Here is a 50,240-nt window from a genome sequence, read left to right as displayed (position 1 = left end):
AAATAGTTTACTAAAACTTAAATTTAGTGCAGCTTTGTTTAAATATCACTATTGACTAATCTAACCACATCACCATAATGCGCACGTTTACCTGAAATATGGTCACTTTTATTTGAATTAAATTTAATTGCGGAGGTGTAAAATGGCTGATAATAACTACAGTCTCGGGCCGGTACCAACATCGGCTAGGAAAGGAGTCGCTTCACTGACCATGGTAATGCTTGGGCTCACTTTCTTCTCTGCAAGTATGTGGACTGGTGGTTCACTGGGTACTGGGCTTTCTTTTGATGACTTCTTCCTCGCCGTACTCATCGGTAACTTAATTCTTGGTATCTACACTTCATTTCTTGGCTACATTGGATCTTCAACGGGTCTTTCAACCCACCTCCTCGCTCGTTTTTCTTTCGGAACTAAAGGTTCATGGCTTCCTTCCGCTTTACTTGGTGGAACTCAAGTCGGTTGGTTTGGTGTGGGAGTTGCTATGTTTGCCATTCCGGTACAGAAAGCAACCGGAGTTGATACTAATACTTTGATTATTGTTTCAGGCTTACTGATGACGGCTACCGTCTACTTCGGAATCAAAGCACTCATGATTTTGTCTGCAATTGCAGTACCTTCTATTGCCATTTTAGGCGGGTATTCAGTCTTAACCGCAGTAGACAGTGTTGGAGGGTTAGAACAACTTCAGCTCATTGAGCCAGAAACACCAATGGACTTTTCGGTTGCGCTTGCAATGGTAGTGGGATCTTTTGTGAGTGCCGGCACACTAACCGCTGACTTCGTCCGTTTTGGTAAAAAGCCAGCAAGTGCTGTCCTAGTGACCATGGTAGCTTTCTTCATTGGTAACTCTTTGATGTTTATCTTCGGGGCGGCAGGTGCTGCAGCGACAGGTCACTCTGACATTTCAGATGTCATGATTGCACAAGGCTTGCTGCTGCCGGCGATTATCGTATTAGGTTTGAATATTTGGACCACCAACGAAAATGCTCTTTATGCTTCAGGCTTAGGAATCTCTAATATTACCGGTCGTTCTAGTACATCTATGTCTATAATCAACGGCATCATTGGTACTATTTTCGCACTTTGGTTATACAACAACTTTGTCGGTTGGCTGACCTTTCTTTCACTTGCCATCCCACCAATTGGCGGCGTGATCATCGCAGATTTTTTCTCGAATCGTAAACGTTACAAAGATTTTGCAAAGGCAGAGTTCCAAACCGTTAACTGGGCTGGCATTATCGCGGTCGCAACAGGTGTCGCAGCTGGGCATTTCTTACCAGGGGTGGTGCCTTTGAATGCCGTTTTAGGCGGGGCGATCAGCTACCTAATACTTAACCCTATTATCAATAAAAAAGCACTGACATCTCAGACGGCTTAAGGACTCATTATGACAACCCTACTTATCAAGAATGCCAAAATTCAAGACCAAGAAGGCTTGAAACAGATTCTGATTGAAGACGGTCAATTCAAGCGTATTCTCAACACTGATGAGCCAATCGATCACCAAGGTGACACGCTTGATGCGCAAGGCGGGCTGGCGGTTCCTCCATTTTGTGAGCCCCATATTCACTTAGATACCACTCAAACAGCTGGTGAACCTAATTGGAATATTTCAGGTACTTTATTTGAAGGCATCGAGCGTTGGTCTGAGCGTAAAGAGCTGCTTTCGATCGAAGATGTAAAATCCCGAGCGAAGCAAACTCTTAAATGGCAAATAGCTAACGGCGTTCAGCACGTTCGAACGCACATCGACGTTTCTGATCCAACATTGATTGCGCTAAAAGCAATGGTAGAAGTGCGTGAAGAAATGAAAGAATGGGTAGACATTCAAATTGTCGCTTTCCCACAAGAAGGTATTCTTTCTTATCCAAATGGCAAAGAGTTATTAGAAAAAGCCGTAAAACTTGGTGCCGATGTAATTGGCGCAATTCCACATTTCGAGTTTACTCGCGAATATGGCATAGAATCTCTTCATTACGTATTTGAATTGGCGCAAAAATACGATTGCTTGATCGATGTTCACTGTGACGAAATTGACGATGAGCAATCACGCTTTGTTGAAACCCTTGCCGCTCTAGCGCATAAATTTGAAATGGGGAATAAGGTAACTGCGAGCCATACAACCGCAATGGGGTCTTACAACGGAGCTTACGCTTCTCGCTTATTCCGTTTGCTTAAAATGTCTGGTATTAACTTTGTTGCAAACCCACTAGTCAACATTCACTTGCAAGGTCGTTTTGATGATTACCCGAAACGCCGTGGTGTTACCAGAGTAAAGGAAATGCTAGCAGCAGATATCAATGTCTGTTTTGGTCATGATGATGTATTTGATCCATGGTACCCACTGGGCACAGCAAATATGTTGCAAGTGTTACATATGGGGTTACATGTCACTCAAGTAATGGGCTATGACCAAATTAACCAATCACTGGACTTGATCAGCAAAAACTCTGCACGCACCCTAAATATTCAAGACAACTACGGTATCGAAGAAGGCAAACCAGGCAGCCTACTTATACTTCCAGCAGAGAATGGTTTTGACGCTGTTCGTCGCCAAGTGCCCGTTCAATACTCAGTTCGTCATGGTAAAGTGATTGCAGAAACACAGTTAGCAAAAACAAAGATCAACCTTGATCAAACTGAAGATGTAAACTTCAAACGCTAATCTTCAATAAAGTCAATAAACAAGGGAGCCCACGCTCCCTTTTCCTCTAAAATACCCAGCAAAATTTTTTCGTAAAAACTCAATCAAAGTGTGTACAGCCTCTAAGAATGTGTTACCATGCTCTCGCTCTGTTAGCCAGAGTTATTTAAGTTAGAAAAGTAAAATTGACATGTAAAATCGTTACCCGTTTTTGTAAGTAGTTTTTCCTTATTTCTTAGCAATATTAAATAATTCAATTATCAGCGCATTGCAGAAGACTGCAATAAACAACTAAAATTTATGAATAAGGGACAAATTATGTCTAACACAAATACTGGCACTGTAAAATGGTTTAACGAAGAGAAAGGTTTCGGTTTCATTTCTCAAGACAACGGCGGCGCTGACGTATTCGTACACTTCCGTGCTATCGCATCTGAAGGTTTCAAAACTCTTAAAGAAGGCCAAAAGGTTTCTTTCGAAGTTGAGAACGGTCAAAAAGGCCTACAAGCAGCTAACGTTGTTGCTCAATAATAAGCATTTAGCTTAAGAATTTTAAAGCGCTGATTTTATCGGCGCTTTTTTGTTTCTGTTGCATTATTTTCCTCGCCTAACTTTTTATTCTGCGAAACTTCATACCATTAAATTCATATAAACACTGTAAGTTGTTTCGATTTAATATAACCAGACTCCATTAATCATATAATTTTTAAAGCAAATTACGTAAAAATCCGCTAGTCTTATCTTAAAGTCACTCCCGTTAATATTCCTAGTTGCAGTAAGAATAATGAAAAAAGACGAATTTCAAAAATCGACCGCTAACTTAAAAAAAGCTGTTCCACTCATGATGAAAAACAGAGTGTCTACTACACCTGCAAATTATGCGTTGTGGTATACCTATGTTGATAATGCAATTCCTCAGCTAACGAAAGAAATGGACAGCGTCTTAGAGCAATATGGTATTTGTCCCCCAACGGTTGGTGACACTCTTTACACCAACTATGTAGCCAGCAAGTCTGAAACCAATATGAATGAACTTCGCGCTAGCATCGAAGTATTGGTGACAGAGGTTGCACATTCAATGAATGACACTTTAGCTGACACTTCTGCATTTTCAGAAATGATCGATAAAAGCCTTGGGGATCTATCTAGGGTTGAAAATGAAGGAATGTCGATAGATGAAGTCATGGGGCTTGTTCGCCAACTTGTTTCTGAATCAAGAGACATTAGGCATTCAACTCAATTCCTTAACTCTCAGTTAAACAATGCTTCAAATGAAATCAGTCGTTTAAAGAACCAACTTGTAGAAGTTCAAAAAGATGCGCTGTTTGATAGCTTATCTAGCCTTTATAACCGCCGTTCTTTCGACAAAGATCTGAAAACTCTCTGCGAAACTAATCAAGCTATGTGCTTGATACTTCTTGATATCGATCATTTCAAATCTTTCAATGACACCTATGGGCATTTATTCGGTGACACCGTGATAAAAAGTATTTCCCGTAAGCTTCAATTAAGCAGTAGAGATGGTATCAGCGCTTATCGATTTGGTGGCGAAGAATTCGCTTTGATCGTCCCAAATAAATCGTTGCGTATTGCACGTCAGTTTGCAGATACTAACCGCCGTGTCCTTGAAAAATTATCCATTAAAGATCGCCGAAGTGGTCAGCAAGTTGGTAATATCACGGCGTCATATGGTGTCGTTGAATTTAAAAAAGGTGAAACACCAGAATCTTTGATCGATAGAGCGGACAAACTACTCTATGAAGCAAAATCCCTTGGTCGAAATCGAGTAATGCCTTTATAGGTATTCATTCTTTTATAATGACCTTACCAAACACAACAAAGCCTCGAATCTTCGAGGCTTTGGTCGTTTTAAGCGACAAGGTTTATTCAAACTGGCTTATTTAAAGTGATAGAAACACAATGAATTCAGCTTAATGCGCCTCTACTATCTCAACATTTACCTTCCCAGTATTCATTGGAGATAATAGAGGCGTATAAACAGGTACCTTACAGGTGATAACAGTAATCAAGTCTGTAATCTTCGCCACTCTTCGCTTTAAACTCTTTGTCTTCACTACAAGCTTTAGGCTTACCTTTCTCATCACCTTTCACTAGACTTATCCAATGTCGCATTGCGGCTGTAGACTCATCCATCGTATTTCTATCCGACATCATATCTTTAGGCGCTTGACTAAAGGTTGTGCAGGTTTCTAACTGAATATCATCGATATCAACCAGTTCAACACAACCTGTCCCTTTATGGCTGCCAAACATCACTTCTAAGTGGCTACCACTGCCATCTCTTAACAGGATTGAGTCGGGATCGCACTTCTCTCCCATGTAAGCAACAAATTGTTTAGGATGCTGTAAGCCACTGTGCTGGCCATTTTTGAAATACGCCAATACATGTCGGTAATCGATAACATAGCTCGTCACGTCTTGATGTGAGCCATTTTCTAGTGGGAAAAGTCTATCAAGCAGCTGTTTAGCTTTGATCTGCTTTTCGCTTTGTCGGTTTGAACTGATTGTCTCTACGGCAAAGACAGCTTCAGCGATAAATGGTTTTGTTTGTTTTTGGATTTCTGTTTTATCGAAAGTAAGCATATTCATAGTCTTTCCCTCTTGACTAATTCAGTGACCATTCACTGTTTCTCTTTACAAGTAAGTTTTCATTTGTTGATTGAAGTTAGGAAAATCCAATTTCAACCCGATATTTATTATGAAAATTTACAAGCTCATTCAGTAATAATGTGTTCTAGAGCAATAATTCCAAACTAACGTTTAAATACTTTGTCATTTTGTGAATTGCTTAGTTTGTAGACTAACGCTTTTTTACTTACAATTTCACAACAAAAATTTTACAGTGTGAATTTTACAAATATGGCCTTGTCAAAAAGTTTAGTTCGTCAGTCGCATTTTCTTGGAACCAAAATTAGGAACCTAAGAAAAAGGAACCATCTCACGATGGAAGATCTCTCTGCGCGCTGTATTCGCATCAACCCTGAATACGCCCCTTCTGTCTCATACCTTTCTATGATTGAACGAGGAAAGCGAGTACCAAGCATTGATATGCTAGAAGTGGTTGCTCAGGTCTTTCAAAAAGACCCGGCTTGGTTTTTAGATGATGAACCTGAGCAACAGGCTATTACTCCAGACAAAGGAAACAGAGGTGGAATTAGAGGGATGGCTCTTGAGCCTAGTTTTTTATTCTCAAATGACATTCTGCAAATTGCCATTCCTGAAATGCTGTCACAGACGGGGATCTCAGGTAAACAGTTTGCTCACCTATTGATTCGAGCGCATCAAGAAAGCAATCAAAACCATTTTCCTGATCTTGAGCGTGCGGCTGAAGAGGTAGGACTCAAGCGACTTAATTTGGGGGTTGAAGACTTAATTGATATCGCACGAGGCTTGGGAATTCAAATCCGCTGGGTCACTCGTACTCCGAAAGATGTGGTTGATGAGCTTGGTATCAATGCCAAACAACTTGTCACTTCTTTTTTTGAGCCTCCAGGAACTATCTACCTAAACGAAATACTCAAAGAGTACCCAACGCGCTTGAAATACGATTTATCTGTCTACATTGGTCATTGTATCTTGCACAGTAAAGAAGGGCTTAAGAGTGTTCTCTCTGTTGGTAACAACAATACTTGGGACGACTCTCAATCAGCATCATCCTCGCAACTGAACTCTCAAGATATTCTGCAAGCTTGGCGTGATTTTGAATCCAGCTTTTTTGCTGGTGCATTACTTTGTCCTAAAGTTCCTTTCAGACAATTGCTTGACCGAACGGGATATGAAATCGATGTTCATAAGCGCGCTGGCGTTTCTCCATCGGTCGCGATGAGAAGAATGACAGTCGTGTCCCCTTACCCACATTGGCACTATTTCGATGCTTATGGGCCGGGCAAGCTTAAAGCCGTTTACAGAGGTAATGGTATCCCGCTTCCATGGGGCAATATGAGAACCGTTGCTGATCCTTGCCAGCATTGGGCAGTTTTCCGCAGATTAACCGAGCCAAGAGCCGGAAGCTCAGCACAAATATCAATCCTAAACGTTGGCGATGAGCCGCGCATTTATTGCTGTGAGTCCGTCAACATGACAGACCCAGCAGGGAACAACCGCGTTCTGTGCGCAGGCATTGACCTTAACCCTGCAATCGACGCTCAAGGTGGCGATTCAAGATCCATAGCGGAAGAACTCAAGGCATCTTGCGTAAGCAATGGCGGTTCAGTGATCATTCCCAATAGCATTAAGAAAGATCTCACCACTATCGCAAAAATTCTTAATATCAATTGGATTGAGAGAGGAATTGAAACAGAAGCTCGACTGATTTGTTCACGTGGCGCAGAGTGCCCTCGTCAACCTAGTTGTTATTCAAAATGTGGTGAATAACTGAGTAAGACGGCTATAAAAACAGGTGGAATATCACATAACCGAGTGAGGATGGAGTTAGTGATAGCTGATTTTTGGCAAAAAAAAACCAACCACAAATCAGTGATTGGCTATATATTTTTGTGAACAATATTAGGTTCACTAACAACGTCAGTTGGCTAGGTGACCCTCGGCTTAAGAAGGGTCACTAATAATAATGCAGTATGCGTGCCAACCTTTAATTCACCATTTATTAGGCATTCAGACACTTATTGACCCAAATTTCACTTTCATTTTGCACATTGCAATTGCAAAACGCAATTTTTAATATATTTGCTAGTGAGACCATTATCAGCAACTTTTATCTACTACACTTTAATTACCGTTATAAATGAGGGATATAAATTGAGTCGAGCAATCAGTCTTCACCATAAACAGAGCTATATTTTATTGATAATAGGCACACACCCTACACCCTATAAATTTTTATAAAGCAAACTACTCGATAGTATTATTGACAATAAAATCAAATATAAAAGTGTGATTTGCATCGGGAGTTACCTCAGAAATTCAACTTCTTAGAAACTATAATCCACACACGATAATACCTATTGAACAATTCTTTTCAGGAGAATGTTTTGAAACTTATATTACGTCGGTTCCCTCTGTACTTAGTGGTCACTTTTATTGCAGGTGTACCACTGCTTATATCACTCATCCTCGCCTCTCTGTCAGTTATTGACTACCGAGAACAAGCTTATACCTCGAATCAAGATCAAGAAGCCGTACAGTTAGTCGCACTTTACGACAACCTTGCTCATAACATTGCAGTTGAACGCGGTCTTTCAGCCGGAGTGCTTGGTAGTAAAGGTAACCCTACCCAAGTCTCTAACCTGAATAAGCAACGCAAAATTGCAGACAAACATATCAATGCCCTACTCCAATTCACGCCTGAATATTTATCTCAAGAGTTGACTCAAAAACTAGGCAAAGATATTCAACAACGTTTACGCTCGATTTCAGATCTTCGTTCGCAAGTAGATAGTTTAAAGCCGAAGTCCTCTCCTTTTGCCTACTATTCTGATATTAACCAACTGGCTATTGATAATTCAGCAATGCTCTTAGCAAACATTTCAAATTCTGAAATCACTACATTAGGCGCTTCGTTAATTTCGATTGTTACAATGAAAGAAAAAGCAGGGCAAGTACGTGGGGCATTGAATGGAGTGTTTGCAAGAGGTAACGCAACTCCCGCTTTATTTGCCAATATCCAAGGCTACATTGCGCAAGGTGGTTATGCTATGCGCAGTGCAATAATTGAAATGCCACCGAAGTACGCGACTCAACTAAATGGTCTCACTCAGCAGGACAGTTGGAAGAAAGTTGAAAATATTCAAAATAGCTTTTTATCACAATCAAATAACCTGGAAGCAATAAAAGGTCCGGAAGCAAGTGCATGGTTTTCATTAGCAACAGACAGAATTAAGCTATTGAATGGCTTACGAAGTGGTTTACAAGAAAATATGATCAGCACATCTAACAACAGTGCTAAGCAAGCTAACTTTTTAAGCCAGCTATTGGTTGTATTAATTTTAACTGTTGGATCACTACTTCTGCTTTCTATTGTCTTGTGCGTACAAAACCTTAAAAAACGAGTGGAGTTTTTAACCTCGAACTTAGATCAAATGTCTAAGCAAAGAGATCTGACTGTCCAGCTTAATATGGAAGGAAAAGATGAAATTTCACAAATATCTTCTAGCATTGATGCCCTTACTAAAAATATCAAAGTTCTACTATCCGATGTAACAAAAACGAATGAGCACAGCACCATTCGCCTCGATACTATTGTAAATAACTCCCATAACCTAGATAGCAGTAGCCAAGCTACAACGGCCAAATGTGCAAATATCGCTACCGCTATGACTGAGTTATCACAATCAAGTTTAGAAATAGCAGCATCTGCTGAACGAGCCCTGTCGGAAACATCAGACATGCAGGGGCAAGTGACGGATTGCCTAAATCAAAGTGAAGCTTCATTTGCTTCGGTTGAAGGGCTACTAGCTCAAATAACAGAAACACAAAGCTGTATGACCGAACTGGAAAAAGATACCCATAGTATCGGGCAGATTGTTGCATCAATTCAGGGGATTTCAGAACAAACGAACTTGCTCGCACTTAATGCTGCCATTGAAGCGGCAAGAGCTGGCGAACATGGTCGAGGTTTTGCTGTTGTGTCTTCGGAAGTACGTGATTTGGCACAACGCAGTAAGGATGCCACACAAAACATCAGTCAATTACTTGAGAAAATCACTGAAAATACTCGACGCTCAGTAAACAACATGGATAAGAGCCGCGAAGCTAGTGATGGGACTCATCAATCCGTTCATGTAGTGAATGCAAGTGTCCAGCAGTTAGGCGTTGTCATTGGGCAACTCAGTGAACACATTACAAGCATCGCTAATTCAACGATTGAACAATCAAAAGCCAGTGAAGAAGTAGATAAAGATATCGACACGCTAAGTGAAATTGCGCAAAACACTGGGGCACTAGCAAATGATCTGAATACTATTGTTGACGATTACAAAGTGGAAGTGGCTGGCGTACAACACAAATTAAGTGAATTTAAACTCAGCCTATAACGAAGGTGAGCGGACAGCACTAAACTTAATCGAGCTTATCGCTCATACAAAAAAGCGCAAAGACTCAATGTGAGCTTTGCGCTTTTTTCATATACCGAATAAAATTTCAGAACTAACCGTGGTTAGTTTTTGGCGCAGATGCTGGCTTTGATGAGTTGCGAGAAAATGGCTTCTTCGAACGGTTACCAGCAGGCTTTCTTGAACCGTATTCTGAAGGTTTGTTATCACCATTTGAACGATTCTCAGCTGGTTTATTGCCACCATTACCGCGTTTAAAGTTATTTCCATTATTCTTAACAGAATTATCACCAGCAGTTGATTGAGCACCATCACCTGATTTATTAGCAGAATTTTTCGCCGTATTTGGTTTACGTTTTGGTGCAGAACCATTACCCGCTACGTGACGTTTGTTTTTTCCTGCAGGCTTATGCCCACGAGAATTTTCACCAGAACGTTGACCATCATTATGATCAGTTTTTGGTTTTTTAGGTTTCTTTGGTTTGATAGGGCGACTATCTAAACGTGATTCAGGCAGTTTGTTTACCGGCGCAAAACCTTCAAGCTCATGGCGAGGCAGTACTTGTTGAATCAAGCGTTCAATACCGAATAAATCAGCGGCTTCATCTGCAGAAACCAATGAAATCGCTTTACCAGCTTCACCTGCGCGACCTGTACGACCAATACGGTGTACATAATCTTCAGATACATTAGGTAAATCAAAGTTCACAACTTGTGGCAGCTGAGGGATATCAATACCACGAGCAGCAATGTCCGTTGCCACTAGCACGCGAACTTTACCCGTTTTGAAGTTCTCAAGAGCTTTTGTACGAGCCCCTTGGCTTTTATTACCGTGAATTGGAGCTGAAGTGATTCCTTGCTCATCTAAGAAGCGAGAAAGCTTATTTGCACCATGCTTGGTGCGGCTAAATACCAATACTTGGTGCCAATCATTATCTTTGATTAGCTTCGCTAGCATCGGTGCTTTTTTCTTTTGATCAGCAGGGAAAATGCTTTGCTCTACTGTTTTTGCCGTTGAGTTAGCAGGGTTTACGGAAATCTCTACCGGGTTATTAACCAAACCTTTTGCTAAACGACGAATGTCATCAGAGAACGTTGCTGAAAATAGCAAGTTTTGACGCTTCTTAGGAAGGAAAGCTAAGATTTTACGAATGTCACGAATGAAACCCATATCAAGCATACGGTCAGCTTCATCCAAAACCAAAATTTCTAATTGATCGAATCGAATCGCATTTTGGTTGTATAAATCTAAAAGACGACCAGGTGTTGCCACAAGTACGTCACTGCCTTTACGCAGTTTCTGCATTTGAGGGTTGATCTTCACACCACCAAATACAACACTCGAAGTAAGATCCAAGTGCTTAGAGTACTTCACTACGCTGCCATTAACTTGTGCAGCCAGTTCACGCGTCGGTGTTAGAACCAAAGCGCGAGCTTGGTTAGGTTTAACACGAGGTCCTTTTGATAAAATCTCCAGGATAGGAAGCGTGAAACCTGCCGTCTTACCTGTACCCGTTTGGGCCGCAGCCATAACATCGTTGCCTTTTAGAACAGCCGGAACAGCTTTTTCTTGAATTGGCGATGGCTTGTCGTAACCTTGCTCTTCAATTGCTTTAAGGATTGGAGCAGAAAGGCCCAAAGAGGTAAAACTCATAGATTATTTTCTCTGTTTAATAACATGAAGATAAAGCCGGAATCATCAAAATGACTGTGCGGCTTCATACTTTTACTCAATATCGAGTGAAGCGCGATATTCTGAGGCTTTTCCCTACTTTCAGCAACCAAAACTTTCGAATAGAAAATTCTACTTATTTCACAAAATTGGCAGACTGAAGTGCATTACGCTTTACTTCATACATTCGCTCGTCAGCCGCTCTTAGTAAAGCGTCTACATCTTCATAACACGGCTCGTAGGTCGCCCAGCCAATACTGACCTTTAGGTATATCAAGTCTTGCTCATAAATCACAGGCGTTCTACAGATCGCACTTTGTAGTTTTTGGCTTATAGCTAACGCATCAACATTGCCTTTCACGCGGGGCAGTAGAATTAAAAACTCATCACCGCCAATCCTAGCCACAATGTCCGAGCTGCGAAGCACGCTTTTTAAACGCTCAGCACAGGCCACGAGTACTTTATCCCCAGCAGCATGCCCGTAAGTATCATTAATGGCTTTAAATTTATCTAAATCCAGATTCATCACTGCAAATGTTTCTGTTCCATGTTTACGGGCACTATCGAACTGCTGGTTTAAGCTATAGATGAAATAACGTCGATTAGGTAACTTGGTAAGTTCATCATGAAGAGAACGACTATGAGCCATGGAATACAATTGATAAATGGTCATAAACGTCAAAGAGAGTATAAGCAAGAGCACATAACCGACTAAACGGACAAAGTACACTCGATACCAAGGTAAATCTGCAAGAGAATCACCATCAAGCGAAGCCGCTATATACCAACTTCCATAAGGGAAATTTACTTGTTCAGTGGCAAATGCATCCTCAAAGATCGAAGCGTTACCATAAAAAATAGCCCCATCTATGCCTGTACTATTTAGCCCTCGGATACCAAGTCGATATTTTAACTCGAAGTTTTCGACTCCCACTTCTTTAAAAAGTGACTGAAAATCAATAATGGCACTGCAGACCCCCCAATAGTCTTTATTAAATGGAGGATCAGTAAAGATAGGATTTCTTGCAATAAGACCTTTTCCACCTTGCACAAGATCAACAGGTCCAGAGATAAAGATTTGTTCAATTTCATAAGCAATTTTTACCGACTCCCATTGCTCAGGAACATCCCGATAATCGACACCAATAGCCTTTTCATTGCCTCTAAATGGGTAAACGAAATTAATGACATCATCTTTTGCTAACCCGATGCTCTTAACGTGAGAGCCTTCTTGGATGATATTCGCAGCGATTTTTTCCCACTCTTTAGGACCCGCATCTGGGTTTACTGTGATCAGTGTAGAAAGGCTATTAAGAACATAAATATCAGAAACAATGGCAGCTTCTAGGCGAGAACGAATAACAGACAAATGCTTTTTAGCCTCCGCTGCAGATTCATTTTTTAAAAATGTAACCTGGTTTCGGTGAAAAGACTCTATTGCTCCTACTGCTAACACAATAAATGTAAAAGCAAGTACTCTCACCGACCACTGTTTACTTAACCAATTTAGCATTCATGCTCCACTGTTCCCCTTAATTTCACCGTTCATTAAGGTCGGTTTTATTTATATAACTATTATTAAGGATAAACTAAATGTGAATGAAGTGCATATTTGAGTGGTCTGACTTTGAAGTAAAACAATAAGACAACCATCATTAAAAGTTCATATAAATCCTGTACTTCACTTCAAACGATAAAGCATCCATTCAACTTAAGTTTAAAGAATTAGGCTGGGATTCATATAAATATATTATAGAAAAACGAAATTAGCGGTAATTAACCAATAAATCTAACTTATCTTTGACCGAATACTCACATAGCCATCTTCTCCAACTGATAGTTTATTTGAATCTTGCTCATCATTTGGAACGACTGCTATGAAGCTAACGACCCTTTCAATCAGCATTGCTTTAGCTGCCTCTTTAACTTTTGGCGCGTACGCTAGCGAATCACTTATAGCTGCAGAATCCACCTCATCTTCAACAAGTAATAAACTATTAAACAACGTGCAATCAAAAAGTGGGCTAGTAACTCATTCGCTATCAAAAAAGTCGGCATTAAGTAGTGATTACAAAGAAGCGGCGAATTTGATTAGAAATACGTATGAAAGCCAACTTTACACCTTGCCAGCATTCAAAGAAGGTCATTATGGGCTTCGTATGTATCGCCAAACTCTTGATGACAAGTACACGGCTGCAGTGTGGAGTGATATGGCTCGTGTTGCGAATAAGCTGAATCGCCTTTCAAATGAAGTCCACACTCTTGAGCAAATTGTCCTTTATTCTGAAAAACGAGTCACGTCTTATACTGATGAAACCGATGAACGTAGTGTTCGACGATACAACATTACCAAGCACATGCCGGAATACCTGTATCTAGGTGTCGATCTACTCGGCTCAATGGCAAGAGCCAATGAGTATGGGCTTGAACATAAAAATGATGACAAACTACGAGAGATAATCAGACGCTACGATTTCACTCACTATGTATCTAACCAAGACATGGTAAAAGCATGGGCAGCCCAATTGGCTAACCAAGTGTATTGGCTAAGACAATTAGGTGAGCAAGACGTTGTCGATGAGTTCGTTAAGACATTCAAATCTGCCTATCCGGATGAAACCGATAAGAAATTAACCCAACAGCAATATGGAAATAAACTGTATGGCATGACTCATATTATCTTTGGTGATTCGGAATACTATCAACATCAAATAAGTGAAAAAGAACATCAATGGATTTACGATTATTTCAGAGACAATATCGACACAATTCTATTGCGCGCAAAAGAAGACGTTATTGCTGAAGTCGGTCTCACATTTTTACTCGCGGGTTTAGAAGATGACCCAGTAGTTGAGAAAACCCGCCAAGCGATTCTGGCTTCTATCGACAAAGAGAAAGGCATGATTCCATCCGTGACTGGAGATTTTGATCTCCAGTACGGTGAGCATAGAAATGTACTTGCGATAATGCTACTCGATTGGCAAAAAGTGAATGAAGCGCCTACTTACATGGGTCAACCTGAAGTCTTCTCAAATCTACCTTATGGGCTTATCTCGAAGGAGCCATAAGCCATAAGCCATAAGCCATAAGCCATAAGCCATAAGCCATAAGCCATAAGCCATAAGCCATAAGCCATAAAATACTACTGCTGAAGACATAACACTTAAAATATTACACTCTACTTTTCAATAATATCGAAGCGCAATAATATCGACAGCTAAATGTCACCTTAATAACATTTAGCATTGTCGATATTATCCAGTCCGATTTTTATTAATGACTTAATTTATATCAGCAATTAATAGAAGCGTAATAAATATCAGACTCTGTTTCCTGATTGAATTCATATTGGTCACCATCAACAATTATCTTTAAGTTTTCGATGCTTCTCGGTTTTTCGTCAACCGTAAGCTCAAATCCTCGAATATGTGAATGGTGATAAAGCTGCCCAAATGAATCAGGGGTTACAGGCTTTCCATCCAGAATAAGGGCGACATTTGCTTTTTCCACTTCATACCCATCAGTCACGACTAACACTCTTAGTGGCGCTTGTTCTTTATCATCAGGAAAAACTCTGATTTCTCCTTTTTTTAAGCCGTCGTATTGTACTTTGTGATATCCGCAGCTTTGAGACTTGGTCAGCTCAAATTGCTGAGATTTTACAGGTTTAAAATAAGTTCTTTGGGTAGGGTAGACAACACAGCCAGTAATAAATGAAGTCACTAATAACATCATTAATAATTTAGTCTTCACTGAACATTTACCTTCATTATCGATTTTACAAAAGTGGATTTATTGGCTGAAATCATAGTGATTCCATATGTCCCTGTCTGTAATAGTTTGTAAGGCATTTATTACAAAACTTCTGTTTGTCGAAAACTTCAATACGCACTCAATAAGGTTCCTAATAATATAATGACCGCTAGCCGACAATGTTTATCGTTCTAACGGTCACTTCTTAATTGTACTATTCGTTCTAGTATTTAAATTTATCCATTTCCGTATTCAGGTTGTCTGCTTGCTGAGATAAACCGCCTAACACTTCATCCACATGGTTCACTTGCTCCGACACTTCAGTCGAAGCATCAGCAATAGAGGTAATACTTGAACTGATCTCATCCGTCACGGCTTTCTGTTCTTCTGTTGCAGCCGCGATTTGAACGTTCATATCATTCAATTCAGTCAGCATTGAAACTATTTGATCGAGCATTTGGGTGTTTTCTTCGCAGGTGCCTACCCCTTTAATTACCGATGCATTGGCATTTTCTATGCCTTTGGAAACGCTTCCCGTTTCTTTTTGTAAAGATTCAATTTTAGAGCGAATCTCTTCTGTCGAGTCTTGAGTTCGGCTGGCTAGAGAACGGACTTCGTCTGCCACAACTGCGAAACCTCGCCCCTGCTCACCAGCCCTAGCAGCTTCGATAGCGGCATTTAAAGCCAGTAAGTTGGTTTGCTCAGCAATGCCTTGAATAACATCCAATACTTCCGCTATCGAGTTACTTTCATTATGCAGGCGAGTAATGGCATCAACAGCGATTTGCATTTGCGCATTAATTTGAGACATCTCATCGCCCAGCGATTGCCCGACATCTTTACTCTTAGTGCCCGTTTCATTGGCTGTTTTCACGTAATCGGCAACTCGATTGGCGAACTGCGCTACCTCGGCAATAGAAGCACTCATTTCGTTGACTGCGGTTGCTACGCTATCTGTACGTTGGCTTTGTTCAGATACCGCACCGCGAGTGCTGTTCATATTTTCCGACATAGATAAGGTATTATGGTTGAGTGTTTCAGTGGCAACAGCAAACTCTTTAATCATCCCTTGTAACTGCTCAAATAAAGCGTTTAAAGACACTGACAAATCTGTCATTTCATCTTTACCTTGAACATCTAGTCGAGCAGTCAAATCGTTGCTTTGACTTATTGCTTGCACTTTAAGAGAGGCATTTCTGATTGGTCTTGAGATATTGTTACCCACCAGGTAAGAGATACCGACTGACACCGCAATAATGACCGCAATACTGACCACTACCGTATTTAGAACAGCTGAATTGAGTACGGCTACATCGGCAAGAGCCTCTGCTTCATCAATCTCAGTTAGGATCCCCCACTTTAAACCAGCCGCATCAATAGGGGCATAAGCAGAAAGTACTGCGACACCTCGATAATCATTCACCGTTTCAACACCATCTCCACCAGACAAAGCTTGAGTCGCGGTAACAGATTTTACTGGTTGAAAGCCAATGGATGAGCCTTTTCCGTCAATATTAGCGATCACGTCAGAAGACACACCAGATTTGGTTAGTGCAGCTAAGTACTCCCCTTTGTTCTCAATTAAAAACCGAGATTGGCTACGCAATAACAAATCCGGGCCTATCAAGTAACTTTCACCACTGTTGCCTAGCCCTGCCTGATTCCACTCTTCAGAGAACGTCATAATTTCATTAATCGCATCAACAGGCATTTGGAATACTACGACACCAATTCTTTTTCCATGGTCGAATACAGGACTGGCAATAAACGACGCGGCAGCTTCATACGAAGGATAATAAGGATAAAAGTCTTCTAAAAAATAACTATTTTTTGAAAGACTCTTACTCTGACGATACGTTTTCCCTAAGCCACTTGAACGGTATGGACCCGTTTCTAAATTTGTGGCGAAATCCAATTCTTTAAAAACGGAATACACCACATTACCGTTGAGGTCGATAAGGAAAATATCATAAAAGCCAAAAGCTTCTAGATAGTGACGGATAGGGAAATGGTACTCTTTATGAGCAATGTCATAAGCGGTGTTTAGGCTGTCGTAATCAAGTAAGTGCTTCTCTCCTAATGCATTATTATTCGCACTTATATAACGAGCCTGTAGGGCTTTACCCGTTTCGGAAACTTGACTTAATTTACTGAGTTCATTGGCTGGCGTTTGAGCATTTCGAGAACGGTAAGTCATCCCAAACTGACTGGAATAATAACGCTTTAACTGATTGAGGTTATCTTCTGTTACTTTGTCTACAGGGTATTCATTGAAAGCCTTAGTAAATGCTACCAACGCTTGTTCAGTTGAATGGTCATCAGCCAGCGTTTCTACTTGCAATTTTATTTGGTTAAAATAGCGTTCAATTTCATTTTTCTTAATTTCGCGCACAGACAGTAACTGGCTTGATGCTCGTTCATAGAGTGCACTTTTAGACAGCCCTGATGCTTTCCAACCAACAAAACCACCACTTACGACAACACCAACCGCGCACAGAAACGTACAAGCGACGATTATTTTGGTTGCAATTTTCATACTAAATCCTCGTAACACTTACGGAGTAATTTTTAAGCCATATGAAAATGCCAACTTAACTTTATAGAAATACTACTTTACCAATACTAATGAATAGCAGTGCTATAGATTGCACCTATCATTAGTCTAGACTAGAAATTTCACCCTTTCGATTAATTCTCTCATTCAATGGGATCACACTAACCTCCAATAATATTGAGCCTAAAGTGGTAATTGTAACTCACTAATACCTAATGCTTTTTCATTACCACGGTAAAGTCATCTTGTGAATAACCATCAATAATCACAACGTCATCACACAACGTTAGGCAAAAGCGATACACACCTTGTTTGTTGTAGCCTGTGAGTAATGGCTGTTCAGGGTAAGAGCTTGAGTCCAATAGATTAAAAATGACGCATTCACCCGCCATTTCATACATATGCGTAATCACATTGGTTAAGTAATTGTCGTCTCGAGATTTGTAATTCAGTGACCCACTGGCAATCACAACATCGCAAACATTTACACTGACTGTGCTTAAGTCTCCAGCGATAAATTCACAACGGGGATCAGGATGTAGGGCTTTCGCTTGCTTTAAAAAATGCGCTTGTTGATCAACGCCAATGTAACGCTGTAAAGAATAGAGATTTGAGAGGTAATCAAATAATTGGCCATAACCACAACCTAAATCGACCACGCAACGGTTTTCAAAATCCGTCGCATACGCAATCGCAGAAAACCGAGCAACTTGCGCATAATGGCTTGACCAACCTAATGAACGTGCATGACTTTCTTGGGTTTTATCTTTCCAAGTTTTAACTCGTTTTCGATGATAGAAATAAACTTTTAGTCGATCACGCCAATCCATTAAGAAAAATCCACCTGAACTTCACGACCAGTCTCTAGTTCGGTATTTTGATACTGCCAGTTGTACTGGTTCAATAGTCTTTCCGTTAATTCTAAACCAAGCCCAAAACCTAAATTATGATCTTCTTTTGTTCCATCAATATTTTGGTTAATCACTTGAACCGTCAAACCATTTTGAATAATCGAAACATGCCCGTTTTCAGTGTGCTGAAACGCATTACGCACAAGGTTGGTCAATACAATGCGACACAATCCTTCAGGCAAAAGGTTAGCGGATAAGTCGGTTTCTAAATGAATATCTACTGATTTACCATTTATAAGATACTCAAGATCATGCGTTAATTGCTCTATGAGCTTACCCAACTGGATAGAATGAATAGGCAATTCTTTATCTTCTTGGCGAGTCAACCACAGCAAGGTTTCCGTGAGATCTGTCATAGTGAACCCCGCACGTTTGATGCGATCGACCACTTCTAACTGTTTCTCTGGGCTTTTGCCTTTTTGAATCAGTTTTTCAAGCAACTCGCTGTTTGTTCGAGTGACGGCAATGGGAGTTCGTAATTCATGGCTCGCATAGCCTAAAAACTTTTGTTCTCTCTCTAACCCTGCTTGCATTGAGCTTACGCTGTTTTTAATAATACCCGCTAAAGTATTCAGTTCACTGTAATGAAACTCCGGAATGTTTTGTTCCATGTTGTCTTTATCTAGTGCTTTTGCCCAATTTTTTAACTCTTCAACTGGCGTCGCGACTTTACGAAGTATCAAAATCAAAATAATAAAAAAGAGTACGATTGCGGCAAGCGCCGTGATTAATATCGTTATGAAATGTGGCAACGCTTTATTTTTAAAGGAATTATCCATTTCTTGCTTAAAGATGGCTGATACATAACGCACTTCATCTTCTTTCATGACTCGCATTGCAAAATAACCCGCCTTGGGCGGTGCGAATAGTGATTTACCGATAATTTTCTTGGTGATTTCATCAAAGCCCACGTCAGGCTCGTTTAAGTTATTTTGAATACCTTTAGGTAAGTCACTCCATTGGGTAGCCACGGTAAATTCTTGAAATACTAAAGGGTGTCCAGCCGAAACCGATGCTTGTTGTGCTTGAGCATTCATTGAGCCACGCATGGCAACGTCCATGCCTGAAATGAAATAATTCAAACTCAATGCCGACATAATAACAATCGTGGTAACCCCAGTAAGAAGCATTGCCAGTAATACATACAGCCTTAAACTCGGTCTTATCTTCATTATTCAGACGGTTCCTTTATCGCAAATCCCTTGCCTGTCACGGTATGCACTAGCTTATTGCCATACTCACCATCCACTTGTTTACGCAGGTTGAAGATATGCACTTTCAAGCTATTGCTATCTGGTTGTTCTTCGCCCCATACCCATTGCATAACTTTTTCACGAGAAACGGTTTTAGGGCTTTCACGCATCAATATCTCTAATATTTTGAATACCGTTGGGGAAAGTTTCAGAAGCTTCCCAGCTCGGTAAGCTTGCTGCTGTTGTAAATCAATTTCTAACTCCAACACAGATAAACGGCTAACCTGCCCACTTCTGCGTTTCGCCAAAACTTGGGCTCGCACAATCAGCTCTTCCATCGCAAAAGGCTTCACAAGATAATCATCCGCGCCCATAGAAAAGCCGGCTAATTTATCGTCCAACGTATCTCTTGCCGTCAACATCAGTATTGGCGTATCAATACCTTGTGCACGAAGTTTTTCACACACCTGTAGCCCGCTCATTTTGGGCAGGTTAAGGTCTAAAATGATCGCATCATAACTTTGATTGCCGTTCTTCTTCTGGTTCTCAATTAAATGAAGCCCCGCCACACCATTAGCCGCATGATCACATTGAATATCTTCTAAATCGAGATAATCGATCACTGCAGTGGCTAAATCCAAGTCGTCTTCCACCAGCAGTAATTGAAGTTTATCGGTGATCATATTTACCTCTATGGCTTAAATAAGGTTGAAGATTGAGAAGTGATACTGAAACAGCTTACCACCGCCTGAACATCTTGCCAGACAGTGGTAATTCTTCTGTTAACTCATTCAATTCTGTCTAGATACTATCAAAACAGAGGTTACTCAGACACTTTCAACTCAGTCTGTAATTGAGTGTTTTCGCCTGCACTAAATCGAGTTTTCAAGGTTGCAATAAACTCTTTAATTTCGCACTGAATCATCAGTAATGACGGCGTTAAGATTAAGGTAATGAATGTAGCAAACAAAATACCATACCCTAGAGCTGCTGCTGCTGGAATTAAGAATTGAGCCTGTAACGATGTTTCACTTAATAACGGTGTTAAGCCTGCAAAGGTAGTGACCGAGGTAAGTAGAACAGCTCGTAAACGACCAGTACACGCTTGAACAATCGCATTTCGTGCAGACATGCCCTTTTCTTTAATCAGTTCATTAAAACGAGAAACAAGTAATAAGCTGTCATTCACAACTACGCCACTCAATGCCAAGATACCATTTAACGATAAGATACTGATTGTTAAGTCATTCCACCAGTGACCAAGAATAGCACCTACAATACCGAATGGAATCGCTGTCATGATAATCAATGGCTGAACATACGACTTAAGCGGAATCGCAAGTAACGTATAAATAGCGATCATCGCCAGTAAGAACATGCTGGTCATTGAACTTGCGGTTTCTTCTTGTTCTTCCGTTTCACCAGCAAAATCGACAGTCAACCCTTGGTATTGTGCAAGCAGTTCAGGCACTAAATTCTGTTGAAGTTGGTTAACTAACTCACCAGGTGCAACGATATCTTTATCTAATACCGCAGTAATATACACCGCTCGTTGGCTATCAATTCGCGTGATTTCTGATGCTTGGTAATCTGAGTAAATGTTTGCAACGGTGGTTAATGGCACAACCGTACCATCGCTGGTTCTCACATTCGCTTGGTTGACATCAGCCATGGTTTGACGAGCATCTTCTGGGTAACGAACTCGAACTTTTACTTCGTCTTTACCGCGCTGAAATTGCTGAACAATGTCACCACCAAAAGATTGTAAAACTTGCTTCGCTAAACTTGCGGTATCAAACCCTAAAGCGCGACCTTGCTGAGTAATTTCAAAACGGTACTGAGATTCACCTAAATCTAAGTTATGGTCGATACCGCTTACTCCAGCAATACCTTCAAGTGTTTCCACTAATTGATTACCCGCCGCGCTCACTGATTCATCATTCCACGCTTTCAGCTCTACTTTAAAGTTATCAACCATTTCCATTTTAGACAGGATTTTAAGCTTCTTCACGCCTTCCATCTGCCCGACGGATTCTTGCCAAAGCTGTGCAAATTCATTCGACGAATACACACTGTCGCTATCTAATTCGATTCTAACCTGACCTGAATCGTCACTGTCCGCAATGACTTGTAAGCTTAGCAATTCACTTTCTTCGTCTGCTGCGCTGTACTGAGTTCTTAATTCTTCATCAATCAGAACGGCGGCCGCCTCTAGCACTAATAGGTTTGTTTGCGTTTGCCCAAAGCTTGCGTCATTTTGCATCGACATATCAGCCGTGACAGTATCACCTGGCATATCAGGGAAAAAAGCCACTCTCACGTTACCTGTCATAGGTAAACCTACCACCAAAATGAATAGTGAAATGAACACCATAATCACCGCGTAACGCAGCTTCAAAGCCCAATCAATCACTCGGCTATAGATACGAACATTAAACCATTGCAGCGCACTATCCGCACCATGTTGAATACGCGCCCAAACGCCTTTTTTCTCGCCTCTTTGCGTATTAATGTGCGCTAAGTGAGAAGGTAAAATAAACTTAGACTCAACCAATGACAGCAACAAACAAATGGTAACAACCGTGCCAAACTGAGCGTAGATTTGCCCCATTTTGCCATCAACATTCGCTAGCGCTAAGAAGGCTACTACTGTCGTTAACACCCCGAATATCGTCGGTGATGCCACTTTCATGGTCCCGCGAATCGTACTGTTGATTGAGTCACCTTCTTCTTTGCGGGTTGAGTAAATACTTTCCCCCACGACCACGGCATCGTCGACCACTATTCCGAGTGCCATGATGAAACCAAATGTCGTCATCTCATTGATGGTCAGCCCCATAAAGCTGTCAGTCATGAAGAATAAGGTGCCACAAAATACAAATGGCAAGCCAGCCGCCACCCAAAACGCCACTCGAACATTTAGAAACAATGCGAGTACGATGAACACAAGCCCGATACCCGTTAGTGCATTCTTAAGAAGTAACGATAAACGATCTTTGATCATGGTACTTTTGTCATACCACGTTTCAATTTCTAAACCATCGGGTAATGCATTGCTTGCTTCCCAGCGATCGACTACTTGCTGAGCTTGTTCCACGATACTAACGACGTCACCATACTCATCCATCACGATTTGAATCGCAATCGCATTTTGTTGGTTATAGCGAGACAGTACGAAGGTATCGTCTTCAAACATGTCTTTAACTGTCGCGATATCTCCTAATGTAATTTGAGTACCATCACTATTAGTCACTACCGGAATCGCATTGAAATCTTGCAGTTCATAAGCTTGCTCAGACACCTTTAAGCGAACGGTTTTATCTCCGTTACGTAAACTGGTTGATAGCGCTGTGGATGATTCAGCATTAATCGCTTCGGATACATCTGTTAACGTCAGGCCATAAGCTTGAAGCTTACTTTCATCCACCTCAACCGAAATCATTGGATCGACTTTGGCTTTAATTTCGAGATCGCGAATCGCAGACTGGTTCAGTAAATCCGCTTTAAGTTGCTCGGCTAAATCCTGTAATGTCGCTCTATCGGCTTCTCCGTATAGCTGCACCCAAAGCGCATGATCTTGCATTCGAGCTTTATCAATGACTGGGTTATCCGCCCCTGATGGCAGATTATTAATGGCATCTACCTTGGTTTTCACATCGCTCAATAAAGTATCTAGGTCATAGGTACTTTCTTTTTCGATAGAAACATGACTGCCATTTGCATCTGAAGTCGAGGTAATACGCTTAATACCCGGCACTGTTTCCAATGCATCTTCAATTTTAATCGCCAGCCCTTCTTCTGCTTGGACTGGATCGCCACTGTCATAGGTGACAGAAACCGTCACAACATCAGGTTCTAAACTTGGAAACGCTTCTTTACGTAAAGAGTTAACGGAGAATAAACCAATCAAAATAACGCTAATTAACAATAAGTTAGAAGCCACTGAGTTATTAGCAAACCAAGCTATTGGTCCTGTGTGCTTTTCCCGATGTTCAGGCGCTGGTTGAACTTTTGGAAGTTGATTATTTTCAGACATGCTTAACCCTCAACCTTAGCCATTACTTTCATTCCCTCTTGGAAACTGCTCAATGGGCGTTTCACTACTTGAACGGCTGCTTTGGTGCTTGTATTTAGGTCGAAATCCAAACTATTTGGGTCAATGTAAATCAGACCATCTTTTTCAAACTGAGCTTGTGCTGAAGATTTTGCGAGTAACCCTTGTGAGTCCACCACCCAAATGTCACCTTGCTGAGAAAGTGCAGAAGCAGGAAGCTGCCACAGTTGATCCAAGGACTTACCTGAGATAACCGTTTTCACGAACATACCAGGGTAAAGATCGTCTACTTGTTCGAGTGGATTTTCGACCACAACAATCAACGAACGTTGACGAGTATCTTGAGATAAATGCTGCTCAACCCGTTCTACATTGCCCTGCCACTTGTATGAACCATCCGAACTTTGAAGCGTGACAGGCCATGAGGTGTTTTGAAGGTTCTGGTTATCTATCGATGGCAAATTTTTCCATTGGCTTTCAGATAATGGAACGGTCACTTCTACTTCATCGATGCTGTATAGCGTCGCGACTTGTGTACCTGTTTGAACATAACTGCCAGGTTGAATATCTCTTGTCACAATTAACGCATCGAAAGGGGCTGTTAATTGGGTTTTATCAAGGTCTTTCTGGGCTTTTTTCAGTTCTAACTGAGCATTTTCAAGCGCAGCGGTTACTTGAGCTAATTGAGGAGTTCTCAATACAAGCGGAGAATCTGGCTCGCCAGATAAACCCGAATGTTCCCATTCTGATTTCGCTTGTTCACCTTGTCTTTGCTCTTCTAATAAATTCAACTTAGCTTGGGCGACATTTGATTTAGCCAGTGATACCGCTTGCTGGTAACTGGTGTTATCAATATCTGCAATCACATCACCTTTCTTAACCACCTGTCCAGTTTCGAAAAATGTACTCACGCTTTCAACACGCCCGCTCACTTCTGCTGAAAACAACAATTCATAACGTGATTTCACTTCACCATGACCAACGACTTCAGCTTGGTATTCACCCGTAGTGGTATTAATAATGGCAACCTGTGGTAGCTTGGAAAACGCCTCTTTTTCTGATGCTTGCCCTTGTTGAACTGTCTTTAAACCCGGCTCTTTATCAAGATCTTGCTCTGTTTCTTTATCTTGAATAATTTGTAAGCTATTAGCTTCTTGCGCAGCTTGAGAAGACAAAGCTGATTCAGGCGCTTTCTTAATTGGCTCCATCTGAGAGCCGTTAAAAGCCACCGCTGCAAATATGCTTGAGCCCGCGATAAGAGTAATGGCGATTGTTAATTTATTGAGTTTCATGCGGATGCTCCTAAGCCAAGTGCTAGACCTAAATCAATTCGGTTTACTAAGCGGTTATAAATAGTTTGAGTAAGTTGTGCTTCAAGATCGTAGGTTTGCTGCTGAACGGTAAGGAGATCAAAAATGTCGACCAAACCCTGACGATACTTTTCTTTATAGCTGACAAAGCTGCGTTGAGCGCTTTCTAAAGCAAGTGCCAAATGTTGTTGCTGAAGTGCTAATGAGCCTTCTTGTCCCATAGTATTTTCAACTTCATTGACCGCATTAAGCAGTGTTTCTTGATAAGCCCAATAGGTTTGCTCTGTTGTTAACTGCGCCACTTCCGCTTGTGACTTCAATTTCCCACCTTGAAATAAAGGCGCTGACACTTGCCCCAATACACTCCATAGCGGACCTGTCAGTAATGCTTCACTTGGTGACTCAGCCATGTCACTTAAACTTGCTGAAAGGCTGATCGATGGGAGCATTGCTTTATAGGCAGCATCCGTTCTTAGGGCTTCCGCTTCAATATTCAAAAACGCAGATTGGAGATCGGGTCTGCGAGATAGGTTTTGATCCGGCATCATGTCTAATGGATTTAACACTTCAGGGAAAATCACCGGAATAGACACGTCTAATGACTCGCCAACCCATTGACCCGTTAACAAAGTTAGACTGCGTTTACTGCTTGCAAGTTGCTCTCGGTAGTCAGCTAGGGTTGCCTTAGTTGATGCGCTGTTAGATTTAGCATTATCGAGATCTTCTAAGCTTCCTAGCCCAGATTTGTATCTGGCTAATACCAAACCTTCATTGTTCTCAAGCACTACTAAACGCTGCTCTTCAATCGTAACCAATTGCTGTTTTAAGCTAATTTCTAGCCACGTACGCATCAAGTTAGCCACCACTAAGTCTTGCGCACCTTGTAAACTCGCTTGTGAACTCATTACATCTTTCATTGATGCATTGCTGCTATCAGCAAGCTTTTGCCACAAATCCAACTCCCAGCCAACAGTAAGGTCGGTGGTATAAGTATCATCGCTATCTTCTTGCGCTTTACCACTAAAGCTAGCTTCAACCGTTGGCAAGCGATCTGCTGCGGTAATACCTTGCTGAGCGTAAGCGATATTTAACGCCACGACGCTTTGCTGAAAACTAGGATTAGTTTCAAGTGCTTGAGTAATGAAAGTGTCCAGCTCCGGCAAGCTCACCAAGTCTGTAATCTGTATGGATGATTCAGCTTGGTTTTCTTCGCTACCTTGGGCGGATAAATTGGATTGTTGAATGAGCTCCAGCAACAATTGTTGATTTGTAGAAGCGGTTATTTGCTCGGCTAGTACCGTGTAATCCGCTTGATTCGTTGAGCTACAACCAATCAAGCCGACTAAAACCAGCGAAAGCACGGAATGTTTTAAAGGAAGATTCAGTGTCATCTTCATGTCTCCTGTAAGAATGAAGACAAATTAACAACTGATAGGTTAAGGCAGGGTTAACGCTCGCTTAAAAATGGAATTTATTGAAAAGAAAAACAGAGCTCAGTGTCGATATGATTAAAAGGCGGCTGAGCGATGTTTAGGCTTACTGCTTACTGCTTACTGCTTACTGCTTACTGCTTACTGCTTACTGCTTACTGCTTACTGCTTACTAGGAAGATTTTACGACGACTGATTGATGGAAGCCAAATAGTGACTAATCTTCTTGCCCCGGAATAAAGCTCGCCAATTTAAAACCGATAGCGTAGCTCACAACACCTACAGTAAAAAAGACCAATAAAGAGAATGCGGAGGCGACAAATTTAGACACACCAAAACCCCAAACGATTGTGAAAATTAATCCTTGAAAGGCTTCTTGTGGCCACTGTGACATTGGAAAGTGCGAACCACCTACGATCAAATAAGAAGCGCCAAACAATCCACACAATACCGAAACGATACCGAAAATAACTTTAAAGTTCATAACTTTAACCTCACCCATAGCCTTGGGAATAAAGCTTAATTAGTAATGATGAATAATGACATTTCTAACAGTATACATCACCAGAAAAAGCCACTCTATTATGATAAATAGGTAGTTTTCCAAGTTTGTAACTAAGTACACCCAAAATAATCAAAAAAAATTCACATTAATATGGATTATAGAGAATGGCATGCCTATAATGCGCGCACATAAGCCTATTTTACGACCAATAATAATGTTTAAGCATTCATTAGCACGAGCCGTTTCCCTGATTTCAGATAACCCGTATATCAACGGAGTCTGTAATGTTTTTATTATGCTCCTGCCCGTCTCTTTAATTTCTGCATTTTGCATGTTGCTTGGTAATGCCGCATCTTACTTTGAGTTACATGAGTTTTCACAACGTCTGTACAGCATCAGCACCCTTGTGTGGCAACTTTTTCCTATCTTGCTGATTGTATATTATTCCCAATTTCTGGCTTCAATGCACAAGCTCGAAAGGATATCTTTAATCACACCATCCATAGTGATCTACTTTATTGTGAGTTATCAATGGGAGTTGCTTAAAGTCGGCACGGTTATTCCTACCAATTACCCATTAGCGATCTTACTGCCTATAGCTGTCTGTTTTTGTTTAAAGCTCACTAAACAAAAACGCAAACGCCAAAAAATAGAACTCCCGAATGTCGTTGAAAAGTCCATTTCTATGATTCTTTCTAGCAGCATTTTGGTCTTTTCGTTTTCGACAATCAGTTACATACTTAGGCACATCATCTTCGAAGATGTAGTGATTGCCAGCTATTTCCCTCACTTAGACCCACATTCATTAATGGATGGTATTATTTATGAATTGGCACGAAACCTATTTTGGGCTATTGGAATTAATGGTCATATCGTTCTCGCGTCTTACAAAAGTGAGATCTACCATCTGAGCATGCAGTTGGTGGAGCAGCACCAAGCTCTGGGAACACCTTTACCTATCCTTACCAGTAATTTTTATGACTTCTATGCGGGGTTAGGTGGCGCAGGTAATACCTTATCCTTAGTTATTTGCATGATCTTATTCTCACGCAATAACAGCTATAAAAAACTTGGCTGCGCTGTTTTGATCTTGAGCCTCTTTAATATCAATGAGCCCGTCATTTACGGTCTGCCAATCATGTTTAATCCTATTCTCATTATTCCATTTTTGGTGGTACCAATATTCAGTTTGATCATTGCCTATATTGCGACAAGTCTTGGCTTTGTTCCGCCTGTTTCTGAAGTAATGAGTTGGATGACCCCTCCTTTAATCAGTGGCTACATTGGGACAGGAAATTCGATTAACGGCGCTATTTTACAAGCACTGATTATCGGTATCGGCGTGTTGTTCTATTTACCATTTTTCAGACGTTATGAAGATCTCGGGCGCACTCGACATATCTTTACTAACTCTGCTTCAAAAGAATTTTTTAACAGTGATGATGTATCCAAAGGTCAGTCCACGAATACATTTATTCCTCACTTATCTAATAATATCTCAGCACAAAAATGCTTAAATGACTTACAAGAAAGTGGTGAATTTACGCTGTTCTACCAACCTCAATATGACATCACTCACCAGCAAGTCGTTGGGCTAGAAGTCCTTATTAGACATAAAGGGTTTGATGGGAAAATCACGCCACCCTACTTCCTTTCAAGCTTCGCCAGCTTAGGTATTATGCAAGATCTCGATTTGTGGGTGATTGAAAAAGCCTTACATGAGGTTGCTCCCTTTGCAAATTCTGACCACTTCAAAGTATCGATCAACGTTTCGTCTGACACTTTATTAATCGACAATTTTGCTAATAGCATGCGGAAGCTGATCGATAGCAGCGCATTACAAACTCATCAAGTTGAACTTGAAATCACAGAAGATGTGCTTGTGAAAGATGAGAAGAAAACCAAGCAGACAGTCGATGAACTTAGAGCATCTGGAATATCTGTCGCGTTAGATGATTTTGGTGCGGGCTTTTCATCACTTGGTTACTTATCAAAATTTGAGTTCGATAAAGTAAAAATCGATCGCTCATTTGTGATTAACCTAGCCAGTGATAAAGGCAAAGAGCTGTTTAAACTTACCAGCCAATTAGTGCAAATTGGTGGCGCAACCGTGGTGGTTGAGGGGGTAGAAGAAAAAGAAGAACTCGACTTCATTTCAGAGCAAAACATCAACCTGATTCAAGGCTTCTATTTTTATAAGCCGATGCCTTTTGAGCAGGTACTTGAGTTGAACTTATACCCAGAATCGAAACCACTCGCAGCAAGCTAATCACAAAACAACGATTAGCCGTAAGCTATAAAGCTTCTTAGCTGCTAGCTACTGAGTTACAGACTGAGCTATTGTCTTATTAAAGCTCATGAGAGCTTATTTAAGATAAAGCTTTAAGACCATAATTTAACGCTAGGATTTTTCGTATAAAAAGGGCATACAACCATCTATATCTAGTGATAATTGTATGCCCTTTTGCATTCCTAATTTGAAATGGCTTGGGTCTTAAGTCTTAAGTCTTAAGTCTTAAGTCTTAAGTCTTAAGTCTTCTACGCAAAATCACATAAAGAAAACCCAAGCTTCAGTCGAGAACTAAAGCAAGAAGAAGATACCCGCTAAACAAGCACTCATTAAGTTTGCTAACGTACCCGCAGCAACGGCTTTCAAACCTAGATTTGCCACTTCTGCACGTCGCTCTGGCGCTATCACACCAATTGAACCAAGCTGAATCGCAATAGAACCAATATTGGCGAAACCACACAATGCAAAGGTGATGATCACTTGGCTATGCTCAGAAAGCAGCGCTTTGTTTTCCACAAAATCAATGAAAGCAACAAACTCGTTCATCACAACTTTCTGGCCAATGTACGAACCTGCCATCAACACTTCATCTGCAGGGATACCGATTAACCACGCCAAAGGTGAGAATAAGTAACCAAAGATAGCTTGCAGCGTAATGCCAGCAAAACCAAAGACTTCACCTAAGCTTTCAAGACCAGTGTTCACCATCGCAATCACACTCACGAAAGCAATCAGCATAGTACCGACAGCAACGGCTACCTTCATACCATTCATCGCACCGCTTGCTAATGCATCAATTACATTGCTTTGGTCCGCTTTATCTAACTCGATGTGTTCGTAATCACTTGGCGTACCAGTTTCTGGAACAATGATTTTCGCCATCAACAAGCTACCAGGTGCCGCCATAAAACTTGCTGCAATCAGGTATTTAAGTTCAACACCTAATCCCGCATAGCCGCCAAGCACACTGCCAGCAACTGAAGCCATACCACCAGCCATTACTGCAAACAGTTCTGAGCGAGTCATGCTTTTTAAGAATGGGCGAATAAGTAGAGGCGACTCACCTTGAGAAAGGAAAATATTACCCGTTGCGACCAGTGATTCAGCTTTACTCGTACCTAGCAGTTTTTGTACTGCACCGCCTAAAACTTGAATCACTTTTTGCATGATGCCTAAGTAATACAGCGCTGAGATTAATGCACTGAAAAAGATGATGATTGGCAGAACACGAACTGCAAAGATGAAGCCCTCTGTTGCCAGACCACCAAACAAAAAGGCAATGCCTGCATCAGCAAAACCCAGCAGGCTGGAAACGCCACTGCTTAAACTCGTTAATGCCATTTGCCCCCAAGGGAAATACAGCACCAATGCAGCAAAACTGATTTGTAATAGGAAAGCTCGGCTAACGGTTTTCCAGTTAATTGCCGAGCGGCGTTCAGATAATAGGTATGCGCAAGCCATCAGCGCAATTACGCCGACAAAACCAAATAAAATATTCATATTGTGTCCTAGTAATCCTTAAAGAGTGAACAAGAGCCAAGCGAATGACATCAAAGGAGCAGGACAAAGGATCGCAAGCAGAAAGCGACGCGATGGTGTAAATAGCGACTGGGTAAATAGCGGCTGAGTAAATAGCGGCTGAGTAAATAGCGGCTGTGTGGGTAACAACGATAGAGGGTGTAGCAATGGATTATTCATGTAGATCACCTTATACAAGCAGTGGAACGTAGCTGGTCCAGTCCTTGGGGTCATTCACAAATCCATGTGACGGCTTGTATTGGCTAAGCTTCGGCTTAAAACCGGAAGAGAAGTATAAATAGATAAACGAGACTTTCATCACATTTTTTCAGGCAAACGTTCGCGCGATTATTTATTAGGCAGAATCATTAAAATTCAAATGAAATCGATATCATTTGATGTGTTATGAGTGATTCAATTTCGATTTCGTCACCACTTAAAAATGCAAAAGCCCACGTAATACGCAGGCTTTGACTATCGATTTGCTGATTTTATTTAGTTAAAAACAGGCGTTTTAAGGTCTTTAGCAGCATTCTTTGATATCTCATCATAATCCGTGCTCTTGGTAACCAGCTTGAGGTCCAAAGTACTGTTTTTGCATGAGAGAAAGTTTGGAATCCTTCCACCCCATGATATCGACCAATACCCGACTGACCAATGCCACCAAAAGGTGCGTCATCAGCTGAAATTTGCAGTAACGTTTCATTAATCCCTACCGACCCACTGTGCGTATTATCTAAAATATCACGCTTAATGTTTGAGTCATTGGTCATGAGGTAAAGCGCCAAAGGTCGTGGGCGCTGATTAATGTATTGAATGCATTCTTCCAATTTCTCGTAAGTCATTACAGGTAAAATGGGACCAAAGATCTCCTCTTTCATCACTAACATTTGATCAGAGGTTTGAGTCAGTAAGTGAGGAAGCATTAATCGGCTTTTACTGGATTCCTCAGCAGCACTCATATTCGAACCATCGATGGTGAGGTTTTGTTTATCAATCGTATGAAGTTTAGCGCCTTGTACTGTGGCATCTTCAACAACATTCAATAACCTTTGATGCTGCCTATCATTGATGATGTGGCTAACCCCTTTCACTTTGCCTTTCTTAATATATATCTTCTGGAATTTTTTCAGATATAAATCGACAAATTGGCTTTCCTTACCTTTAGGTAACATCACATAGTCAGGGGCGATACAAATCTGCCCAGCATTAATCGACTTGCCGACTAATATCGCGTCTACAGCTTTTTCAAGATCGGCGTCAGGAGCAATGATGACTGGGGATTTCCCACCAAGTTCCAAAGTAATCGGAGTCAAATTTTCCGCAGCCGATTTTGCTACTAATTTGCCAACCGTAGTAGAGCCGGTAAATAGAATATGATCAAAGGGCAAAGCGCTAAAGTGAGATGAAATTTCCGCCTCCCCTTCTACGCATTGGATGTGATCTTCGAATTCAGCCAAAACCTGAGTCAGCACTTTATTGGTATGAGGGGTATTTTCGCTCAGCTTGACCATCATCCGGTTGCCTGCAGCAAGAGCAGTAGCGATAGGGGCAATACTCAATACAATTGGGAAATTCCATGGCACCATGATCCCGACAACACCGAGAGGCTGATAATGTACAGCAACTTTAGAAGGAAGGAGCATGATTCCCGCAGCTCGACGCTGAGGTTTCACCCACTTAGGCAATTTTTTAAGTGTGTAGTTAATATGGTGAATAGCAGGCATTAAATCACAAATTGTCGAATCAAAATCGCTGCGGTAACCATAGTCTTGCTTAAGCGCTTCAACTAATAATGCTTCAGACTCAAGCAAGCGAGTTTTTAACGTGTTCAACCGAACGATGCGATCAGCAATTGGGCTATAAGGTTCAGCCTCATACGCTAATTTTATATTGGAAAATTTCTGACGAAGTGCCGGTAAGCTTAACTCGGTTGTTTCAGAATATTGAGCATTCATTGGAAGTCCACTTAATGAATAATGACCTTATTCATATTACCTACCTGTTAACCGGCTTCAAACTTAAGAAGAGAATTTGTGAAGCCGTATTATTTATGAAGCCCTACAATGAATCAAACCGTTAATAACATACGAGTCTTAAATGCAATAAGTGTAATCACATCACTCGTACGAATTCATACCTTCCGTCATTTTTGGCTTGCTCTTTAAAAAGCAACACACCATTGTGAAAAGTCAGCGCCACCAAAAGTTCTGAAGACTCGTAATAGTAAGTAAATACGCCATCTCGCCTGTCTTCTATTTGCTTTGGTGTCCCTAAAACTTTCTCCACTGCCGCTATTCTTGTTTGGCCATCAATCAATGTACTTAAATCAAACGATTTTGATGCACCTTCATCAATACAACCGACTAATCCACCTAGAAATACACTCAGTAACAGCGCTATAGACACAAGCTTTTTCACAACACACTTCCTTATTTCTGTTTCCCCTCATTGTAACTATGATTAAACGATAGAAATGTAATGCCTTGTAAGCAGAACAAATGCACTACTTACTATTAGTCTTCTCTCTCTACGGTTCTAATTAATAAGTTGGATTGAAAATCAGGTAGGGAAAATCATCACTGCTGGTAACTTCAACCGAACACTTGCAGATACTTATGCTCTATATGATAAAAAGATTCAGCCCGCTCCAGATGAATTCAAAAACTCTATTCGGCTATCATCCTAGATACAAAAAACCGATCGATCATGGCGTAAGCAATGTGGATGTAAGTGGCGTTGGCTTTATGTCATGTGGTGGTCAATACGGCGTATCAGAAATCGACGAAATACTATCTGATCACTGCCCTTTAAAATTTACAGCTAAACATTAGACATTACTTCCGAGAACACCAAATGGACGTTTAGTGTTTTCTTTCTGAGAGCAACACTTAAATTTTCACTCACACACTGTTAGAATTGTATAGCTAATATAAATATTTCAATGGCTTAAAATGATTAAAAAAAATATATTCAGAATGACAGCAGTTGGTACGGCGATTCTAATAGTATCTGGCTGTGGGCTACGTACAATATCAGGAACACCCGTTGAGCGCACACTAGGCAATGCTAAGCAGTTTTCAGATTATGATTTATCGCAAGATGAAGATTACAAACATTCAGAAGCAATGCAGCTAATTTCACTCTCTACCCGAGTAAAACCGAGTAAAGCAAATGATTTAGACGCTCATGCTGACGGTTTCAATAATGTGAGCCTAAGAACTGCACAAGCTACAGCTATTGGAGCTACGGTAAACGCTACAATCAATCCTTTTCAAGCAGTATTCCTATTAGTCGGCTTCGAGAGTCAGCTATCTAAAATGAGCAGACGTAATAAGGAAAACGAACTGTTTAAGGTTATACCTACAGATAATCTAACCGAAATTGAAATTACTTCTAAGCTGAAAGAAGCGCAAATAGAGCTCGATTCAATTATCAAAAAAGCTTATCTAGCCGATGACAACGTAGCTAATGTTGTTTTTTTAAATATGATGGATGAAGGGCTCTCAACGGAACTCTATGACGATTACATTGTTCCTCTGACAGAAACAGATGAGGTTGCTTATTGTTATGATAAATCCATTTACAACCAATTCTTGGAATTAAAAGACGATCCTGAATACTCCCCGACCTCCACTTCATTACCAATTTCACATCGTGGGTGCTTTGCCAGAGTTAGAGCTTCTGGAAGGTACTACTATAACGATGTAAATAGCTCTTTACGTTCAATCCCAGATTCAGATTTTATCGTGGCTACAGCAACATTACCGGTACTTTTCCCAGTACAAGAACTGAGAGGCATAAGTGATGATGTTTACCTTTACCAACCCGCGGCAGGATACTTTAGAAGTGCTAACCTTAAGGCACTATTAAAAACAGACCCTGGCATGGTAAAAGCGTATTGGGATCAAGACAATTTTGTAGACGTTCCAAAAATTACAAATATCACCACAGCTGAAGTATTAAGCTTTGGTGGTGAATCTAAATAGCGCCCAAAAGAAAGGGTTCACAGTGCAATGAGCTGTGAACCCTTTCTTAACTAGAAACTTTTACTTACCTCATGTTGCTGCTGATCCTTAGGTTTCGAAAATTTAGACTCATTGTCGAAGAACTAAGCAGAAGTACTTTTTAAAGTGTCCGGCGCATTAACAATGAAGCCGCCACATTAAGTGGCGGCTAAAGTTACAAATTACAGGGTTGAAATTACAGCGAGGTAAAGCGGGCGGTGAAATGGCGCAACACTTCAGGCTCATATTCAAAGGTTAAACCCACTAACTCATGGGCTCTGTCTCGGAGCTCAATAATCGCATCCGCAATGTAGTCCATGTGATCGTTGGTATACACTCGGCGCGGTATGGTTAATCGCATAAGCTCTAATTCCGAAGCTTTTTGCTCTCCCGTCTCAGGATCTCGCCCAAGCAATAATGAGCCTATTTCTACAGCACGGATACCCGCCTCTAAATAAAGCGCATTACACAGTACTTGAGCTGGGAATTGCTCTGCAGGAATATGTGGCAGAATCTTCGCGGCATCCACAAATACCGCGTGCCCACCTGTTGGGTACTGAATCGGAATGCCCGCTTGGTGTAACCTATCCCCTAAATACTCAACCTGACTAATGCGGTAATGTAAAAAGTCCTCATCTGCCCCTTCATACAAACCTCTCGCTAGTGCTTCCATATCACGACCAGCCATTCCGCCATAAGTTACGAACCCTTCCATTGGTACACAACGCGTTCTTACGGCTTGGAACAACTCTTGGTGATCTCGAATACAGCATAAACCTCCGATATTCACCATAGGATCTTTTTTCGCCGACATCGTCAGCATATCGCCATACTGATACATCTCTCGGATGATCTCTAAAATTGAACTGTTCTTATACGCTTCTTCACGCTGTTTAATAAAGTAAGCATTTTCACAATAACGCGCTGAGTCAATCACAACAGGAATATCATGCTTAGTCGCAATGTCATAAACGGCTCTCATATTCGCCATAGATACAGGCTGACCACCAGAACTGTTACACGTAATGGTGGTAATAATGCCCGCGATATTATGAGACCCATACTGTTCTATGGTTGCTTCTAGTTTCTTGAGATCAAAGTTACCTTTCCAGTCATACGGTGTCGTGGTATCAAATGCCTCTTCCGTTACAACATTGATTGCTTTACCGCCATTAAGCTCAATATGCCCGGCTGTGGTATCAAAATGATAATTCGAAATGAATACTGGTGTCTCACCACCACGGACATTTCGCATTCTTTCAATCAAACATGGAAATAGAATTTGCTCAGCTCCACGCCCTTGGTGAGCTGGCACGGTTAGGTTATATCCAAAGAAGTGCTTAACAGCATCACATAAGTTGTAATAGTTACGGCTACCCGCGTAAGACTCATCTCCCATCATGATCCCTGCCCATTGGTTATCACTCATGGCGCCGGTTCCGGAATCCGTCAATAAGTCGATATAGACATCATCACTGCGTAATAAGAAAGGGTTAAGCCCCGCTTCTGCCAATGCAATTTCGCGATCAGCAAGCGTGGTCATTTTAATCGGTTCTACCATTTTGATGCGAAAAGGTTCTGGAATACGTTTCATTTTAATTTCCTTCAGATAGATCTAAGCCGCCTGATTACAGGCATGGTTAAGTTGTTTTTTTGAAGTGGCTGAAATTCAATTAGAGTTAAATGATGAAAACTATTAACTCATTGAAGTAGCGCTATAAGTGCGGGTGCACTAAGGAAATTAATCTGTGGCTTTACTGAGTAAAGAGAGGCAGTAGTCAAGGTTATACCAAGGTGACAACACTAACGTGCTGTCGAGCTGATCTAATTGGCTCATAGCGTTATCCTCCTCCTTGATGAATGATTTTAATTTGAATAATGAAGGCGAGTTATAAAAATCGAAACTGATTTCTATAACTGCCATCTACTTACTATAGCTGAATTCCATTATTGTTGACTGTGACACATGGCTATTTTATGGTCAGCTTTATCTCCTCATGGAAGTGTCTACTGAGAAAAATGCTTACTCAAGCAAGCACCGACCACTTGTTCAAATGGAACTGATTAAGTTATTACACCTTAGTTGGTAGCCATTGATACTCTGTCTGTCGATAAATCAAAGCAGTATTGAGCGTGTTTTTTAAGGCATGAGAACACATCTTTGTCTAATTGATTTCGGATGACTAAGTCAGACATGATAGCCATGGTTTGCTCTAAGCTCATTCCATCTCGATACGGACGAGATTGGCTTAACGCTTGAAACACATCCACTACTGCCACAATGCGGCTTGGCTGATCTAACTGCTCTGCTGTTTTTCCTAATGGATAACCAGACCCATCTAAACGTTCATGATGATTCGATGCCCACTCACAAATCTGAGGAGAATGGAAAAGCTCTTGAAGTGAAAAACGTGTATCGGTAGCGTGACGCTTAATACAGCAAAACTCTTCATCCGTCAGTGAATCGGGTTTGTGCAGAACATCTCTTGGGGTTTGGAGTTTACCAATATCATGAACTAACCCTGCCAAATAGAGCTTCCTTTGGGTTGTTTGTGAATAGCCAAGTTGCTTGGCGAGGTATTCCGTTAATTGCCCAACTTTCAATGAATGTTTGAAAGTAAAAGAACTTTTAGCATCAACCAATTTCGCAATGAACTCACCAAACGCAATGGTCTCACCTAGCGTCATTTTTTGGGAAAAGAATGGTACGGCTGAAAACTTACTGCTCATTATTTCGATATATGAAATGTCCATCGAAAACCAAAAGTCATCGTTATCAACCAACTCACACATGTGCTGAACTAAGTTGCTTTCAAACAAAGTGCCTGCCGAATCCGTTAAGCATTCAATGATGCTTGCTTTCCCTGATGGCGTTAAATTACCAAAGCGATCAGAAGCCGTTTCACCGTATAGGTAATCCACCCTATCTGCCAGCATGATAATGGCAGCAAGCTCTTTTTCTAACATTCCCATCGGCAACGATTGAAGCTCTTCCCATGGCGTATGGTGATATAAAACGGGCTTTGCAAAAATAGAAAGCACTGGGCATTCCTTTAATATTTGGTGCCCTTTCTTGCAGTGATGATGAGTACCTTCCGGCACTAAGCTCGTCAGTAAGCTTCGATGTTCATCCACTTGAGTAATTCCACAGTCATGGATTAACCCAAGCGAAAATGCCAACTGTGCTTGTTCTTCTTCCCAACCCACACTTTGCGCACATCGATAAGCAATATAACCAACTCTTTGCCCATGATTTTGGCTTTCAAACCCCACATTATCCAATGCTCTCGCAATGCCTAGTAGTGCCCGCCTTAAATCCACAGTCACTTCTTCGCAACACAAATCCATTTAATCAACCTAGTTCTTAACGCTTTTTTTATGACGACTGAATACTAATCCAAAATAGGTATAAATAGACATAGAAATACTAAGGTTTTTATCATTTAGTGATATCGGTTGCGTATAACGTGATCTACGTGCCACAAATAAAGCCTAACTTTTCCTGTACAGTCTCGTTGAGCAACATTAGTCTGGTTTATACGCAACTAATTTTCCATAAGGATCGCTATGTTTAAAAACGATATTGATGAGGAACTCTCCATTGCTTTAGTTCAAGAAAGCTTTGCCCCGTTTTATGCTGAAATATCTCAATCTCAAAATGAGTACTTAGCACAATGGCTTGCGTGGCCGCCTCATTGCCAAACAGAGCAGGATTTTAGAATATTCGTTCAACGCAGTTTGAGTGATTATGCTGAAGGAAAAAGCATGACTTGCGCCATTATTTTAAATGGGAAGTTAGTCGGAAATTGCAGCTTTAACAGCATTAACCATGACACTAAAAAAGCGACAATTGGATACTGGCTCTCTCAAGCTGAACAAGGGAAAGGTATTATTACTCGAGTTGTGAAAAAGCTGATTGATATTGGGTTTAATGAACTTGATATGGAAAAGATTGAAATTTCCGCTGCCGTGGGTAATAAACCAAGCCGTAAAGTCTGTGAGCGACTAGGATTCGAATTAGAAGGGATAATCACCCGAAATGAGAACTTAAATGGCCGAGTGATTGACCATGCTACCTACGGATTACTGCGTGTTAACAGCAGGTACAATTAAATTACTTGAATTGCACTTAACAACTGGCTTACTAGCGCGGCTCTATGAGAAGGCAAAGATTAATCACTAATACGCAGTGCAAGGCTTAAAAAAACAAGGGCGACCTAAGTTGCCCTTATTGAAAATCTACCGTGCATTTGTGATTGAGAGCTAATGTCAATTATTCAGTTGGAAGATACCCGTTGTAATTGACGGTAACCGAATTAGATAGTGGCTTAGAGTGAGACTTAGGCATTGAAACAACAAACTTCGCACCGCCATGCACACTCCCTTTAATGCTAATTTTCCACCCAAGTTTCTTTGCCGCAGAGTTGGCAATTGCTAACCCTAGACCAAACCCACCGGTTTTTAATGTTCTACTTTGATCCAACCGTGAAAATGGTAACAGTACTTCATCACGCTTTTCTTCTGGTATGCCTTCACCATTATCTTCTATAGCAATCAACCAATTTTCTGAATTCTCATCCAACGTGACCCACACTTTGTCTTTCGTGTAATTGCCCGCATTTTTCAAGATATTATCCAAAACTAAACGTGCCATGGTGCAATCACATTTAGTTTGAATACCATGAAGTAACCGAGACTCAAACTCTACACTGGGTAATTTTGAATAGCGTACTCTATCTAAACAATATTCACTTAAATCAGTCTTCGTTTTGACCAGTTCAAAGAATGAATTATCCGCAACATTAAGCTTAGACAACATAATAATATCTGATGTCAGCTCATTGATATCATCAATATAATTATCTATATCATCAAACAGTGCTTGTTGTTTTTCAGGGGCTTCACGCCTTAATAAATCGGCGGCCAATTGAATTCTACTAAGTGGGGTTCGCACTTCATGGGGGATAGCTTGAGCAAATATATGGCTTTGTTTTACTTTACTTTCAATCTCTTCCGCCATTGAATTAAAACTATCAGCAAGGTCAGAAATAGGGTGAAGTTCCTTAGAGCTAGACCTTGTACTGAGTTTCCCTTTTCCAAACTGTTCTTGCTTAGCAACCAGTAGCTCTATTCGTTCCTGCAAACGGCGAATAGGTAGGTAAATACTCGCGCCAATGGCAAACACGACAGCAAGTAACAATGCGATCAAAAAATGCCTTTCAGAGTCTTCATACCACTCAATATTTGGGCTGAAGAATTCCTCTATTTCACTAAAGACAAAGCTGTACTTAGAGTTTGGTAAAGGAAAAACCGCCGAGTATAAATTCGTTTCTGTGAGATAGACTGGGATGGTATTCAGAGTCGTATAAAGCTCGCATTTTCGGCATGGAGCTTCTCCATCCCAGTTTTCGATTAACCTTAAATTAAAAATATAAAACTGCTGATATCCCGTTCTATCAAGCTCACCATATAAAGATTTAGGTTGGTTACGCTGATTAACGTATTGCTCAACAAAATAACTGCCGTCATTCAAAAACGTTTCAATTTCGGTTCTTCTCATATGCCCATCACCTAAAGTGATGAATAAAAACAGAGTAGAAATCAACCCGATAACAATCCCGATATACAAACGAGCAAACATAGAAATATTCTTTAATTTTTGCAGGATAATCTTAAGCAACAAGCATGTACCCCTTGTTTCTAACGGTTCTTATCCACTGTTTTTCGTTAGCATGAATACGAAGCTTTTTGCGTAAACCAGACACCCGCATATCGATTGAACGGTCATTGAATGAATAGTCGATACCACGGAAAAGCTGACAACACTGATCTCTCGTAACAACTTCACTCATGTTTGTGACTAACAAATTTAGAATATCGAATTCAGCAGATGTGAGTTTTAGATTTTGACCATTTAAATATGCAGACTGATCACCAACATCGATGAAAATTCCATTTGGGTTAGGAACATTTTCTTGGCTTTCAATAGAATGGCTAGTGGAAGAAGGCGAATTGTTAGCGGCTAAAGAAGCACGACGCAGCAAAGCCTCAATTCTAGCTAATAAGGCATGACCTCGAATAGGCTTAGTCACATAATCATCAGCACCAAACTTAAATAGGCTGACTTCACTGACTTCATCTTCAGATGCCGTCAAAACTAAAATGATACCGTGATAAAACTCTCGCGCTTGGCGACATATTTGAGTACCACTCATACCTGGTAACATCAAATCAAGTAATACGAGATCTGGTTCAAAACTGCGTATCTTGTCTAGTGCGAGGTTACCATCATGAACAGCGCTCACAACGTAACCCTCGGCTTCTAAATAAAGAGTAGTTAAGCGGGCTATTTCTAGATCGTCTTCTACAATGAGTACTTTAGCTTTAGACATCAATATCATCCGTATTTATAAATGCGGGCGTATTATATATGCCATACTGATTCATTCAACAGTGTGATGCTCGTCATTATTTTACCGTATGACAATTAATTTGCATCAATAATGTACACCTAGTTTTACATAGTTGTTTGCATATAACACTTTGGGATTCACGGATGTATTGCCCTAACTCGATTCATGGCAAGTTACCTCACTCACCATCGCTTTCTGCTCCAATGAAACGAGCGTTACACTTTAATAGTGTAATAAAATGTAACGCTGAATAAGTCAAAGGTGTCAGACAATAAAGCGGTTTAGTACATGGTCCTGCTCCAATATTTTACTTTGTTGGTTATCGAGTGACTTACTCGCATTTTCCGCAATATTTGTAGCATCAGTAGACAACTCTTTAATTCGAAGCGTATTCCCATTGATTTCTTCGGACACTAAACTCTGTTCTTCAGCCGCAGAAGCTATTTGAATACTGACTTCGGTAATTCTATCTATTTCTTGTTTAATTTCTTCAAGTACCAACTCTGCTAACTTCGCTTTGCTTACGGCATCTGTCGTTGATTGCTTACTTTGGTCCATAGCACTAGAAACCGTTCGCGCTCCACTTTGTAAGTGCTCAATCAAACTTCCGATTTCAGAAGTAGAATCCTGCGTACGCTGGGCTAACGTCCTAACTTCATCGGCTACTACAGCAAAACCACGACCAGAATCACCAGCTCTCGCTGCTTCTATCGCTGCATTTAATGCCAATATCGTTGATAACATTTAGTACGGTTTCAATGTTTGCTGTCGCAGCTTCTAGGTTTTGCATTTCTATCAAAGCTTGCTCAATCTGTGAAGCAAGAAAATCAATCGAGGTTCCAGTTTCACTCATTGCATTTGAACCTCTCTCCGTTGCATCTCCTGCGTCTTTGGCTGCTGACGCAGCACCTTGGGCATTATTGGCCACTTCAGATGCAGTAACGGACATCTCATTCATCGCCGAAGCTAACTGCTCAAGTTCCTGAAGTTGCTGGTTCATCGTTCCAACTGACTTTTTAGATCCCGCCACCGTGACTTCTGTTACTTCCAATATCTCCTGGCCTAACTGTTTAGATTCGATAATCTGGGTTTGAATTTTGTCTGAAAATGCGTTGAAACCCTCTGCTAATGTTACGAATTCACGGTCTGTATTTGTATCAAGTCGTTTTGTTAAATCTCCCTCACCAGAGGCAACATTTTCGATGGCATCATTTAAAATATGAATTGGTCTAATCAAGTATTTGATCAACAGACTTAAGATAACCACACTGACTAATGCTGCTACCAAACCATAAAGTAGAGAGGTATTACGCATTTTGTAGACACTCTGATACGCTTTTTCTTCATCAACAATCGCCCCAATTAACCAATTTTGCCCCGGAATTTCGGCTATACGAATTTGGTATAATCTTTCGTTTAATTCTATTTTTTGATCTTTCAAATGAAGGTTAATATCCGGTATATAGCTCGTTACCTCTTCTCCATTTTTTGATGTATCAGGGTGAGCAATAGTGATCCCTTTATCTGTCATAATGAAAAAATCACTCGCGTTAAACAGGTGTACCTCACCGACCAAATCAGACAAACCACTCAGATCGACATCAAAAAACATTGATCCAACAAATTGTTTATTTTGAAATACTGGGGTACCGATTGAGATGACAGTTGTCCTTGTAGAAACATCGATATACGGCTCTGTAACGATCAATTGCTGTTTTGATGCACTTTGTTGATACCAAGGACGAGTTCTCGGATCGTAATCAGAGCCAGCCTGCCAGTTATCATCATTCTCGACAAACGACCCACTTCTTTCTTCACCAAAACCTACGGCAATAAAGTTCTCTTTTAAGATAGAGGTTTCAATAACATTCTGGACCTCTTGAAGCGTATCACCGTAATACTGAACAGTTTCAGTAGTGAAGCGAGCTAAGTTTTTTTTACTTTGCAGTTCTAGAGCAATGACATTTGTCATTTCTTTTACCATTTGGTTTAGACTTGTATGCTCTATGACTTCTAGCTCTTTTCGTACCGTGTAAGCTTGCATGGCGGTAAGTAAAGCGATGGAAGAAAGCAGCAGTAATGACGATGCAAGCAATATTTTTTGACTAAATTTCAATTTCTAATTCTCTGTGTAAACGGATTTAGCCCATTTCGAAATTGATCTTCCTTGCAGTCTCGATATGAACAGTAGAGTCATGCACTCAATATTCTGCAACTGAGAAAATTAGAGCATTACTTAGGATTCGACTTAAACCTAAGCTAATTATCTATGACCGTTATAGCGAGGTAATCAGTATTTTTACGGTAAATAAATGCTGACTAATTACCCTGTCAGTAAGCTGCTATGTTCATTTTCATCGGGTGATCCGACACCAAAGATTTATTAAATATCGACTATTAAATAAAGTTACTTTTGATAGCTTCTTATAACGTCTATGTATTGACGTATCGTCTAGCTCTTTACCTTGTGTAAACAATCTGTATTGACCGTATTTGGTCAGAAACCTTTCATAAACAATATTCTCAGAGTCAACCACCTCTTTTTTCACCAACGACAGTAAAAACCTGAATAATAATGGCGATTTACGCGAAGAATAATAAACAACCAATTTCTTCATCATGATGAGAATAAGCAAAACACAGGCAACAGCCACCAACAACTCATGAAGATAAGCCTTAACCCATGATCCTAACGTGTACTTTATTCTGTAGTTAGCTGAATCCAATTTTAGGCTTTTTATCTCCTGATTTTCAGGCTCCCAAACAAAGAGAACGACTTCTGGCAAGGTAAACTCTCCGGCTTCTTTTACAACGTAGGTTATCGCTTCTACTTTTGTAGTTTTATTCACCCCACGAATACGCGTCTCATTAATTTGAGAAGATTGAACGAAGCACTTCACATAATCAGTTGTATAAGGAAAATCATCGCAATTCACTAGTTCCGGTAAAAGCATCGAGTTTGTGTTACTCGCGGTTAAAGTGATGGTTCTTGTTATCGAGTCACCAACATTAATGTGTAATTGTTCTCTATCTTCACTGCTACTGACCACCGTTATTTGTTGTGAAACATCCACATTATCAGCAGTCAACCAAAGGTGCGGTTCAAACATAAAAGCGCTCTGCTTATTCGCACTAAATCGAATGGGCTCAGTCTGAATAAAGCCACTTACATTGCTATTTTTTTCCTTATTGTTTTTATTTTCATGGGCATTTTTACCGCTACTCCCGCTGATGTTTTTGATTTCTAGCTCAATGGTGATACTTGGAATTAAAAACTCGCCGCTTTGTAATGGATAAACAACAACCTCCCATATTTGCTGGGAATAAGTCTTCCCATTTATACGTTTAGTTGAGTTTATAGAATGAAGTTGGTTAGAAAGAACCACTGCATTATCAACTTCAAATCGATGTATGTGAGTTCCTTTGGTGAACCAAGTGTCAGACAGTATTTCAATATTAACTATCACTTGTTCATGAACAGAAAAAGCGCGACTGTAGTTATTGCTATGTGTACTATTTCCACCGTGAGCATCATCCACCCACGCATTAACCTGAAGACTTCCTCGATGAGATAAGTCGCTAATTTCCATGCTGAAGCTATTGCTCGTCACTAATAACAGCAAAAGCAGACAGGATGATAATAGTGTTCTGCATGTAAAGTTAGTGCTCACTTTCAAACTCCTTACTTATCCCTATGCCCGCCTCGAATTGAATGTAAAACTTGGAAGTTAAAAAATCAGAGAGATCACTTTGCACCGCTCTCATCCATTTATCATTTTCTGAAGCGTTTGATAATATTTGCTCAGCAGTAAGTACTTCTTTGATTAGCAGCTTTGATTCTACTTCTTGCTGAAGCCCTTCTGACGTTTGAGGTTTATCCCCTAAATCTCGACTACTTTGCTGCTCATTATTATTGGCTTGGCTCTTGGTGAATTGTTCGATGTCCTTAATGATTTTTTCCACAATTATTAGGTTAGTTTTGGCTGCAATACTGTTGGGGTATACCTCTAGCAACGAGATATAAAAACGCTTAGCCGCTAAATACTCTTTTTGATGAGTCAATGACGCCGCGACACCCAACTGAGAGTGAAGATCATCATTTCTCATGAAGTACTGTTGAGCAATTTCGTATTCACCAGCTTGAAAATAGGCTGTCGCTTTCCATTGGTCATTATCAAATAACTCGGCGGAAAGCGTGTATTCACCTTGTTGATAATAATACTGACCCTGCTGATCTTTGGTTAACCACAGATCGACAAAAGACCACTCACTTGCGGTGACATTTGGTGAATAGAATGAAAAGCTACTTAAACATAAAATAATTCCCCAATGAACGAGCCACCCTTTGCGGAACCACATTAGATAAACAACTAAGATGAACCACACAAGTGAATACCCAGAATCAAACCAAGGCTCAGACGACACCATATTCATTTTAGCATTTTGGGTAATAATGCGTTCAAGCCTACCGACATCATTATTAGTTGGTGAAAACTGGACATAATCACCATTTACCGACTCACTTAAGCTCTCCAACTTTCCACTTTGTAGAGGGAAATTAGAAGGACGATCAGGGTGACCGATTCCATAAGTTAATAATCGATGAGGTCGGTGCTTAAAATATTGAGTGTAAGAAGTAATTGATTGTTGATTTAAAGCATCTGTCACTAGCATAACGGTTGCTGAGTCGCTTAAACTTAATAGTCTCTCAATCACTGGCACGGTATATTCCGCAAACTTACCTTGCCTTGGCATTATCTCTGGCTTAATTGACTCTAATAGCGGTTTGAAAATTGCTATATCTTGTGTAAAAGGCATCGCGACATGTGCACTCCCTGAATATACGATTAACGCTGTTTCTCCAGAGTTTCTTGCTTCTATCGTCTCCAAGATTTTTTGTTTTGCCATGATCAATCGGCTTGGTGCAACGTCTGTTTGATTCATCGTATCAGACACATCCAGCACCACGATCAATTGAGAGTTGTCTTCTCCAAATAACGAAGATTGGCGATACCAACTTGGACCTGCAGCAACGAAAATGGCAGCAAGACCAATCACAAAAAGTAGTTTTTTGGGTAACTGCTTTCCCCAAGAAGGTTGCTCTACCCGCATCGCTTTCGCTAGATGTGTCGGCAGCACCTTTAACCACTGTTGTTCACTAGCTTCACGCTTCGAATGGATCAGCAAAAGCCCAATAAAAGGCACAATTAATAAAAGCCACTCAACTCGAAGAAAATGAAACTCAGAAAGAAATATAGGTACAGTCATTTGATTTCCTCCCCTATATTGGGACACTGTCTCGTTCTAAATAAGCTCACAGCCATGAACAAAAGATGGTGCAATACAAGCAAGATTACTGGCACAAAATGTAGGCTAACTTTGGGTTGAAAGGTAAAACTCTTGTAAACCGTAGGCTCTAAGTCTGCAATCATTTGATAAACCAATTGAAGCTCTTGGTATGACATCGCTAAAAATGACTGGCCACCAGTGATGCTGGCAATACTGTTTAGCGTTTCAACTTCCAAAGCTTGTTCTCCTGCAGTATTAGGGTTACCCATCGCTATGGTATGAATCCTAATGTTGTTTGCCGCAGCAACTTTAGCCGCGTCTATAGGAGGAACAAGGCTGTTGGTATCATTTCCATCGGTGAGGACAATCATCACTCTTTGCTTGTCATTTTCCCTAGTATCTTTGCCATCTCTACTCTTACCTTTATTTTTGTCTTTATTACCCTCGCTATAATCAATAGCTTCCTCTGAAAGGTAAGTTTTAATCCCCAGACCTATTGCGTCCCCTAGGTGAGTACTTGGTCCAGCCATTGCAACTTGGCTTTCTTTCAATAAAGACAACCAAGCTTTATGGTCAGCTGTAAATGGCGATTGCATGTACGCAAAATCACCAAAAACAATTAACCCTAGCCGATCTCCCTTACGCTGTTCACTGAACTCACTCAAAACTTGCTTCGCAGCTTGTAACCTTGATTCTTCAACACCATTCACACTATAGAAATCGGTGGTCGACATAGAACCCGACAAATCAACCAGTACCATCAAGTCTCGTCCGTCTAAATCTCTAGTTTCTTCGTCACCTAGCCATACTGGTTTTGCTGCTGAAATAACTAACAGTATCCAACCGAAGACCAATGAAAATCGTTGCCAGCGCCCAGGTTTTATATCTGAACTTCCGTTATTCACATTTAGCTGCAGGTCTTCGACCAATCGCGTAAAAAATGGAACACGAATGGCGACTCTTTGAGTCTGATATTGAGGTGCAAGGAGGTAGATAAAAAGAGGAATCGGCAATAAAGCAAATACCCACGAATATTCAAACTCCATAAGCAGCATCTCGCTTGTGGCACTTGATCCATTCAATCGTGTCACTTTTCACTTGGGTAAGCTCAGTGCTCGTCCATACTCGAGCCGAATTAGGTCGATAAATCGACTTTTGCCAATGTTCGTGAACCTCTGAAACAAAAAGAGAGTCTTGCGAAGTTATAGATAAAAAACGAAGCCATTCTTTACCTGTAAGGTGGGCAATATTGTGATTAGGGAATGCATAACATGCCGTGTTTTTCAGCACATTGTTTAGGCTGCGTAATTCAGTGGCAGCATCGCCTGTAAAACATGCTTGAGCCCATAATTCATCACGTTGTTGCACAAAAGATAATGCTTTTTTTCGATAACGTTCCTCTTTATATTTTTTAATAAATCGAATACCAAGCCCTGCCAAACCAAGGCCGATAACGACAAACAGAACTTTCCAACCAAAAGTTTGAGGATAAAAGGCGATGCTGATTGGGAGTTCTGGATCAACAAAGTTTTTTAGTAGAATATTATTGGATGGCATCACTTCACCCTCTTACTTTATTAAGGAAATGATTAATGTGATGACCAGAAGTATCAAGCTCAATAAGAGGGAAACCCGCAGAGCCAAATAAGGTTTGCCGAGCAGATTTTTCTTGCCCAAGCCATTTATTGTAGTCGCCAAGCTTGGTGTTCATACTTTGGCTCACAGGAAGTTGATGGTTTCCATCGCTGATCAGCATTGGGTCACTGAACATCAAATTCACTTCCATAGGGTCATTAATAGCAATACCTAAAACATCATTATGACGCTTTAACCATTTAATCCTTTCAACATCGTCAGGCTTCATACCAGAGAAGTCACTAATAAATATAAGCAAGCTGCCTTTTAATTTCAGCTTCATTAATTTCGTTAATCCAAGACTCAGAGATGGTTGCTCAGTCACAGCCTTATCAGGGGAGTTTATCTTTGACTTCTTCGAAATTGATTGGGAGAGCATTGGTTTAAATGACTGAAATTTAGAAGAAGTTGTGACTAAGCTTTGGTTCATTGACGTCAGTGTTTTTAAAACTCGTGAAACATGTGCAATGTTTCTTTGTGGTTTGTACCACTTAGCTTCAAAATCATTGAACAACAACGCGCCAATTCGATCATTACTTTTAATTACCGACCAAGCGCAACAGGCGCCGATATGAGCCGCAACAACAGACTTCATTGTATCAACAGAAGAAAAAAACATACTGGTTCGTTGATCAACGACTAAGATCACCGGTTTATCTTTTTCTTCACTGTAAACTCTTATATGAGGCTCTCCGGTTCTCATTGTCACTTTCCAGTCAAGGTTTCTCACATCATCACCCATCTGATAATGACGGAATTCCTCAAAGTTGATCCCACGACCACGATACTTAGATTGATGACGACCTGACATTTTACTCCCCGCCTTTTTTGAAGGAGGAAGAACGAGTTTAGACGCTGACATTTTCATGGACATTAGCGTACTCAACTCAGCAGAAATTCTAGGGTCTTGTGAAATATTCATAAGATGTCTTTAAGTCAAAGGAACGGTGAGAAGTAGCTCATCAATAATTTGTTTGGTCGTCACGGAATCTGAAAGGGCTTCAAAGCTTGGAGTGATACGGTGACCAAGCACAGCTGTCACAACACTTCGAACATCATCAGGTGTAACATGGTCTCGCCCTTCAATCCAAGCATGAGCCCTACTGCATTTGTCTAATGCAATAGACGCTCTTGGGCTCACCCCAACGTCTATCCATTCCGACAATTTAGAGTGTTGATATTGCTCCGGTTGCCTTGTCGCAATAACCAAATCAACAAAGTATTGATCGATAGGAGGCGAGCAATAAATTCGCTTAATTTCTTCCTTGGTTTGAATCAGATCTTCTCGTGTAAAAGCACATGTCGTTTCACTTTTGCAAAGGTCTAAATCTTCGCCTAACTCTTCTTTTCTCATTAAATGAATAATGTCCATTTCAGCTTCCCGTTTTGGGTAACCAACTTCAATTTTCATAATAAAACGGTCCATTTGCGCTTCAGGTAACGGGTATGTGCCTTCTTGTTCAATAGGGTTTTGCGTTGCCATCACCATAAAGGGAACTGGAAGTGCTAAAGACTCGCCTCCAACCGTCACCGTATTTTCAGCCATTGCTTCTAGCAAAGCAGCTTGAACTTTCGCAGGAGCACGGTTAATTTCATCGGCTAAAACGATGGAGTTAAAAATAGGACCCGGTTGGAATACCAAAGAAGCACTTTCTTGCTGATACATTTGCGTGCCAGTGACATCGGAAGGCAATAAATCTGGAGTAAATTGAACACGACCAAATGCCAAGCCTAATGCATCAGAAAGCATTTTAACTGCTCGAGTTTTTGCGGTACCCGGTAGACCTTCAAGTAGAATGTGTCCACCGGTCAATAACGCAATGACCATCGCTTTTGTCACATGTTCCTGTCCAACAATTCGTTGGTTAACATGTTCAAACAATGAAATAATTGAAGAATTGGATTTCTGAGACATAAAAGACCTATCGGAGCGCTGCTCCGCCGTAATTAGAAATACTCACAAAGGATTGGATATAGCTACTGCTGCTATATTTTTACTGCCATATTGTTTACTACTATGTTTTTATTAAC

Annotated in this window: 35 protein-coding genes and 2 pseudogenes; 10 read left to right on the top strand and 27 right to left on the bottom strand. The window is 40.7% G+C overall.

What is annotated here, in order from left to right; all coding sequences use genetic code 11:
- Positions 1-142 precede the first annotated feature (142 nt).
- The 4 genes from codB (at position 143) to F0226_RS18910 (ending at position 4,445) form a co-directional block, all read left to right on the top strand.
- The gene (gene codB / locus F0226_RS18925) at positions 143-1,378 is read left to right on the top strand and encodes a cytosine permease (protein ID WP_171737095.1); all 1,236 of its coding nucleotides are present in this window, start codon (positions 143-145) and stop codon (positions 1,376-1,378) included.
- A gap of 9 nt (positions 1,379-1,387) precedes the next feature.
- A complete protein-coding gene (locus F0226_RS18920; RefSeq protein ID WP_171737094.1) occupies positions 1,388-2,665 on the top strand; it encodes a cytosine deaminase in 1,278 nt (425 codons plus the stop codon).
- A 297-nt stretch (positions 2,666-2,962) separates the two neighbouring features.
- Complete coding sequence (locus F0226_RS18915) at positions 2,963-3,175, top strand: cold-shock protein (RefSeq protein ID WP_004730009.1); 213 nt, start codon at positions 2,963-2,965, stop codon at positions 3,173-3,175.
- A 253-nt stretch (positions 3,176-3,428) separates the two neighbouring features.
- Positions 3,429-4,445, top strand: coding sequence for a GGDEF domain-containing protein (locus F0226_RS18910; RefSeq protein ID WP_171737093.1), 1,017 nt, complete (start codon positions 3,429-3,431; stop codon positions 4,443-4,445).
- Positions 4,446-4,651: 206 nt separating this feature from the next.
- Here F0226_RS18910 and F0226_RS18905 read toward each other — a convergent pair whose 3' ends face one another.
- Complete coding sequence (locus tag F0226_RS18905; RefSeq protein ID WP_171737092.1) at positions 4,652-5,254, bottom strand: hypothetical protein; 603 nt, start codon at positions 5,252-5,254, stop codon at positions 4,652-4,654.
- 270 nt (positions 5,255-5,524) lie between these two features.
- Here F0226_RS18905 and F0226_RS18900 point away from each other — a divergent pair, with 270 nt between their 5' ends.
- On the top strand, positions 5,525-7,039 hold the full coding sequence (locus F0226_RS18900) for a DUF3612 domain-containing protein (RefSeq protein ID WP_171737091.1): 1,515 nt from the start codon (positions 5,525-5,527) through the stop codon (positions 7,037-7,039).
- Between the two features lie 617 nt (positions 7,040-7,656).
- A complete protein-coding gene (locus F0226_RS18895; RefSeq protein WP_171737090.1) occupies positions 7,657-9,657 on the top strand; it encodes a methyl-accepting chemotaxis protein in 2,001 nt (666 codons plus the stop codon).
- Between the two features lie 112 nt (positions 9,658-9,769).
- On the opposite strand, the gene F0226_RS18890 is transcribed toward F0226_RS18895, so the two are convergent.
- Together F0226_RS18890 and F0226_RS18885 are read right to left on the bottom strand one after the other, a co-directional pair.
- Positions 9,770-11,329, bottom strand: coding sequence for a DEAD/DEAH box helicase (locus F0226_RS18890; protein WP_171737089.1), 1,560 nt, complete (start codon positions 11,327-11,329; stop codon positions 9,770-9,772).
- A gap of 154 nt (positions 11,330-11,483) precedes the next feature.
- A complete protein-coding gene (locus tag F0226_RS18885) occupies positions 11,484-12,860 on the bottom strand; it encodes a diguanylate cyclase (protein WP_171737088.1) in 1,377 nt (458 codons plus the stop codon).
- 364 nt (positions 12,861-13,224) lie between these two features.
- Between F0226_RS18885 and F0226_RS18880 the strand changes: the two genes are divergently transcribed.
- Positions 13,225-14,415 carry a DUF3541 domain-containing protein gene (locus tag F0226_RS18880; protein ID WP_171737087.1) on the top strand — a complete coding sequence of 397 codons (1,191 nt, stop codon included), beginning with the start codon at positions 13,225-13,227 and terminating at the stop codon, positions 14,413-14,415.
- Positions 14,416-14,638: 223 nt separating this feature from the next.
- Here the strand turns inward: F0226_RS18880 and F0226_RS18875 are convergent, their stop codons facing one another.
- From F0226_RS18875 to F0226_RS18835, 9 genes are all read right to left on the bottom strand, one after another.
- Positions 14,639-15,100 (bottom strand): hypothetical protein, encoded by a 462-nt coding sequence (locus F0226_RS18875; protein WP_171737086.1) that lies wholly within the window; start codon positions 15,098-15,100, stop codon positions 14,639-14,641.
- Positions 15,101-15,323: 223 nt separating this feature from the next.
- Positions 15,324-17,636, bottom strand: a complete 2,313-nt coding sequence (locus tag F0226_RS18870; protein ID WP_171737085.1) for a methyl-accepting chemotaxis protein — start codon at positions 17,634-17,636, stop codon at positions 15,324-15,326.
- A 230-nt stretch (positions 17,637-17,866) separates the two neighbouring features.
- The gene (locus tag F0226_RS18865) at positions 17,867-18,484 is read right to left on the bottom strand and encodes a class I SAM-dependent methyltransferase (RefSeq protein WP_171737084.1); all 618 of its coding nucleotides are present in this window, start codon (positions 18,482-18,484) and stop codon (positions 17,867-17,869) included.
- Positions 18,484-19,737 carry a HAMP domain-containing sensor histidine kinase gene (locus tag F0226_RS18860; protein WP_171737083.1) on the bottom strand — a complete coding sequence of 418 codons (1,254 nt, stop codon included), beginning with the start codon at positions 19,735-19,737 and terminating at the stop codon, positions 18,484-18,486. Before F0226_RS18860 ends, F0226_RS18865 begins: the two co-directional genes overlap by 1 nt.
- Positions 19,737-20,441, bottom strand: coding sequence for a response regulator transcription factor (locus F0226_RS18855; RefSeq protein WP_171737082.1), 705 nt, complete (start codon positions 20,439-20,441; stop codon positions 19,737-19,739). Before F0226_RS18855 ends, F0226_RS18860 begins: the two co-directional genes overlap by 1 nt.
- A 140-nt stretch (positions 20,442-20,581) precedes the next feature.
- Complete coding sequence (locus tag F0226_RS18850; protein WP_171737081.1) at positions 20,582-23,794, bottom strand: efflux RND transporter permease subunit; 3,213 nt, start codon at positions 23,792-23,794, stop codon at positions 20,582-20,584.
- Between the two features lie 2 nt (positions 23,795-23,796).
- Positions 23,797-25,104: an efflux RND transporter periplasmic adaptor subunit gene (locus tag F0226_RS18845; RefSeq protein WP_171737080.1), complete on the bottom strand. Its 1,308-nt coding sequence runs from the start codon at positions 25,102-25,104 to the stop codon at positions 23,797-23,799.
- Complete coding sequence (locus F0226_RS18840; protein ID WP_171737079.1) at positions 25,101-26,513, bottom strand: TolC family protein; 1,413 nt, start codon at positions 26,511-26,513, stop codon at positions 25,101-25,103. Before F0226_RS18840 ends, F0226_RS18845 begins: the two co-directional genes overlap by 4 nt.
- 256 nt (positions 26,514-26,769) lie before the next feature.
- Positions 26,770-27,036, bottom strand: a complete 267-nt coding sequence (locus F0226_RS18835) for a hypothetical protein (protein ID WP_171737078.1) — start codon at positions 27,034-27,036, stop codon at positions 26,770-26,772.
- Positions 27,037-27,271: 235 nt separating this feature from the next.
- On the opposite strand from F0226_RS18835, the gene F0226_RS18830 reads away from it, so the two are divergent.
- On the top strand, positions 27,272-29,326 hold the full coding sequence (locus tag F0226_RS18830; protein WP_253820864.1) for an EAL domain-containing protein: 2,055 nt from the start codon (positions 27,272-27,274) through the stop codon (positions 29,324-29,326).
- 312 nt (positions 29,327-29,638) lie between these two features.
- On the opposite strand, the gene F0226_RS18825 is transcribed toward F0226_RS18830, so the two are convergent.
- The 4 genes from F0226_RS18825 to F0226_RS18810 all read right to left on the bottom strand — a co-directional run bounded on the left by F0226_RS18825 (position 29,639) and on the right by F0226_RS18810 (position 33,286).
- Entirely contained in the window at positions 29,639-30,847 is a 1,209-nt protein-coding gene (locus F0226_RS18825) for a NupC/NupG family nucleoside CNT transporter (protein ID WP_171737077.1), read from the bottom strand.
- Between the two features lie 18 nt (positions 30,848-30,865).
- The gene (locus tag F0226_RS18820; protein ID WP_171737076.1) at positions 30,866-31,045 is read right to left on the bottom strand and encodes a hypothetical protein; all 180 of its coding nucleotides are present in this window, start codon (positions 31,043-31,045) and stop codon (positions 30,866-30,868) included.
- 311 nt (positions 31,046-31,356) lie between these two features.
- Positions 31,357-32,823: a coniferyl aldehyde dehydrogenase gene (locus F0226_RS18815; protein ID WP_171737075.1), complete on the bottom strand. Its 1,467-nt coding sequence runs from the start codon at positions 32,821-32,823 to the stop codon at positions 31,357-31,359.
- Positions 32,824-32,980: 157 nt separating this feature from the next.
- On the bottom strand, positions 32,981-33,286 hold the full coding sequence (locus F0226_RS18810; RefSeq protein ID WP_171737074.1) for a hypothetical protein: 306 nt from the start codon (positions 33,284-33,286) through the stop codon (positions 32,981-32,983).
- A 533-nt stretch (positions 33,287-33,819) separates the two neighbouring features.
- On the opposite strand from F0226_RS18810, the gene F0226_RS18805 reads away from it, so the two are divergent.
- Positions 33,820-34,854 (top strand): hypothetical protein, encoded by a 1,035-nt coding sequence (locus tag F0226_RS18805; protein WP_171737073.1) that lies wholly within the window; start codon positions 33,820-33,822, stop codon positions 34,852-34,854.
- Between the two features lie 214 nt (positions 34,855-35,068).
- Here F0226_RS18805 and F0226_RS18800 read toward each other — a convergent pair whose 3' ends face one another.
- Together F0226_RS18800 and F0226_RS18795 are read right to left on the bottom strand one after the other, a co-directional pair.
- Positions 35,069-36,466, bottom strand: coding sequence for a tryptophanase (locus F0226_RS18800; RefSeq protein ID WP_171737072.1), 1,398 nt, complete (start codon positions 36,464-36,466; stop codon positions 35,069-35,071).
- 485 nt (positions 36,467-36,951) lie between these two features.
- On the bottom strand, positions 36,952-38,220 hold the full coding sequence (locus F0226_RS18795; RefSeq protein WP_171737071.1) for an HD domain-containing phosphohydrolase: 1,269 nt from the start codon (positions 38,218-38,220) through the stop codon (positions 36,952-36,954).
- A gap of 219 nt (positions 38,221-38,439) precedes the next feature.
- Between F0226_RS18795 and F0226_RS18790 the strand changes: the two genes are divergently transcribed.
- Positions 38,440-38,985, top strand: coding sequence for a GNAT family protein (locus F0226_RS18790; RefSeq protein ID WP_171737070.1), 546 nt, complete (start codon positions 38,440-38,442; stop codon positions 38,983-38,985).
- Positions 38,986-39,211: 226 nt separating this feature from the next.
- On the opposite strand, the pseudogene F0226_RS18785 reads toward F0226_RS18790, so the two are convergent.
- The 9 genes and pseudogenes from F0226_RS18785 to F0226_RS18745 all read right to left on the bottom strand — a co-directional run.
- A pseudogene (locus F0226_RS18785) lies at positions 39,212-40,513 on the bottom strand (HAMP domain-containing sensor histidine kinase); the annotation flags it as partial.
- A 31-nt stretch (positions 40,514-40,544) separates the two neighbouring features.
- Positions 40,545-41,264: a response regulator transcription factor gene (locus tag F0226_RS18780; RefSeq protein WP_171737068.1), complete on the bottom strand. Its 720-nt coding sequence runs from the start codon at positions 41,262-41,264 to the stop codon at positions 40,545-40,547.
- A gap of 285 nt (positions 41,265-41,549) precedes the next feature.
- Positions 41,550-43,401 (bottom strand): annotated as a pseudogene (locus tag F0226_RS18775) (methyl-accepting chemotaxis protein).
- A 238-nt stretch (positions 43,402-43,639) separates the two neighbouring features.
- Entirely contained in the window at positions 43,640-44,956 is a 1,317-nt protein-coding gene (locus F0226_RS18770; RefSeq protein ID WP_216606677.1) for a BatD family protein, read from the bottom strand.
- Positions 44,946-46,553: a VWA domain-containing protein gene (locus F0226_RS18765; RefSeq protein ID WP_171737066.1), complete on the bottom strand. Its 1,608-nt coding sequence runs from the start codon at positions 46,551-46,553 to the stop codon at positions 44,946-44,948. Before F0226_RS18765 ends, F0226_RS18770 begins: the two co-directional genes overlap by 11 nt.
- Complete coding sequence (locus F0226_RS18760) at positions 46,550-47,620, bottom strand: VWA domain-containing protein (protein WP_253820862.1); 1,071 nt, start codon at positions 47,618-47,620, stop codon at positions 46,550-46,552. The genes F0226_RS18765 and F0226_RS18760 overlap by 4 nt, the downstream gene beginning before the upstream one ends.
- Complete coding sequence (locus tag F0226_RS18755) at positions 47,610-48,131, bottom strand: DUF4381 domain-containing protein (protein WP_171737065.1); 522 nt, start codon at positions 48,129-48,131, stop codon at positions 47,610-47,612. Before F0226_RS18755 ends, F0226_RS18760 begins: the two co-directional genes overlap by 11 nt.
- A 4-nt stretch (positions 48,132-48,135) precedes the next feature.
- Positions 48,136-49,131 carry a DUF58 domain-containing protein gene (locus tag F0226_RS18750; RefSeq protein ID WP_171737064.1) on the bottom strand — a complete coding sequence of 332 codons (996 nt, stop codon included), beginning with the start codon at positions 49,129-49,131 and terminating at the stop codon, positions 48,136-48,138.
- Between the two features lie 9 nt (positions 49,132-49,140).
- Complete coding sequence (locus F0226_RS18745; RefSeq protein WP_171737063.1) at positions 49,141-50,124, bottom strand: MoxR family ATPase; 984 nt, start codon at positions 50,122-50,124, stop codon at positions 49,141-49,143.
- Positions 50,125-50,240: the final 116 nt, after the last annotated feature.

This window comes from Vibrio sp. 99-70-13A1 (assembly GCF_013114625.1).
Lineage (GTDB): Bacteria > Pseudomonadota > Gammaproteobacteria > Enterobacterales > Vibrionaceae > Vibrio.
The sequence above is the reverse complement of the archived record's forward strand: the minus strand, read 5'-3'. Positions and strand labels throughout refer to the sequence as shown.

What these genes read in the sequence shown, in the direction of transcription:
- F0226_RS18915 (WP_004730009.1), top strand. Translation starts at nt 2,963, where the DNA reads ATGTCTAACACAAATACTGGCACTGTAAAATGGTTTAACGAAGAGAAA.
- F0226_RS18820 (WP_171737076.1), bottom strand. Translation starts at nt 31,045, where the DNA reads ATGAATAATCCATTGCTACACCCTCTATCGTTGTTACCCACACAGCCG.
- F0226_RS18890 (WP_171737089.1), bottom strand. Translation starts at nt 11,329, where the DNA reads ATGAGTTTTACCTCTTTGGGCCTTTCTGCTCCAATCCTTAAAGCAATT.
- F0226_RS18870 (WP_171737085.1), bottom strand. Translation starts at nt 17,636, where the DNA reads ATGAAAATTGCAACCAAAATAATCGTCGCTTGTACGTTTCTGTGCGCG.
- F0226_RS18825 (WP_171737077.1), bottom strand. Translation starts at nt 30,847, where the DNA reads ATGAATATTTTATTTGGTTTTGTCGGCGTAATTGCGCTGATGGCTTGC.
- F0226_RS18830 (WP_253820864.1), top strand. Translation starts at nt 27,272, where the DNA reads ATGTTTAAGCATTCATTAGCACGAGCCGTTTCCCTGATTTCAGATAAC.
- F0226_RS18765 (WP_171737066.1), bottom strand. Translation starts at nt 46,553, where the DNA reads ATGACTGTACCTATATTTCTTTCTGAGTTTCATTTTCTTCGAGTTGAG.
- F0226_RS18795 (WP_171737071.1), bottom strand. Translation starts at nt 38,220, where the DNA reads ATGGATTTGTGTTGCGAAGAAGTGACTGTGGATTTAAGGCGGGCACTA.
- F0226_RS18760 (WP_253820862.1), bottom strand. Translation starts at nt 47,620, where the DNA reads ATGGAGTTTGAATATTCGTGGGTATTTGCTTTATTGCCGATTCCTCTT.
- F0226_RS18750 (WP_171737064.1), bottom strand. Translation starts at nt 49,131, where the DNA reads ATGAATATTTCACAAGACCCTAGAATTTCTGCTGAGTTGAGTACGCTA.
- F0226_RS18815 (WP_171737075.1), bottom strand. Translation starts at nt 32,823, where the DNA reads ATGAATGCTCAATATTCTGAAACAACCGAGTTAAGCTTACCGGCACTT.
- F0226_RS18910 (WP_171737093.1), top strand. Translation starts at nt 3,429, where the DNA reads ATGAAAAAAGACGAATTTCAAAAATCGACCGCTAACTTAAAAAAAGCT.
- F0226_RS18920 (WP_171737094.1), top strand. Translation starts at nt 1,388, where the DNA reads ATGACAACCCTACTTATCAAGAATGCCAAAATTCAAGACCAAGAAGGC.
- F0226_RS18755 (WP_171737065.1), bottom strand. Translation starts at nt 48,131, where the DNA reads ATGCCATCCAATAATATTCTACTAAAAAACTTTGTTGATCCAGAACTC.
- F0226_RS18835 (WP_171737078.1), bottom strand. Translation starts at nt 27,036, where the DNA reads ATGAACTTTAAAGTTATTTTCGGTATCGTTTCGGTATTGTGTGGATTG.
- F0226_RS18900 (WP_171737091.1), top strand. Translation starts at nt 5,525, where the DNA reads ATGGCCTTGTCAAAAAGTTTAGTTCGTCAGTCGCATTTTCTTGGAACC.
- F0226_RS18860 (WP_171737083.1), bottom strand. Translation starts at nt 19,737, where the DNA reads ATGAAGATAAGACCGAGTTTAAGGCTGTATGTATTACTGGCAATGCTT.
- F0226_RS18845 (WP_171737080.1), bottom strand. Translation starts at nt 25,104, where the DNA reads ATGAAACTCAATAAATTAACAATCGCCATTACTCTTATCGCGGGCTCA.
- F0226_RS18800 (WP_171737072.1), bottom strand. Translation starts at nt 36,466, where the DNA reads ATGAAACGTATTCCAGAACCTTTTCGCATCAAAATGGTAGAACCGATT.
- codB (WP_171737095.1), top strand. Translation starts at nt 143, where the DNA reads ATGGCTGATAATAACTACAGTCTCGGGCCGGTACCAACATCGGCTAGG.
- F0226_RS18780 (WP_171737068.1), bottom strand. Translation starts at nt 41,264, where the DNA reads ATGTCTAAAGCTAAAGTACTCATTGTAGAAGACGATCTAGAAATAGCC.
- F0226_RS18885 (WP_171737088.1), bottom strand. Translation starts at nt 12,860, where the DNA reads ATGCTAAATTGGTTAAGTAAACAGTGGTCGGTGAGAGTACTTGCTTTT.
- F0226_RS18745 (WP_171737063.1), bottom strand. Translation starts at nt 50,124, where the DNA reads ATGTCTCAGAAATCCAATTCTTCAATTATTTCATTGTTTGAACATGTT.
- F0226_RS18855 (WP_171737082.1), bottom strand. Translation starts at nt 20,441, where the DNA reads ATGATCACCGATAAACTTCAATTACTGCTGGTGGAAGACGACTTGGAT.
- F0226_RS18905 (WP_171737092.1), bottom strand. Translation starts at nt 5,254, where the DNA reads ATGAATATGCTTACTTTCGATAAAACAGAAATCCAAAAACAAACAAAA.
- F0226_RS18865 (WP_171737084.1), bottom strand. Translation starts at nt 18,484, where the DNA reads ATGGATTGGCGTGATCGACTAAAAGTTTATTTCTATCATCGAAAACGA.
- F0226_RS18790 (WP_171737070.1), top strand. Translation starts at nt 38,440, where the DNA reads ATGTTTAAAAACGATATTGATGAGGAACTCTCCATTGCTTTAGTTCAA.
- F0226_RS18805 (WP_171737073.1), top strand. Translation starts at nt 33,820, where the DNA reads ATGATTAAAAAAAATATATTCAGAATGACAGCAGTTGGTACGGCGATT.
- F0226_RS18840 (WP_171737079.1), bottom strand. Translation starts at nt 26,513, where the DNA reads ATGACACTGAATCTTCCTTTAAAACATTCCGTGCTTTCGCTGGTTTTA.
- F0226_RS18850 (WP_171737081.1), bottom strand. Translation starts at nt 23,794, where the DNA reads ATGTCTGAAAATAATCAACTTCCAAAAGTTCAACCAGCGCCTGAACAT.
- F0226_RS18880 (WP_171737087.1), top strand. Translation starts at nt 13,225, where the DNA reads ATGAAGCTAACGACCCTTTCAATCAGCATTGCTTTAGCTGCCTCTTTA.